The sequence below is a fragment of the Kitasatospora sp. NPDC033851 genome, assembly GCF_055576085.1.
On sequence record NZ_JBVIRL010000001.1, the window covers coordinates 574,329 to 630,392 of the forward strand.

A 56,064-nucleotide genomic window follows, 5' to 3' on the forward strand; every position below is an offset into this window, starting at 1 on the left:
CGACCCGCAGGTGGCCGCGTACGTCTCCCCGCCGTACAGCCAGTACGCCAAGCTGATCCTCAAGGTCAGCCACAACCTCGGCGCCAACCTGGCCCTGTGCAACATGGCCGTCACGCGCGGGAGCAAGGACTGCTTCGACGGCTTCGGCGTCGAACACGACTTCCTCGTCGACGTGGCGCACGTCGACCCGACCCAGTTCCAGCTCGCCGACGGACGCGGCGGTGTCTTCCAGGACCGCGCCACCCCCACCGGCCTCGACCAGCTCCTCGCCTACTGGCTGCACACCCCCGACGCGGACGCCTTCCGCCACTCCCTGCCGATCCTCGGCGTCGACGGCTCGCTCGCGATCTCCTGCGCGACCGACTGCCCGGCCAAGGGCAAGGTCTTCGCCAAGCCCGGCACCATCGTGGGTGCCGACGACCTCAACCAGCGGATCGCCTACAACGCCGAGAACCTGGCCGGCTACCTGGAGACGGACGACGGCTGTCTGCACCTGTTCTTCGTCGGCGTGAACGGCGCTTCGGCCACCGACATCAACGACGTCATCCGCATCTTCGACGACGTGAACCAGATCGCCGCACTGCTCCAGGAGCAGGCCTCGGCCGGGCACCGCGCCCCGGAGGGCCGGAACGCCCCCTGATCCTGCCGCACACTCCGGTCCTTCCGCACTCCGATCCTGCCGGACTCCGGCGCCCGGGGAGGCGCGTGGTCGACGCCGACCACGCGCCTCCCCGGCGTCTGCGACCTCCGGCCGATCGCCGCCGCGGGCCTGACGTCAGGCCGGTCCTTCCGCCCGCTGCGCCTGCTCGTACGCCGCCAGCACCGCGCGGTAGCGCCGCCGCACGTCCTCCCGGTCGGCCGGCTCGGTCACGGACTCCCGGCTGAGGCGCTCGATCATCCTGGCCTGGGCCAGGAGCACCTGCCGCTGCTGTTCGGTCCTCGTCTCGGCCATGATCTCCGCCAGCGCGTCGAGCTGGCGGATCAGCACGGCCGGCATCCCGGGAGCGGCCTGTCGGATCTTCTCGAACGCGCGCTGGACGAGCCGCTCGTAGCTGACGGGCACGGTCATCACCCGGATGTACCCGGCGTCGTCCCGGTGGACCGGGTTCGGGCTCCAGCGGGCGGCGATCCGGCACAGGCCCTCGCCGAGCCAGTCGATGCAGGTCAGGGCGGTGAAGGTGTCGTTCACCGCGGTGGACAGCGCGCGGATGGCGATCTCCACGAGCTGGTCGACCGCGAAGGCGATGTCCTGGGCGATCGTGCGCGTCGAGCCCGCGACGTGGGCGCGGGCGAAGCTGCGGGCCACCTCGGGCGCCGCCCTGGGGGGCCAGACGGTGGCCAGTTGGTGGCCCTGGACCAGGAAGTGCCCGGGCCGGTGGTCCAGCCGGATGACGGCGTCCAGCTCGGTCGCCATCCGCACCAGCGTGCGGTGCCGGACGAACTGGAGGTACCCGCTGGCCGGCGCCGGAACGGCCGCCCCCTCGGTGTCCAGCCGGCCGCTCAGCTCCGCGGCCGTCGGCCCCCGCGCGGCGCCCGTCGGCTCCGCCCCGCCCGCGCTCGCCTCGATCGCCTCGGACAGCTCGGCCGCGATGCTCGCGATCACCCGGGGCAGCTGGATCGAGGTGGCGATGTGGTGGATGAAGAAGATCAGCACGGCGAGGTCGGCGAGCACCAGGACCATGCACACGGTGATCGACAGGTGCGGCACGAAGTCGCCGTACGGGCCCGGCCCGATGACGACCAGCGCGAGGATCGCGTAGACGAACGTCCCGACGAAGGTGCCCAGCGTGAGCTGCGTGGTGCGGTCGCGGATGAAGGTGCGCAGCATGCGCGGCCCGAACTGGGTGGAGGCCAGTGTCAGCGTCACGATCATGATCGAGAACACCACGCCCACCACCGTGATGAGCGACGCGGCGATCGCCGCCAGGACCTGCCGCGCCGCGTCCGCCGCCCCGCTGACCACCCACGACGGCAGCTCCAGGTCTCCGTGGTACGCCGCCTGGTCCAGCGACACGGTGATCGCGAACAGCGCCCCGGCGAGCACCACCTCCAGGATCGGCACGAGCCACAGATTCGTCCGCAGCGCCTCCTGCCGCCACTGCGCCTCCAGGTGGACCCCACGGATCACAGCGCCCACCTCCCGTACACCGGCCCGGATTCACCCCGTACTCCCGCATACCAACCCTAAACAACCGAACCCGGATATCACGGTTGAAAGGCGGCACCGGCCTGCTCGCTCCGGCGCTCCGGGCGGCGGCCCGAGACCGTCACCGGCTCCGGTGCCGGTGCCGCCCCCTCGCCGGCCGGTGCGCGCTCCTCTGACGTCGATCAGCCGGTTCCGGCGTCGACCGGTGGCACCAGGTGCCGACGGGTGTCGGCCGGCGTCAACCGGTGTCCTGCGGCGCGGCGGTGGCCCGGGCGTAGGCGGCGGCGCGGATCTGCGAGGGGCCACAGGCCCAGACCATGATCCGACCGCCGGTCCGCGCCAGCGGGCGGTCCCAGCAGGCGCGGACCAACCAGGGCCGCCGTACGCCGAGTTCGGCCCTGGCCCAGGACGGCAGCAGGTCGATCGAGGCGTTCGTCAGCACCCGGACGGCGGCACGCTCGCGGCGGCTGCGGCCGAAGCCGCGCAGCAGCCGGAGCACGTCCAGGGCCGGCGGCGTGACCCGCAACTGGGGCCGGATCCCGGCCAGGTAGGCCGCCACCTCGGCGCGGGACCGGGGGACGTCGCGCGCGCCCAGCCGTTCGGCGACGCGCCTCGCCTCGGCGTAGTAGCGGTCGCACTCGGCGGCGGACAGCGGGGTGGCGGCGTAGGCCTGGTAGCCGGTCAGGAAGCTGTACACCTCGGCCGTGTGCACCCAGGTGAGCAGCTCCGGATCGTCGGCGCGGTAGGGGCGGCCGTCTGGTGCCGTGCCGCTGATCCGGGGGTGGATCCTGCGTACGCCCGCGATCGCCTGCTCGGCCGCCGCCGTCGACCCGAGCGTGGTGGTGGTGACGAACCGGGCCGTCCGGTTCAGCCGCCCGGTCGGGTCGACCCGGAAGTCCGAGTGCGCGTCGACGGCGGCCATCGCGAGGGGGTGCAGGGACTGCAGCAGCAGCGCCGCGAAGCCGCCCACCAGCATCCCGGCCGGGTGCCCGTGCACCCGCCACACCACGCTGTCCGGGCCGAAGAGACCCGGGTCGCCGGCCGGGCGGTCGTAGCGTTCCAGGTGCAGGTCCTGGCCGTGCACGGTCGCGTTGATCTCGGCCAGCAGCCTGGCGCGCAGCGCGGCGAGCGGCGTCCGCCGACCGGTCGGCCCGGTTCCCGTCCCCACCATGCCCACCCCTCCTCGCCCCGGCCATCACCGTACCGACGGGGCACACCGCCTTCGACGCCGGACCCCCGGTTCGACGCCGAACCCCGCCTCGGCGGCGGGCCGCCCTCGCCCGTCCGGGACCGGCCGCCCTCGCCGGTGCAGGCCCTCTGCCCGAACTTGTCTGACCAAGTTCCACCAACATTCTTCCGCCGGACAGCCCGACCCGATACCTATGTCCCACCCCATGGCGCACCGCCATGGCTCCCACCCTCACCACGACACGAGGTATCCCATGGCACTGCGCTGGAGCACCCTCGGCGGGCTGCTCGCCACCCTCCCCCTCGTCGGCGCACTGACCGTCGCCACCCCCGGCACCGCCCAGGCGGCGGGCGGCAGCGGCAACCTGATCGTCAACGGCGACGCGGAGACCGGCGGTTACTGCACCAACGACTGGAGCGCGGCCAGTACCGTCCCCGGCTGGACGGTCCAGGCCGGCGGCATCGACTCCGTGTGCCACTCGGTGGGCTCCTTCGGCCTGCCGACCGACGGCCGGACGCCCGGCAAGGCCTTCTTCGGGCCGGGCAACTTCGGGGACGGCTCGATGGCGCAGACCGTCGACGTCTCCTCGGCGGCCACCGCGATCGACGGCGGCGCGGTGCACTACAACCTCTCCGGCTGGCTGGGCGGTTGGGCCGCCTACAGCGGCTACGTCGCCGTCAGCCTGCACTTCCGGGACGGCGGCGGCCGCCCGCTCGGCGCGACCGCCAAGCTGCCGACCGTCTCCGCGACCGACCGCGGCCTGAGCACCCAGTTCCTCTCCCGCAGCGCCACCGGGGCCGTCCCGGCCGGCACCCGGTCCGTCCAGGTCGAGGTCCAGTTCCTCTCCACCTCGAACGAGACCGGCTACCTGGACAACCTCTCGCTCACCCTCGACACCCCGGTCACCGCGCCCGCGCCGGTCACGCCGCCCGCCTCGGCCGTACCGGGCTACGACCACGTGTTCGTCGTCATGATGGAGAACACCGACTACTCCCAGATCATGAACGACCCGGCGGACACGCCGTTCATCCACAGCCTGATGTCCCAGGGCGCCACCCTCACCGACTCCCACGGCGTCTACCACCCGAGCGACGAGAACTACCTCGCCGTCGCCGGCGGCGACACCTACACCAAGGGCGCCACCTACTGGCCCAACATCAACTCACCCCAGCGCAACCTCGGTGACACCATCGAGGAGGCCGGCAAGAGCTGGAAGGCCTACGAGCAGGGCATGGGCACGCCCTGCAACACCAACAAGAACAACGACAGCTACTACGAGCCCGACGACGCGCCGTTCATCAACTACACGGACATCAGCGGCAATCCGGCCCGCTGCGCGGCGCACCTCTTCGACACCTCGCAACTCACCACCGACCTGCAGTCGGCCGCCACCACCCCGAACTTCTCCTGGATCGCGGCCGACGACTACTACGACGGCGAGGCCTCCGGAAACGGCAACGCCACCAGCCTGAAGGCCCAGGACGGCTGGCTGAAGCAGACCCTCGCCCCCGTGCTCGCCTCCCCGGCCTGGACCCAGCAGCGCTCGCTGCTCCTGCTGACCTGGGACGAGAGCGAGAGCGAGGGCTACAACCACCTCGCCACCGTCGTCGTCGGCTCGCAGGGCACCGTCCCGGCCGCCACCAGCAGCCCGCTGCACTACGACCACTACGGCATCGGCCGCACCGTCGAGGCCGCCCTCGGGCTGCCGGGGCTGACCGGCAACGACACCTACGCGACGCCCCTCAACGCCGCCTTCGCGCCGTCCACCGCGACCCGGCCGACCCTGACCGGCGACCTCGCCGCCGTGACCAACGGAGGCAACGCCACCCTCCGCTACGCCCTGCCGAACACCTCGCAGGTCAGCGCGAAGAACTGGGTCGGCGTCTACCCGGCGGGCGTCACCCCCGGCTCGCGGTCCGCGCTGACCTGGGCCTACACGCCGAACCAGAGCGGCGCCGTCACCCTGTCCACCGGCAAGCTCAACGGCGCGGGCACGTACGACGCGTACTACCTCGCCAACGACGGCTACTCGGTGCTGGCCGGCCCGTTCCCCCTGACCGTCGGCTGACGCCCCCGGCGGCCGACGCCCCCGGGCCGCCCCCGGCCCTCACTGGGCCTGCACGACGGACGGCGACGGCTCGGCGCGGTGATCGCGCCGAGCCGTCGCCGTCGGTGCGGGCGACGCGGTTTCAGCCGAGGGGCTTGTCGACGACGGCCTTGGCGTGGCTGAACGTCTCGATCGAGTACTCGCCGTGGTAGCGGCCCATGCCGCTCTCGCCGACGCCGCCGAACGGCAGGTCGGGCATCGCCAGGTGCGAGACCGGCAGGCCGAAGCTGAGCGCGCCCGAGGAGGTCTCCTCGGTCAGCCGCCGCTTGGTGTCCGCGGACTCGGTGAAGGCGTACAGGGCGAGCGGCTTGTCGCGCTCGTTGATGAACGCGATCGCCGCGTCGAGGTCGGCGACGGCCAGGACGGGCAGGATCGGGCCGAAGATCTCGGCGGTCATCACCGGGGCGGTCGCGGGGACGTCGGTGAGGACGGTCGGGGCGAGGTAGCGGGTGTCGCGGTCGTGCTCGCCACCGATGACGGTCCGCCCGTCGCCGAGCAGCGCGCTGAGGCGGTCGAAGTGGCGCTCGTTGACGATCCGCCCGTAGTCCGCGCTCTCGGCCGGGTTCTCGCCGAACAACTCCCGTACCGCGTCCGCCAGTTCCCGCTCCAGGGTGGCGGCCGTGTCGCCGACGGCGAGGACGTAGTCGGGGGCGACGCAGGTCTGGCCGGCGTTGAGGAACTTGCCGCGGGCGATCCGCCGGGCAGTGACGGCGAGGTCGGCGCCGGGATCGACCACGACCGGGCTCTTGCCGCCGAGCTCCAGGGTGACCGGGGTGAGGTGCTTGGCGGCGGCAGCCATGACGATCCGCCCGACCGCGCCGTTGCCGGTGTAGAAGATGTGGTCGAAGCGCTGCTCCAGCAGGGCGGTGGTCTCCGGGACGGCGCCCTCGACGACCGCGACGGTCTCCTCGCCGAGGTAGCGCGGCAGCAGCTCGGCGATGGCCGCGGAGGTCGCGGGGGCGAGCTCGCTGGGCTTGACGAGGACGGTGTTCCCGGCGGCCAGGGCGCCGACCACCGGGGCCAGGGCCAGCTGGAGCGGGTAGTTCCAGGGCGCGATGATCAGCACCACGCCCAGCGGGTCGCGGACGACCCGGGCGTCGGCCGGGCGGAAGACCTCCGGTACGGCGGCCGGCCTCGGGCGCAGCCACTCCGCCAGGTGCGTCACGGTGTGGTCGAGTTCGTTGAGCGTGAAGCCGATCTCGGTGCGGTACGCCTCGGTGGCGTTCTTGCCGAGGTCGGCGTGGAGGGCCTGCTGGAAGACCTCGGCCTGCTCGGTGAGCAGGGCGCGCAGGGCGGCCAGCTTGTCCAGGCGCCAGGCGAGCGGCCTGGTCCGGCCGGAGTCGAACTCGGCCCGCAGTCGGGCGACCACTGAAGGAATGCTGTCGTGCATGGGGGGCTCGCGGTCCTTGAGGGGTGGTGCGCAACGTGCACACATGGAAGTTTCATCACGTGAAGCAATGGACAAGAGCGACACTAAGGATGAAAGGTTGAGTTTGTCAAGCATTTGCCCCGGCGCCGCACGGTGAATCCGGCGGATCCGGCGACTCCGGACTCACCCGCTCCGGCCTCACCGCTCCGGCTCACCGCTCGGGGAAGCTGAAGGTGTAGCCGTTGGCCTTGAGCCAGGGCAGGAGCTGCTCCAGGGCCTCCACGGTCTGCGCACGGTTGCCGCCGCCGTCGTGGAGGAGGACGGTGGGGCCGCGGCGCAGCTGCTCCTTGGCGGGTCTCGACGATCCTGTCGGCGCCGGGACGTTCGAAGTCACGGGTGTCGACGTTCCAACCGAGCGGGCGCAGGCCGTTGGCCGCCGCTATCTGCCGGCTCTCGGGGGTGAACGCGCCACCGGGCGCCCGGTAGTAGTCCACCGCGGCACCGCCGGTGGCCTCCCGGATCATCCGCAGGCCGTCGACTATCTCCTTCTCCTGATAGCCGACGTCCTTGTGGTCGCCGCCCGGCAGGTCCTGCGACCGGTCCGGGCGCTCGGCGACGCCGCCCACGACCTCGCCCAGGGCAAGCTCGACACCCGCCTCACCGTCACCGGACACGACGAACTCGCCCAGCTCTCCAAGACCTTCAACCACACCGCGCGCACCCTCCAGGGCACCATCGAGGAACTGCGCGCCGTCGAGTCCCAGGGCCGGCAGTTCGCCGCCGACGTCTCCCACGAACTGCGCACCCCGCTCGCCGCCATGCTCGCCGTCACCGACATCCTCGACGAGGACGCCGAACACCTCCCCGCCGACACCGCCACCGCACTCCGGATGATCAGCAACGAGACCAACCGCCTCACCCGGCTCGTCAACGACCTCATCGAGATCTCCCGCCTCGACGCCGGCGCCGCCCCGCTGCGCGCCGAGGACGTCGACGCGGCGACCGCCGTCCGCGACACCCTCGACCTGCGCGGCTGGAGCAACCGGGTCGAACTCGCCCTGCCCGCCGCCCTGCCCGTACGCCTCGACCCGCGCCGCTTCGACGTCATCGTCGCCAACCTCGTCGGCAACGCGCTGCGCCACGGCCGCCCGCCCGTCCGGCTGACCCTGCGGGCGGCCGACGACGACCTCGTGCTGACCGTCACCGACCGGGGGCCGGGCATCCCGCCCGGCGAACTGCCGCACCTGTTCGACCGGTTCTACAAGGCGGACAGGGCCCGTCGGCGCTCCGAAGGCAGCGGGCTCGGCCTCGCCATCGCCCAGGAGAACGCCCGGCTGCACGGTGGGCTCATCGAGGCCGCCAACTCCCCGGGCGGCGGAGCGGTGTTCACCCTCGTCCTGCCGCGCGGCATCACCACGATCGTCGCGGAGGACCGGACATGACCGCTCGCCCTCGCCTCCTGCCCCTGGCCGCTGCCGCCGCGCTGCTGCCGGTGCTGTCGCTGCTCGGCGGCTGCTCGATCGCCACCACCGACCCCGTGAAGAGCGGCCGGCCGGCCACCGGGATCCAGCCGGGGACCAGGCTCTACTTCCTCGACCAGCACGGCATCCGCCTGACCATCCGGCCCGGCGCCCAGCGCGAGAGCCTCCAGCAGACCCTCGACACCCTGGTCACCGGCCCCGACCGGGCCGAGCAGCACGCCGGCCTCTACAGCGACCTGCCCCCCAACGCCCGTGTCCAGGCGACGGCCGCCCCGGGCACCGTCACCCTGCGGCTGTCCTGGCCCGCCGCACAGCTGTCCGCGCCCGCCATCCAGCAACTCGTCTGCACCGCCGAGGACGCCCCCGCGGAGGCCGGACCGCCGCCGAAGATCGCCATCGTCAGCAGCGACGCACCCTCCGCCTTCCAGCAGCAGTGCGACCTGCACCGCACCGGCTGACCGGCACCCGCGCCCGCACCGACGGGCCCGGCGCGCCGCCCGTTGCCCGGCGCCCGAGGTGAGGCCGGGCCCCTCCCCCGCGGCAGGGGCCCGGCCGGCTCGGGCGGTCCGGGCCGGTCAGGCCAGCGCCCGGCGGGCCTCGGCGATCCGGCCCGGATCCCAGCCGCGGCGCGGGACGGAGTCCAACAGCAGCCGGGTGTAGGCGTGTTGCGGATCGGTGAGCACCCGGACGGTCGGCCCGGTCTCGACGACCCGTCCGGCCCGCAGGACGGCGACCTCGTCGGTCAGGTGCCGCACCACCGCGAGGTCGTGGCTGACGAACAGGAAGGCGATCCCGGACTCGCGGCGGATCCCGGCGAACAGGTCCAGGATCTGCGCCTGGATCGACACGTCGAGCGCGGCCACCGCCTCGTCCAGGATCAGCACCCGCGGTTCGGCGGCCAACGCCCGTGCGATGGCGACGCGTTGGCGCTGTCCGCCGGAGAGCCGACGGGGCAGGGCGGCGGCCTCGCGCTCGCCGAGGCCGACCTGGTCGAGGAGTTCGGCGACCCGGCGGCGGCGGGCGGCCGGATCGAGCGCGCAGTGCAGCCGCAGCACCTCCTCGACGCAGGCGCCGACCGGGATCCGCGGGTCGAGGGACACGTACGGGTCCTGGAAGACCAGTTGGACGCCGCGGGCCCGGGCCAGTCGCTCGGCGCGGCCCCGGGGCCGCGCCGAGCGGTCCGCGCCGTCCAGGTGAACGGTGCCCCCGTCGGGTCGCTCCAGCCCGACGAGCATGCGGGCGGTGGTGGTCTTGCCGCAGCCGGACTCCCCGACGATGCCGAGCGAGCCGCCGGGCGGCAGGGTGAAGGAGACTCCGTCCACCACCGGGCGGGCGCCGAAGTTCTTGCGAAGTCCCCTGACCACCAGGCCGGTTGAGTCGGTCACGGCAGGATCCCCTCGTCGGCGCGCAGGCAGGCGGCGAGGCCGTCGCCGCACGGGCGGAGCGCAGGCCGTTCGGCCGAGCAGCGCGGTTCGGCGAAGGCGCAGCGCGCGGCGAACGCGCAGCCGGGTGGTGCCTCGGCGAGCGAGAGCGGGCGGCCGGGGACCGGTTCGGGGGGTGGGGCGTCGGGGTCGATCCGGGGGGTGCAGGCGAGCAGCCCGGCGGTGTAGGGGTGGCGGGGGTGCGCGAACAGGTCGTCGGTCGCCCGGGTCTCGACGATCCGGCCGGCGTACATGACGTGGATCCGGTCGCAGACGGCGGCGGCGAGTTCCAGGTCGTGGGTGACGAACAGCAGTCCGGTGCCGCGCTCGGCCTGTAGGCGGGTGAGGATGGCGATCACCTCGGCCTGGGTGGTGACGTCCAGGGCGGTGGTGGGTTCGTCGGCGATCAGCAGCTCGGGTTCGCCGGCGAGGGCGGCGGCGATGACGACCCGTTGGAGCATGCCGCCGGAGAACTCGTGCGGGTGGCGGCGCAGGGCGCCGCGCGGGTCCTCGATGCCGACGGCGTCGAGGAGTTGCTCGGCCCGGGCGGTGGCCTGGTCGGCGGGGGTGCCCGCGGCGCGCAGGCCCTCGGTGAGGAAGTCGCCGATCCGGCGCAGCGGGTTGACGGCGGCGCGCGGGTCCTGGAACACCATGGCGACCTGGCGGGCCCGGAGTTCGCGCAGGCCGGGGCGGTCCAGGGTGAGCACGTCGCGGCCGCGGACCCGAACCTGTCCCTCGGCGCGGGCGCCTTCGGGCAGCAGGCCGAGGATGCTGCGGCAGGCGACGGACTTGCCGGAGCCGGACTCGCCGACCAGGCCGACGGTTTCCCCCGCGGCGACGTGCAGCGAGACGCCGTCCAGGATCGGCCGGGCGGCCCGGCCGGCGGGCAGCAGGACGCTCAGGCCGTCGATCTCCAGCAGCGGGCGGTCCTGCCGAGACGTCACGTCAGCGTTCCTCATGTCGGCGCTCCTCATGTCGGCGCTCCTCATGTCAGCGCTCCCGTCGGGCGAGCCGGTCGGCGATGCCCTCGCCGACGATGCCGAAGGCGACCACGGCCAGCACGATGCACACCGACGGTGCGAGTGCGGGCAGCATGGCGCCCTGCTGGAGCGCGGCCTCGCCGTCGTTGATCATCGCGCCCCAGTCGGCGGCGGGCGGCTGTACGCCGAAGCCGAGGAAGGAGAGTGCGGCGAGGTCCATCAGGGCGTAGCCGAAGTTGATCGCCGACTGCGCGAGCACGGTCGGCGCGATGTTGGGCAGCAGGTGCCGGGTACAGATCGTCCACCCGGACCAGCCCTGCACCCGGTAGGACTCCAGGTACGGCCGGGCCTTCTCCTGCCGGGCGAGCCCGCGCACCAGGCGGCCCACGTACGGGGTGTAGGCGACGGACATGGCGATCACGGGCGCGGTCAGGCCCGTTCCGCCGACGGCCACGAACATGATCGCGAGCAGCAGCCCGGGGACCGAGAAGACCAGGTCCAGCGCCCGGGACAGCAGGGCGTCGACCCAGCCGCCGCGCCAGCCGGCCACCGTGCCGAGCAGCAGGCCGAGCGCCGTGGAGAGGCCGACGACCAGCAGCGGGCCGAGCAGTCCGGTGCGCGCGCCGTACAGCAGGCGGGAGAGTACGTCCCGCCCCGACTGGTCGGTGCCGAGCAGGTGGTCGGCGCTGCTGCCGAGCAGCGAGGACTGCAGGTCCAGCGCCTCCGGGTCGTACGGGGCGATCAGCGGCGCCAGGGCGGTGACCAGGACGAGCGCGCCGAGCAGGAGTACGGCGGCGGTGAACAGTGGTCCGTTGCCGAGGAGTTGCAGGCGGCGCGGCAACGGGCGGCGCAGCGGTCGGACGGGCGCGGTGGCGGTCATTCGGCACCTCCTCGGGCCAGGGACACGCGCGGGTCGATCAGCGGGGCGAGCAGGTCGACCACCAGGTTGACGAGGACGAAGCCGAGGACGGTCAGCAGGGTGACGGCCTGGACGACCGGGAAGTCCTTGGCCGTCACGGACTGCACCAGCAGCTGGCCGACGCCGGTCACGTTGAAGGCGGTCTCCACGATCGACGTGCTGACCAGCAGCCCTGCCAGCGTCGTCCCGCCGACGGTGACGATCGGCCCGAGGGCGCCTCGCAGCACGTGCCGACGGATCACCGTGGGCTCGGGGACGCCGCGCGAGCGGGCCACCTCCACGTGCTCGCGGCCGAGTTCGTCCAGCATCGCCGAGCGGGTCACCCGGGCGAGCAGTCCGGCGAGGGTGACGGCGAGGGCGACGGCGGGCAGGGTCAGGTGGTAGAGCCGGTCACCGAACCCGGTGCCGGTGGAGCCCGGGCCGGGGAACCAGCCGAGCTGCACGGCGAACAGCGAGACCAGGCCGATCGCGGTGACGAACGGCGGGGTGGCGGTGGCCACACCGGTGCCGATCAGCACCACCCGGTCGGCGACGCCGGGCCGCAGCGCCGCCAGCACGCCGGTCAGCACGCCGCCGACGCAGACCAGCACCGCCGCGTACCCGACCAGCAGCGCGGTGCCGGGCAGCCGGGAGCCGATCAGCGAGCCGACGTCCTGGCGGAACTGGACCGAGCGGCCGAAGTCGCCGTGCAGCACGTTGCCGAGCCACTTCAGGTACTGCACGAGGAAGGGCTCGTCCAGGTGGTACTGGGCGGCGATGGCGGCCCTGGCCTCCGGTGTCGCCGGATGGCCCTTGAGCAGGAAGGACACCGGGTCCCCGGGGGCGAGGTGCACGGCACTGAAGACCAGGAAGGAGGTCACCAGCAGCACCGCCGCCAGCCCGAGGAGCCGGCCGAGCAGGTATCCGGTCATCAGCGCGCGGAGCCGATCGTCGCGGCCCACGGGTAGTAGAGCTGGGCGATGCCGGCCGGGGCACCGGTGATCCGGCTGCCGAGGAAGACGGAGAACGGCGCCTCGTACAGCGGGATGGAGGGCAGTTCGCGGACGGCGATCTGCTGCAGCTTGGCGGTGAGGTCGGCGCGGGCGCCGGGGTCGGTCGCGGCGACGGCCTGGTCGTAGAGGGCGTCGAACTCGGGGTCCGACCAGTTGGCGTAGTTGCCGAAGTCCCCGGTGTGCAGGGACTGGTAGAACTCCAGCGGATCCGGGGTGTTGTCGTAGCCGTTGGTGACGACCAGGTCGAGGCCGGCCCGGGCGGCGGGGTCGGTGAACAGCGCCGAGTAGGCGTCCGGCGAGACCGGCCGCAGTTCGACGTCCAGGCCGATCTGCCGGCCGGCGGCCTGTACGGCGTTGCCGACGACGCTGATCTCGGGGGCGAGCGAACTGGTCGCCATCACCACCTTCTTGCCGCTCGCGCCGGCGTCCCGGACGAGCTTGCGGGCGCCGTCCACGTCGTGGACCGGGGCGGGCAGGGCGGCGAAGTAGCCGGCCGTACGCTCCGGCGCGATCCCCCAAGCCCCCTGTGCGGCCGGGGCCTTGGCGGGAACGCCGATGCCTCCGGCGGCGGACTTGATGATGCCGTCGCGGTCCAGCGCCATGGAGAGTGCCTGACGGACCCTCAGATCGCCGAGTGCGCCATGGAGGTCGAGCACGGCGAGGTCGGCGGCAGCGGTGTTGGGGCCGAAGTAGACCTTGCCTCGGGAGGAGCCCTGGATCTGCACCAGCGAGCTGGACGGCACCATGTAGCCGCCGTCCACGGCGCCGGAGAGCCAGCCGCTCGCGCGGGCGGAGGCGTCCGCGATGAACACGAACTTCACGCTGTCGGCCTTCGGGGCAAGGGAGTTGTCCCAGTAGGCCGGGTTCCTCTTCAGGGTGATGCTCTCGCCCTGGGCCCAGGTGTCGATCGCGTACGGGCCGGTGCAGTCCACCCCGCCCTTCGGGCTGCCGTAGTCCTTGCCGGCCCTGGCGAGGTAGGCGGCGCTCTCGATGGTGCCGGGCGAGGCGGCGAGCAGTTCGTTGAGCAGCACGTCGGGCTTGGTGAGCGTGATGGTGACTTCCAGCGGCCCGGACTTGGTGATCGAGGCGACGTTCTTGAAGGCGCTGGCCCAGGAGGAGCCGGTGGCCGGGTCCATCTGCCGGGTCAGCGAGGCGACCACGTCGTCGGCGGTCATCGTCGCGCCGTCGTGGAACTTCACGCCCTCGCGCAGGGTGTACACCCAGGTCAGCGGGTCCGGGTTGGCGGACTTCAGGGCGAGGCCGGGCTCGATCTTCATGTCCGGTGTGACGCGGAAGAGTTGTTCGCAGACGTTGGCCAGCACGGTGTTCGGCGGGTAGTCGTAGGCGAGTGCGTAGTCGAGCGACTGCGGCTCGGCGTAGAGCGACCAACTGAACGACGGGAGCGAGCCCTTGGGCGGCGGGGTGAGGGCGGCGACCTGGTAGCCGGAGGTGCCGTCGGCGTTCGCGGCGTGCTTGGCGGTGGCACCGGAACAGGCGGTCGCGGTCATCGCGACCAGGAGCGAACCGGCGGCGAGCAAGGTGGTGGATCTGGAGCGGCGCGGGAGAAGGCGCACGGCAAGCCCACCCCTTTCTGAGTCGTGGGGGGCTGGGAGTTGCAGTGGAGTATTGATGCGGGAACGTTCCCGCACAAGCCTTTGCGGGAACGATTTTCCAAAGGTCGTGACTCTGCCGCGACTCCTGCGTCGACTACTGACGAACGCCCGTCCGGACTGGCAGCATCGGCACATGACGCACACCCCGCGCGGCGGCGACCCGACCTCCGCACCCCGGATCCGCCTGGTCGATGTCGCCCGCGAGGCCGGCCTCTCCAAGACCACCGTCTCCGCCGCGCTCAATGGCACCGGCCGGATGTCCGACACCGTCCGCGAACGCGCCCGCGAGGCCGCCCGCCGCCTCGGCTACCGGCCCAACGCCGCCGCCCGGCTGCTGCGCGCCGGCCACGCCCGGCTGATCGGCTACGCCGTCGGCGAGTACGCGCGCGACCCCGGGTCGTACATGAGCTCCCCCTACTTCGCCCAACTCACCAGCGCCACCGCCCACGCGGCGCTCCGGCACGGCTACGCCCTGGTCCTGCTGCCCGCCCGCTCCGCACCGGAGGAGTGGGCCGACCTGCCGCTCGACGCCGCCATCGTCGCCGACCCTCTCGACGACGACCCGCTCGTCGAGGACTTCATCGCCGCCCGCATCCCGCTGTGCACCGACCGCTCCGTCGAGGGCCGCCCCGGCACCCACTGGGTCGACGTGGACGCCGACGGCGCGATCCGCGAAGTCCTCGACCACCTGCGGGAACAGGGCGCGCGCCGGATCGCCGTCGTCCTGCCCGGCACCGTCACCCGCTTCCACACGGCCGTCGCGGACACCTACCGGCGCTGGTGCGGCGAGCACGGCGCCGAGCCCCGGCTCGTGCGGACCGACGGGCCCGGGGACGGGCCGGTGGTCGCCGCCCTCGAACGGCTGCTGAACGGCCCCGGGCGATCGACCGGCGCCGGGCCCGACGCCCTCTTCGTCCTCGCCGAGGCCACGCCGCCGCTCGTCCTCGACGCCGTCCGGCGGACCGGACTGACCGTCCCCGGCGACCTGCTGCTGGTCTGCGCGAGCGAGGAGGCCTCTGCCGCCCACACCCACCCGCCGGTCACCACGCTCAGCCTCAAACCCGCGCTCATCGCAGAGAAGGGCATCGAGCTGCTGATGGCCGCCCTGGAGAGCGGCAGCCGGGAACCCACCGGCGCGCTCGTCCCCACCCGGCTGGACATCCGCGCCTCCTCGCTGCTGCGCGACGGCGGTTGAGCCGGCGCCCCGCGCCCGCCCCGACACGGTCCGGCCCCGGGGAGACACAGGCTCCGCCGGGGCCGGACACGGACAGCCGGCCGGTCGCCGGCCCGACTGTCAGGGGTACTGCCGTCAGGGGCAGTGCTTCCAGGCGAGGTGGTAGACGGTGTTGATGTCGCCGTCCGTCGAGTCCATGGTCATGAAGCTGGTGGTGTGGTTCGGGTCCGAGCTCCCGGCCGCGACCCGCAGCTCGGTGTTGATGTTGAAGTTGCGCTCCTCGCCGCAGGGCGCGAAGACCAGGGCCGCGATGTCGACGGTGTCGGTCGCCTGCCAGCTGTCGTCCCTCGGGCCGGCGAAGCGGTGGTTCTGGTAGGCGGTCTCGGACTGGCCCTGGAAGTAGTAACTCGCCCGCTGGGTACCGGTCGAGCCCTTCTCCAGGTGGGCGAAGCCGCGGTAGTCGGCGGAGGCGATCGCGTAGGTGAAGCCCTGGGGTACGTGCACGCGGAGGTTGAGCTGGCAGTTCTTCCGGAAGTCGGTCGGCTTGGAGCCCACCCCCACCTGGGCGAGGTAGTCGCTGTAGGTGACGGTGAAGGCGGTGTTGTCCGGGGAGACGGCCACGGCGGCCGTTCCCGCCGGACAGCCGGAGCCGTTGACGGTGGCGACGTCGATGACGATCCGGTCCGGCGGGGTCGGGAGCGAGTCGACGCCGAAGGCCGACGGGCCGGACAGCGATGCGGCGACGGCGGTCGCGACGGCCAGCGCGCGGAGCAGCATGGGCTTCCCCTTCGATCGTGCACGGAGTCGGGGCCGGCGCGGTGTGGTGCGGGCCGAGCGGAGCCCCTGATTTGACATGGATATGTCAGCACATTCGAGGGCCGACGCCTAGGGTCGCGACACGGGCGTGCCCGACCATCCGGCACCGGCCGCCCCGCAGGGCGAACTCCGCCTCAGGAGCCCGAGTTGACGGACCAACGGCGCACGGTGGCGAGGTCCTCGGCGATCGCCGCGGCGGCCTCCCGCAGGGGCGGCAGGAAGGTGGCGAGCGTCTCGGCCGGGGTGCCCCGGCCCGCGTGCAGCGCGAGGTTGACGGCGGCGACGACCCGGCCGCGCCCGTCGTGGACGGGGGCGGCGAGGGAGCACAGCCCTTCCTCCAGCTCCTGGTCGACCAGGGCGTAGCCGTCGCGGGCGGCGGACCGGATGGCCGCGGTGAGTGCGCCGGGATCCGTCACGGTGCTCTCGGTGAACCGACTGAGCGTCATATGAGCGAGGTGGCACGCCAGTTCCTCCTCACTCAGGGCGCCGAGCAGGACCCGCCCCATCGAGGTCGGGTACGCCGGGAGCCGGGTGCCGACGGCGAGGTCGAGGCGCATGATGCGGGTGGTGGGGACGCGGGCGACGTAGCGGATGTCCGGGCCGTCCAGGACGGCCATCGAGGCCGATTCGTGGACACTGCGCACCAGGTCGATCAGGTGCGGCTCGGCGATCTCGGCCGGAGCGAGGCCCGACAGTCTCGCGTAGCCGAGGTCGAGTACGCGCGGCAGGAGGCGGAACCCCTCGCCGTCGGCCGCCACGTAGCCGAGGTGCTGGAGGGTGATCAGGGACCGGCGGGCGGTGGCGCGCGGCAGGCCGGTCGCGCGGGCCACGGCCGCGAGCGGCTGGCCGCCGGGCGCGGTGCCGAGGGCGAGCAGCACGTCGAGCCCGCGGGCGAGTGACTGGAGGAAGCCGGAGCCGAGCTCCTCCTTGAGCCGACGGCCCGGCGGGAGCGGCGCGAGCCCGGCCGCCACCGGCACCGGTCGGGCCAGTCGCTGCTCCATCTCCCGTGCCGAATCCAGGAGTTGGGGCAGGACGTACGCGGCGAGCGAGTCGGCGTCGTGCCGGCTGGTGTGGCTGACGACGCTGACCGCGCAGACGGCCGCACCGGCCGGGTCGAGGACCGGCACGGCGACGGCGACCAGCCCGGGTTCGATCAGCTGGTCGTCGACCGACCGGCCCCGCGCACCGGCGGACCGCGCCCGCTCCCGGAACTCGGCCTCGTCGACGTCCCGCGCGGGCACCACCGCGAAGCCCTCGCCGGCCGGAGCGGCCCCGTCGGCCGGACCGCCGCCGCGGGCCGGGTCGCCCTGACGGCGCCGCAGCCACGCGTCCCACTGCGCGTCGTCCCACCCGGCGGCGAACAGCGCACCCGGGGCGCAGCGTTCGGCCGGCAGCAGGTCGCCGATGCGGAAGGAGACGGCCATGGTGCGGCGCCGGGTGGCCTGGACGACGAAGCGGGCGCCGTCCTGGTCGGGGACGGCGATCGAGACGGACTCGTCGAGGCGGTCGGCGAGTTCGACGGCGAGCGGGCCGAGGAGTTCCGGAAGGCGGCTGCCGGCCAGGTAGGCGTTGCCGAACTCGGCCGCCCGGGGCGCCAGGACGAGGTCGCGCCCGTCGGACCGCAGGTACCCGAGCCGGACCAGCGTGGTGGCGATCCGGTCGACGGTGGAACGGGCGAGGCCGGTGGCGCGGGCCAGATCGCTGGGGCGCTGACGCGGGGCCGGGTCGGCGGCCATGGCGCGCAGCAGGGCGAGGCCGCGCTCCAGCGGGCCGACGGCCTCCTCGGGCACGGCAGCGGGCACCGCAGCGGGCGCGGCGGTGGGCGCGGCAGCGGAGGCGGTGGGCACAAAAGCAGGCTCGGAGGCGACTTCGGGCTGCAACGGATTCTCCTCACACGCCCATTGACAGGCATCGGACCCGGGCGCACACTCTGCGCACTCACGATTCCGAACGATAGTTCACCAGGCGAACAGGGGCAAGGAATGGACAAACTGGTGGCCTCACCCGAGGAGGCCGTCGCCGACATCGGGGACGGCGCCTCGCTCGCCGTCGGGGGCTTCGGCCTCAGCGGCGTCCCGGACGTCCTGATCCGGGCGCTGTACGCACGCGGCTGCGGCGGGCTGAGCGTGGTGTCCAACAACTGCGGCGTGGACGGCGGCGGCCTCGGCGTGCTGCTCGCGGCCGGGCGGATCGGCCGGGTCACCGGCTCGTACGTCGGCGACAACAAGGAGTTCGCCCGCCGCTACCTCAGCGGCGAGCTGGAGCTGGAGCTCACCCCGCAGGGCACCCTCGCCGAGCGGCTGCGCGCGGGCGGCAGCGGCATCCCCGCGTTCTTCACCCCGGCGGGCGTCGGCACCCTGGTCGCCGAGGGCGGCCTGCCGTGGCGCTACGCCCCGGACGGCGGCGTCGCCGTCGCCTCCCCGCCCAAGGAGGTGCGCGAGTACGACGGCCGCGCGTACGTGCTGGAGCGCGGCATCACCACCGACTTCGCCCTGGTCCGCGCGGCCCGGGGCGACCGGCACGGCAACCTCGTCTTCGCCAGGGCGGCCCGCAACTTCAACCCGCTCGCCGCGATGGCCGGCCGGGTGACCGTCGCCGAGGTCGAGGAGCTGGTCGAGCCCGGCGAGCTGGGGCCCGACGAGATCCACCTGCCCGGCGTCTTCGTGCAGCGCGTCGTCGCGCTGACCCCGGAGCAGGCCGCCGCCAAGGGCATCGAGCGAAGGACGGTGCGCAGCGCATGAGTTGGAACAGGAACGAGATGGCGGCCCGTGCCGCGCGCGAGCTGGCCGACGGCTGGTACGTCAACCTCGGCATCGGCCTGCCCACCCTGGTGCCGGGCTTCCTGCCGCCGCACGTGGACGTCGTCCTGCACTCGGAGAACGGGCTGCTCGGCGTGGGCCCGTACCCGACCGAGGACGAGGTGCACCCGGACCTGATCAACGCGGGCAAGGAGACGGTGACGGTGCTCCCGGGCGCGTCCTTCTTCGACTCCTCGCTCTCCTTCGGCATGATCCGCGGCGGTCACATCGACGCGGCGGTCCTCGGCGCCATGCAGGTGTCGGCGGCGGGGGACCTGGCCAACTGGATGATCCCCGGGAAGATGGTCAAGGGCATGGGCGGGGCGATGGACCTGGTCCACGGCGCCCGGCGGGTGATCGTGCTGATGGAGCACACCGCCAAGGACGGCTCGCCGAAGATCGTCCCCGAGTGCACCCTGCCGTTGACCGGCCGCGGGTGCGTGGACCGGATCATCACCGACCTCGGTGTCCTGGACGTGACACCCGAGGGGCTCGTCCTGGTGGAGACCGCGCCCGGCGTGAGCGCCGAGGACCTACGGGGACGGACCGCTGCGCCGGTGCGGATCGAGGTGCCGCGATGACCCGCCCGGCTCACGAAGGGAATCCGGTATGACCCCCACCCCCACCCAGCACGAGATCTCCGCGCAGATCGCCGCCCGCGCCGAGGCCGCCCGCAGCGCCGCCCACCACCCCGACCGCGACTACCCGCCCTACCGCAGCAGCGCCCTGCGCCACCCCCGGCAGCCGCTCGTCCCGGTCCACGACCCGGAGGCGGTCGAGCTGTCCGGCCCGGCCTTCGGCCGCACCGACGTCACCGACCTCGACCACGACCTGACCCGGCAGCACACCGGCGAACCGCTCGGCGAGCGGATCACCGTCACCGGCCGGGTCCTCGAGCGCACCGGACGGCCCGTCACCGGCCAGCTGGTGGAGATCTGGCAGGCCAACGCGGCCGGCCGCTACGCCCACCAGCGCGACCAGCACCCGGCGCCGCTGGACCCCAACTTCACCGGCGTCGGGCGCTGCCTGACCGACGACCGGGGCCGCTACCGGTTCACCACCGTGAAGCCGGGCGCCTACCCGTGGGGCAACCACACCAACGCCTGGCGCCCCGCGCACATCCACTTCTCCCTGTTCGGCACCGCGTTCACCCAGCGCCTGGTCACCCAGCTCTACTTCCCGGGCGATCCGCTGCTGCCGTACGACCCGATCCTGCAGTCCGTCACCGACCCCGACGGCCGCGCCCGCCTGGTCGCCGCGTACGACCACGAGCTGTCCGTCCCCGAGTGGTCGCTCGGCTACCGCTGGGACATCGTCCTGGACGGGCCGGGCGCCACCCGGTTCGAGGAAGGCCGCTGATGCCCTCGCCCCAGCACCCGACACCGCAGCACCCGACGCCACAGCACCCGACGCCACAGATCCCCCCGCAGCAGAGCCACGCGCCGCAGATCCCCCTGCAGCCGGGCCACGCGCTCCACCCGACCCCCGCCCAGACCGTCGGCCCGTTCTACGGCTACGCGCTGCCCTTCCCCGGCGGCCCCGAGTCCGCGCCCGCCGGACACCCCGAGGCGCTGACCCTCCACGGCACGGTGTACGACGGCGCGGGCGAGCCGATCCCCGACGCACTGCTGGAGCTCTGGCAGCCCGCCCCGGACGGCAGCCGCACCGGCGCCCCCGGCTCGCTGCGCCGCGACCCGACCAGCGGCGGCTTCGCCGGGCGCGACGGGGTGACCTTCACCGGTTTCGCCCGGGTCGCCACCGACGCCGACGGGCGGTGGGCCGTCCGCACCCTGCCGCCCGGCGGGGTGCCGTACCTGTCGCTGTGCGTCTTCGCGCGCGGCCTGCTGCACCACCTGTACACCCGGATCTACCTGCCCGGGCCCGCATCCGCTGCCGACCCACTGCTGGCCGCGCTCGCCCCCGAGCGCCGCCCCACCCTGCTCGCCCGCGAGACGGCCCCGCGCGCCTACCGCTTCGACGTCCGGCTGCAGGGGCCCGAGGAGACGGTCTTCCTTGACTTCCACTGAGACTTCCACTGGGACTTCCACTGCCCCCTCCGCCGACACCCCCTCGGCCGACACCCCCTCGGCTCCCGACGGCGCCGACCTCGGCCTGCTCTCCCCCGTCCGGGCCGGTACGGCGGTCGAGGCGGCCACCGGCGACCGGGCCTTCCTGCGCGCGCTGCTGGACGCCGAGGCCGCCCTGACCCGTGCCCAGGCCGGCCTCGGCCAGGCCCCGGCGGCGGCCGCCGAGGCCGTGACGGCCGCCGCCGCCCACGTTGAGCGCTTCGACCCGCACAGCCTCGCACTCCGCGCCCGGGCCGGCGGCAACCCGGTGATCCCGCTGGTCGCCGACCTCACCGCGGCCGTACCCGCCGAGGCGGCCCCGTACGTCCACCGGGGTGCGACCAGCCAGGACGTCCTGGACACCGCCACCATGCTGGTCGCCGCCCGCTGCCTTCCGGTGATCACCGCCGACCTGCACCGGACCGCCGATGCTCTCGGCCGGCTCGCCGCCGAACACCGGCTGACCCCGATGGCCGGCCGCACGCTCACCCAGCACGCCGTCCCGACCACCTTCGGGCTCAAGGCGGCGGGCTGGCGCAGCCTCGTGCTGGACGCCGCCGACCGGCTCGCCGCCGTCCGGCTGCCCGCCCAACTCGGCGGCGCGGCCGGCACCCTGGCGGCCTTCGACGCCCCGGACGGGATCGCCCTGATCGCCACCTACGCCCGCGAACTCGGCCTGACCGAACCGCAGTTGCCCTGGCACACGCTGCGCACCCCGATCGCCGACCTGGCCGCCGCGCTGGCCTTCACCACCGGCGCGCTCGGCAAACTCGCCGCCGACGTCCTGGTGCTGAGCCGCACCGAGATCGGCGAACTCGCCGAGGGCCGGGGCGGCGGATCCTCCGCGATGCCGCACAAGGCCAACCCGGTGGCGGCCACCCTGATCGCCTCGGCCGCCCGGCAGGCCCCGGCCCTGGCCGCCGTCCTGCTCGGTGCACTCGTCGCGGAGGACGAACGCCCGGCCGGCGCCTGGCACGCCGAGTGGCAGCCGCTGCGCGAACTGCTCCGGCTGACCGGGGGCGCGGCCGACCGGGCCGCCGAACTCTGCGGCGGCCTCCGGGTGTTCGCCGACCGGATGGGCGACAACCTCCGCCTCACCCGGGGCCTGGTGGTCAGCGAACGCCTGACCGGCGAACTCGGCGCGGTCATCGGCCGCGGCCCGGCCCGGCACCTGGTGGAGCGCGCCGCCCGCCGGGCCGCCGAGGAGGAGTCGAACCTCGCCGAGGTCCTGGCGAAGGAAGCCGCCCTGGACGGCCTGATCACCGCCGACCGGCTGCGCGAGCTGACCGACCCCGCCCACTACCTCGGGGCCGCCGGCCCGCTCGTCGACCGCGCACTGCTGCGCCGTCCCGCTCCCCCCGCCCAGGAGAACCCCTCGTGACCGCACCCCTGCACCACCGGATCGACGGCCCCCCGGACGCCCCGGTGCTGTTCCTCGGCCCCTCGCTCGGCACCTCGCTGGCCGTCTGGGACGCCCAACTGCCCGTGCTGTCCCGCCACCACCGGGTGATCCGCTTCGACCTGCCCGGCCACGGCGGCACCCCCGCCGGGATCCTGCCCGACCTGCGCGCCACCACCGTCGCGGACCTGGCCGACCTCGTCCTCGCCCTCGCCGACCACCTCGGCGTACGGCGCTTCGGCTACGCGGGTCTCTCGCTCGGCGGCGCGATCGGTGCCCACCTGGCCGTCCACCGCCCCGAGCGGGTCACCGCGCTCGCCCTGGTCTGCTCCTCGGCCCGCTTCGGCCCGGCCGACGGCTGGCGCGAACGCGCCGAACTCGTCCGCGCCAAGGGCACCGAGGCACTCGCCGCGACCGCACCCGGCCGGTGGTTCACCCCCGCCTTCGCCGGCTCACCGGCCGCCGCCGCACAGGTCGCGGACCTCTGCCGCGCGGCCCGCAGCGGCTACGCCGCCTGCTGCGAGGCACTCGCCGCGTACGACCTGCGCGCCGAACTCGCCCGGATCACCGCGCCGACCCTGGTGATCGGCGGCCGCCGCGACCCGGCCACGCCACCGGCCCACGCCCGCGAACTCGCCGACGGCATCCCCGACGCCGGCCTGCTGGAACTCGCCGACGCCTCCCACCTCGCGCCCGTCGAACAGCCGCAGGCCGTCCTCACCGCCCTGCTCGGCCACTTCAGCACCCCCGGCGACGACCAGTCCCGGCACCGCGCGGGCACCGCCGTACGCCGCCAGGTCCTGGGGGACGCCCATGTGGACCGCGCCACCGCCCGGACCACCGACTTCACCGCCGGGTTCCAGGACTTCATCACCCGCTACGCCTGGGGCGAGATCTGGACCCGCCCCGGCCTCGACCGGCGCACCCGCAGCTGCGTCACGCTCACCGCCCTCACCGCCCGCGGCCATCTGGAGGAGCTGGCACTGCACGTCCGCGCCGCCGTCCGCAACGGCCTCACCCCCGAGGAGATCGGCGAGGTGCTGCTGCAGACCGCCGTCTACTGCGGGGTGCCGGCCGCCAACGCGGCCTTCGCCACCGCCCAGCGCGTCCTCGCGGACCTCACGGACCTCACGGACCTCGGGCATCTCGCCGACTCCGCCGACCACTGACGCCCCTGACCGACACCACCGGAAGGCACACCCGCATGCGCACCAGCGTCGGCATCATCGGCGCCGGCCCGGCCGGCCTCCTGCTCTCCCACCTGCTGCACACCCAGGGCATCGACAACGTCGTCCTGGAACTGCGCGACCGCGCCTACGTCGAGCGCCGTCAGCGCGCCGGCATCCTCGAACAGGCCACCGTCGACGTCCTGCGCTCCTCCGGCGCCGGCGAGCGGATGGACCGCCAGGGCCTGCCGCACCACGGCATCGAGCTGCGCTTCGACCGTCGCTCCCACCGGATCGACTTCCCCTCGCTCGCGGACGGCCGGTCCGTGATGGTCTACGCCCAGACGGAGGTGGTCAAGGACCTTATCGCGCTGCGCGAGGCGGCCGGCGGCACCGTGCTGTTCGAGGCCGAGGCCCTCTCCGTCGACGGCGTCGACACCGCCGCGCCCGGCATCCGCTACCGGCACGACGGCGCCGAACACACCCTGGACTGCGAGCTCGTGGTCGCCTGCGACGGCTTCCACGGCATCGGCCGCCGCGCGATGCCCGAGGGCCTGCTGACGGTCAGCGAGCGGACGTACCCGTTCTCCTGGCTCGGCATCCTGGCCGACGTCCCGCCCTCCTGCGAGGAGTTGATCTACGCGCACCACGAGCGCGGCTTCGCCCTGCACAGCATGCGCTCCCCGCAGGTCAGCCGGCTCTACCTGCAGGTCGACCCGGACGACACGGTGGAGAACTGGCCGGACGCGCGGATCTGGGACGAGCTGGACACCCGCTTCGCGGTCGACGGCGACTGGCGGCTCGCCCGCGGCCCGATCACCGAGAAGTCCGTCACCCCGATGCGCAGCTTCGTCGCCGAACCCCTGCGCCACGGCCGGCTGTTCCTGACCGGCGACGCCGCCCACATCGTCCCGCCCACCGGCGCCAAGGGCCTCAACCTGGCCGTCGCGGACGTCACCCTGCTCGCCCGGGCGATCGGCCGCTGGTCCCTGGACCGGGACGAGTCGCTGCTCGACGCCTACTCGGAGACGGCGCTGCGCCGGGTCTGGCGCGCCGAGCACTTCTCGTACACCATGACCACCCTGCTCCACCCGGCCCCCGGCGAGAGCGAGTTCGACCGCCGGCTCCGGCTCTCCCACCTGCGCTACCTGGCCTCCTCCCCGGCCGGCTCCGCCTCGCTGGCGGAGAACTACGTCGGGCTGCCGCTGGTCTGACGCGAGTACCCCGAAGGGGGCGGCTGCTGTCGACAGCAGCCGCCCCCTTCGGGGTTCTCCGGAACGAGGCTCAGGCGTAGAAGCGGTAGACCGCCTGGGCGACGCACGCGGGCTTGGCGGAACCGTCGATCTCCACGGTGAGGTCGACCACGACCTCCACGCCGCCGCCCTTGACGTCCTCCACCGAGACGACGGCGCCGTGCGCGCGGATCTTCGCGCCGACCGGCACCGGCGCGGGGAAACGGACCTTGTTGAGGCCGTAGTTGACGGCCATCGAGACGCCCTCGACCACCAGCAGCTCGCTCCAGAGCGGGATGAGCAGCGAGAGGGTGAGGTAGCCGTGCGCGATGGTGCCGCCGAACGGGCCGGTCCTGGCCCGTTCGACGTCGGTGTGGATCCACTGGTGGTCGTCGGTGGCGTCGGCGAACAGGTCGACGCGCGGCTGCGCGATCTCGCGCCAGGCGGTGTGGCCGAGGTCGGCGCCGGCCTGGGCCCTGATCTCCTCGATGCCGTGGACGGTGGTGGACATACGGGTGCTCCTCGTCGGTCGTGCGGACGGTGCAAGGGGTCGGTCAGTCGGAGAACTGCGCCCGGATCGGGCCCTTGAGCAGCTTTCCGGTGGCGTTGCGCGGCAGTTCGGGCGCGAGGACGACGGACTTCGGGATCTTGTAGCGGGCCAGCCGCCCGTCCAGGTGGGCGAGCAGGTCGGCGGGTTCGACGGCGGCGTCCTCGCGCAGGACCACCACGGCCCGTCCGACCTCGCCCCAGACCGGGTGGGCGACCCCGATGACGGCGCACTCGGCGACAGCCGGGTGTTCCAGCAGGGCGTCCTCCACCTCGGCCGGGTAGATGTTCTCCCCGCCCGAGATGATCATGTCCTTGACCCGGTCGACCAGGCGGACGTAGCCCTCGGCGTCGGCCACCGCGACATCACCGGAGCGGAACCAGCCGCCCTCGTGGAAGGCCTCCGCCGTGGCGTCGGGCAGGTTCCAGTACCCGGGGGTCACGTTGGGCCCGGCGACCAGCACCTCGCCCTCCGTGCCCGGCTCGGTCTCCTCGCCGAGCGGGTCCACCACGCGGACCTCGGTGAAGAAGTGCGGCACCCCGGCCGTACCGGCGTGGGCCTGCGCGTCGGCGCGGTGCAGGATCAGCGCGCCGGGCGAGGCCTCCGTCATGCCGTAGCCCTGGACGAAGGCGAGCCCGCGGTCGAGGTAGGCGCGCGCGGTGCGGGCCGGCACGGGTGCGCCGCCGCACAGCAGGTTCCGCAGGCTGGACAGGTCGGCCCGCGCCCAGCCGGGGGCGGCGGCCACCGCGTCGTACATGGTCGGTACGCCGAACATGCAGGTGACGCGGTGGCGTTCGACCAGTTCCAGGGTGCGGGCGGCGTCGAAGGTCGACTCCAGGACGACCGTGCCGCCCTTGAGCAGCACCGGCAGGCAGCTCATGTTGAGCGCACCGGTGTGGAACAGCGGCGCGCTGACCAGGGCCACCTCGTCGCTCGCGAGGTCGGTGTCGACCAGCACGTTGAGGCTGTTCCAGAGGATGTTGCCGTGGGTGAGGACGGCTCCCTTGGCCCGGCCGGTGGTGCCCGAGGTGTACATGATCAGGCAGGGGTCGTCCGGGCCGACCTCCTCGTCGATCGGCTCCCGGGGCGCGGCTGCGAGCAACTGCTCGTACGCCTCACCCTCCGCCTGCCAGATCTCGGCCCCGTCGGCCAACAGGCGTACGACCCCGCTGTCCTGACGTATCGTCAGGAGAATTACGCTGCCCGAGTCGGCCAGCTGGTACCGGAGTTCGGGCGCCGCGAGACGGGTGTTGAGCGGCACGAAGACGGCGCCCAGCAGGCCGGCGGCGAACAGGGTCTCCAGGTACGCCGGGTGGTTCGGGCCGAGGAAGGCCACCCGGTCGCCGCGCCGGACGCCCGCCTGGCGCAGCGCGTGCGCCAGGCTGGTGCACCGCTCGTGCAGCCGGGCGTAGTCGACGGCCGCCCCCTCGTGGACCAGCGCGGTGCGCCGGGGCGAGCGGCGGGCGCGGCGACCGGGCCAGGAGCCGATGCCCTGGTTCCACGCGGGTGCGCGCATGGGCTCCCTCACTTCCCGTCGGGGCCGGCCGACAGGCCGAGCAGCCGCGCCGCGTTCTCCTTGAGGATCTTCGGGCGGACCTCGTCCTTGATCGGCAGCTCGGCGAAGTCGGCGAGCCAGCGGTCCGGGGAGATCAGCGGGTAGTCGGAGCCGAACAGCACCTTGTCCTTGAGCAGGCTGTTGGCGTACCGGACGAGCTGCGGCGGGAAGTACTTCGGCGACCAGCCGGACAGGTCGATGTACACCTGCGGCTTGTGGGTGGCCACCGCCAACGCCTCGTCCTGCCAGGGGAAGGACGGGTGGGCGAGGATGATCGGCATCCCGGGGAAGTCGGCGGCGACGTCGTCCACGTCCATCGGGTTGGAGTACTTCAGCCGGATGCCGCCGCCCCCGGGCGCGCCCGCGCCGATCCCGGTCTGACCGGTGTGGAAGACGGCGATCGCGCCGGCCTCCTCGATCGCCTCGTACAGCGGGTAGGCGAGCCGGTCGTTGGGGTGGAAGGCCTGGATGTTCGGGTGGAACTTGAAGCCCCTCACCCCGAACTCCCGGACCAGGCGGCGGATCTGGCGCACCGCGGCCTTCCCCTTGTACGGGTCGACCCCGGCGAAGGGGATGATCACGTCGGGGTGCTCCAGCGCGGCCTCGGCGATCTCCTCGTTCGGAACCGGCGGGGTGCCGGTGGCGGACTCGGCGTCGACGGTGAAGACGACGCAGGCCATCCTCCGCTCGCGGTAGTGGGCGGCGATCTCCGGCAGGGTGGGGTGGCGGTGCTCGGCCTTGAAGTAGGCCCCCGCGGCGCCGTCCAGTTCGGCCGACAGGGAGGCCGCGCCCTTCGCGGAGACCTCGGCGTGGGTGTGGACGTCGATCGCCACGAGGTCGTCGAGGTTCATCGCGGCGCCGTTCGGCTCGGCTCCCGTCACGGCTGCGGTGCCCGTCACAGCTGCGGGGCCGGGATGCCGTAGGTCTGCTGCACCCGGCCGACCGAGACCGGCCAGGCGGCGGCGATCGCCTCCGCGCTCCAGCCGCCGTCGGCGTAGGCCACCGCGACCTCCTCCGGGTGCGACCACAGGGCCAGCTTGTCGCCGCCGACGCCGACGCACTGGCCGGTGATCCCGGCGGAGGCCTCGGAGGCGAGGAAGGCGACCAGACCGGCGACGTCCTCGGGGGTGCCGAAGCCCTCGCCCTTGCGCAGGCTTTCCGGGAAGGGCGTGCCGTGCTGCTCCAGCGCCTCGATGTGCGGGGCGAAGACGGGGATGGTCTTGGTCATGGCGGTCGCGGCGACCGGGATGACGGCGTTGGCGGTGATGCCGGCCCGGGCCAGTTCCATCGCCCAGGTGCGCACCATGGCGGCGATCCCGGCCTTGGCGGCGGCGTAGTTGGTCTGGCCGAAGTTGCCGCGCTGCCCGGCCGGGGAGCCGGCGACGACGATCCGGCCGCCCTCGCCCTGCTCGCGCATCCGCTCGACGGCGGCGCGCACGCAGGTGAAGGTGCCGCGCAGGTGCACCCGGACGACGGTGTCGAAGTCCTCGTCGGTCATCTTCCAGAGCACCTTGTCCCGCAGCACGCCGGCGTTGGTGACCATCGCGTCCAGTCGCCCGAAGTGCTCGACCGCGCACGCGACCAGTGCCTCGGCGGCTTCGGCGGTGCCGACCGGCACGGCCAGCGAGGCGGCCCGGCCGCCGGCGTCGGCGATCAGCTCGACAGCGTCAGCGGCGGCCTGCGGGTCGACGTCGTTGACGACCACGGCCGCTCCGGCGGCGGCCAGCGCCCTGGCGTAGGCGAGGCCGAGCCCGCGTCCGCTGCCGGTGACGACGGCCACCTTGCCGGAGAGGTCGATGCGGTCCCTGCGATCCATGGGGAAGTCCTTTCGCCCGGCCGGGGCGGAGGCGCGTGTTCGCGACCAGGCATCGCCACCGGCGGCTGCTGAAGAAAGTAGGCATAATTCTGTCGACGGTCAACAGACTGCCGAACATTGCCGCTGACTACGCTGTTGCCCCGACCCACCCGACCCTGCCCTGACCCTGCCCGACACCCACCCGATGCCCGCCCCATCCCCGTCCGGACTCCAGGAGGAAGACCGTGCCCGCCGACCAGGACACCGCTGCGCCGCGACCGCAGTCCCTGATGCTGAGCTTCTTCGGCATCCACGTGCTCGGCCGGGACATCGCCCTGTCCTCCGGGAGCGTGATCGACGCCTTCGCCCGGGTCCACATCAGCGAGGAGGCCGTCCGCTCGACCCTCACCCGCATGGTGGGCCGGGGCCTGCTGGACCGTCATCGCCGGGGGCGAAAAATGTACTTCGCCCTGACCGGGCGCGCCAAGGCCGTGCTCACCGACGGCCAGGACCGGATCCGGCGCACCGGCGCCGTCAACCGGGCCTGGGACGGCAGCTGGACGGTCGTCGGCTTCTCGCTCCCCGACGCCTGGCGCCGCGAGCGCCACGACCTGCGCTCCCGGCTGGTCTGGGGCGGGTTCGCACCGCTGCAGAGCGGGCTCTGGACGGCGCCCGGCGAGGTCGACGTGGCCGCCCTGGTCGACGGGCTCGGACTGGAGGGCCACCTGCGGGTCTTCCACGGCCGGGCCGCCGCCCCCACCGACGCCGCCGACCTGCTCGCCGCCTTCGACGTCCCGGCCATCGCGGCCCGCTACCGCGCTTTCCTCGACCGCTGGCACGACCCCGAGGCCGGCGACCCCGCCGAGACCCACCTGCCCGAGGTCCAGCTGCCCGAGGACCGCCTGGCCCGCCAGCTGCTGCTGCACACCGACTGGCTGGACGTGGTCCGGGGCGATCCGCACCTGCCGGCCGAGCACCTGCCCGCCGACTGGCCCGCCGAGGCGGCCGAGCAGCTGTTCCACACCCTCGCGCACCGCTACCAGCCGGACGCCGAGGCGATCGCCGCCGAGATCCTGGACCGGATCGAGATCACGGCCGCCTGAGGCTCACGCCCGCTCCAGCCTTATGTCAACAGCCTTATGTCAACGCCATTGACGTTATGCGCGACGCGGCGGTCTGATGGCGGCATCCGGAGGCCCGACCCTCCATGCACCGAAGGAGCCGCCCGCCATGGCCGACCCCGTCCGCGCCCTCCAGGACGCCCAGCCCGTACCGTTCTGGCTCGACGACCCCGACCGGCCGTCGGCTGCGTCCGCCCTGGTCGGGGACGTACGGTGCGACCTGCTCGTGGTCGGCGGCGGCTACAGCGGCCTGTGGACCGCGCTCATCGCCAAGGAGCGCGACCCCTCGCTCGACGTCGTCCTCATCGAGGCGCAGGAGACCGGCTGGGCCGCCTCCGGCCGCAACGGCGGCTTCTGCGAGGCCAGCCTCACCCACGGCCTCGCCAACGGGCACCAGCGCTGGCCCGACGAACTCCACACGCTCGAACGGCTCGGCGCCGCGAACCTCCAGGCCATGGAGGACACCGTCAAGCGCTACGGCATCGACTGCCACTGGGAGCGCACCGGCTCCCTCACCGTCGCCACCGAGCCCTACCAGGTCGACGGCCTGCGGGAGTTCGCCGACCTCGCCGCCCGCTACGGCAGCCGGCTCGACGTCCTCGACCGCGAGGCCGTCCGCGCCGAGATCGACTCCTCCACCTTCCTCGGCGGCCTCCGCGACCGCGACGGCGTCGCCATGCTCAACCCCGCCCGCCTCGCCTGGGGGCTCCGACGGGCCTGCCTCGACCAGGGCGTGCGCATCCACGAGCACACCCGGGCGACCGGCCTCACCGGCTCCCCGCGCGGAATCACCGTCCGCACCCCGTACGGCCGCGTCGGCGCCCGCCGTGTCGCGCTCGCCACCAACGCCTTTCCCTCCCTGCTGCGCCGCCACCGCCCGTACACCGTGCCGGTCTACGACTACGCGCTGATGACCGAGCCGCTGACCGAACAGCAGCTCGGCTCGGTCGGCTGGCAGGGCCGCCAGGGCTTCTCCGACAGCGCCAACCACTTCCACTACGTCCGGCTCTCCGCCGACAACCGCATCCTGTTCGGCGGCTACGACGTCGTCCACCAGTACCGCAGCCGGGTGCGCGCCGAACGCGACCAGCGCCCGGAGACCTTCGCCACCCTCGCCCGGCACTTCTTCCGGACCTTCCCGCAGCTGGAAGGCGTCCGGTTCAGCCACGCCTGGGGCGGCGCGATCGACACCTGCACCCGGTTCAGCGCCTTCTTCGACCTCTCCCACGACGGCCGGGTCGCCTACGCCGCCGGCTACACCGGCCTGGGCGTCGGCGCCACCCGCTTCGGCGCCGAGGTGATGCTCGACCTCCTGGACGGCGCCCGCACCGAACGCACCGCGCTGCAGCTGGTCCGCCGCAAGCCGCTGCCCTTCCCACCCGAGCCCGCCCGCTCGATCGGCATCGGCATCACCCAGCGGGCCCTCACCCGCGCCGACGCCAACGCCGGCCACCGCAACCTCTGGCTGCGCACCCTCGACCGCGTCGGCCTCGGCTTCGACTCCTGAACGCCCCTCCCGACATCGTCCACCAGCCGCGCCGGCCCGTCCCTCAGGTCCGCGGCAGGAACTGCTCGGCCCAGATGATCTTTCCCTCCGGGGTGTACCGGACGCCCCAGCGTTCGGTGAGCCGGGCGACGAGGAACAGGCCGCGGCCGCCCTCGTCCTCCTCGACCGCGTAGCGCAGGTGCGGGGCGGTGCTGCTGGTGTCGGAGACCTCGCAGATCAGCGTGCGGTCGCACAGCAGCCGCACCCTGATCGGTCCGGTCCCGTAGCGGATGGCATTGGTCACCAGTTCGCTGAGCACCAGTTCGGTGACGAACACGGCCTCGTCCAGGCCCCACGCGACGAGCCGTCGGGTGGCCTCGGCCCGGGCCTCGGCCACCGCCTCCGGAGCCGAGGCCACCTCCCACTCGGTGGTCCGGTCGGGGTCCAGCACGCGGGTGCGGGCGACGAGGAGGGCGATGTCGTCGGTCTGGCGGACGGGCAGCAGGGCCTCGAGCACGGCCTCGCAGACCTCCTCGGGCGACCGGCCCGGGCGGGCCAGGGCGGCCGTGAGGACCTCCAGGCCGACACCGATGTCGCGGGTGCGGTCCTCGACCAGGCCGTCCGTGTAGAGGATCAGGCTGCTGCCCTGCGGCAGACTCACCTCCGCGGCTTCGAAGGGCATCCCTCCCACCCCGAGCGGCGGACCGGCGGGAAGGTCGAGGAGCTCCACCGTGCCGTCCGGTCGGACGACGGCGGGCGGGGGATGTCCCGCCCGGGCCAGCGCGCAGCCGGCGGTGCTGGGGTCGTAGATCGCGTAGAGGCAGGTGGCGCCGGTGATCGCGAGCTCACCCCCGGCTGCCGCCGCCTCCTGGTCGATGTGGGCGACCAGTTCGTCCAGGTGTCCGAGCAGCTCGTCCGGCGGCAGGTCGAGGGTGGAGAAGGTCTGGACGGCGGTGCGCAGGCGGCCCATGGTCGCGGCGGCGTGCATGCCGTGGCCGACCACGTCGCCGACGACGAGCGCGACCCGGGCACCCGGCAGCGGGATGACGTCGAACCAGTCGCCGCCGACCCCCGCCTGGGCGGGCAGGTAGCGGTGGGCGACGTCGAGGGCGCTCTGCTCGGGCAACGCGCGCGGCAGCAGGCTGTGCTGCAGGGTGACGGCCATCGTGTGCTCGCGCGTGAAGCGGCGGGCGTTGTCGACGGACACGGCGGCCCGGGCGGCCAGCTCCTCGGCCAGGGACAGGTCCTCCTCCTCGAACGGGCCCCTGCCCCGGCCACGCCAGAAGCAGGCGATGCCGGTGAGCACACCCCGCGCCGTCAGCGGAACGGCGATCAGCGACGCCAGACCGAACTCCAGCACCGCCTGCGTGCGCTCGGCATCCTGCCGGCGCCACCCGGCATCGGTCGCCAGCTCGGGGACCAGCGCGGATCGCCCGCTGACGAAGCCCGCCGCCTGCGGGGTACTGCCCGCCCACCGGACCAGCGTCCCCTGGGGGTACAGCGGCGAATCGTCCCGGAGGCCCGTGACCGCCACCCGCCGCAGCTCCACCGTCGAGCCGACCGCCAGGGTCCGCGGTTCCTCGCCGCGCAGGACCTCCTCGGCGAGGTCGACGGTGACGTAGTCGCAGAATTCCCGAGCCGCCAGCCCGGCGAGCTCCTCCGCGGTGCGCCGGACGTCCAGGGTGGTACCGATGGCCATGCTCGCGTCGTACAGCAACCTGAGCCGGGCGCGGGCGACCTCGGCCTTCCCGGCGAGGGCGCGCAGTTCGGTGGAGTCACGCAGGGTGGTCACGCTGCCGGGCGGGCCGGGCGGGCCACCGCCGGCGGCGATGGGGCGGTTGTTGACGGCCAGCAGCCGGTCGCCCACGAGGAGCACCTCGTCGGTGACCGCACTGTCGGAGAGCAGCAGTCCGGTCGTCCGCGGGTCGAGACCGAGGTCCGTGACGGCACGTCCCTCGGCATCGGGGGGCAGGTCCAGCAGTCGGCCGGCCTCGTCGTTGGCGAGCAGGACCCGGCCGTCGCCGCTGACGATGGCCACGCCCTCGCGCACCGCGTGCAGGACCGCGTCGTGGTGCTCGTACATCCGGGTCATCTCCTCCGGCCCCAGACCGTGGGTCTGGCGCAGGAGCCGCCGGCCCACCAGCGCCGTTCCGGCCGTGGCCAGGCCGAGCGCGACGGCGCCGGCACCCAGGACGACCGGGAGCTGGCGGTCGAACGCACTGCTCACGTTGGCGACCTTCATCCCGGAGGAGACGATGCCGACGACCGCACCGTGATCGTCCTCCACCGGGACCACCACCTGGTACTCCAGGCCGAGCGGGCCGTGCACCTGCTCGACGGTGACCCGGCCCTGCAGCGACGGCCCGATCGTGCCGACGAACTTCTTGCCGATCTGCTCCGGCTCGGGGTGGGTGTAGCGGATGCCGTTCCGGTCGGTCACCACGATGAAGTCGACGTGGGCCTCCTTGCGGGCCGCTTCGGTCAGCGGCTGGAGCACCGCGCTGGGATCGGGGCCCTGCATCGTCGCCACCAGGCCGGGGCCGTGGGCGAAGGCCTGGGCAGCGGCGAGCGAGCGGTCACGCGCCGCGTCGAACCGGTCGCTGCGGGACTGGATCAGCAGCGCGACGACGGCCGCCACCACGAGCAACAGCACGATCAGCACCTGCAGGACGAACATCTGCCCGGCGACACTCCGGATGCTCATCATCGACCGCAGGCGCTGCGGCGACGACCCCCACGGCAGCGGGCGTGAGTCTCGCCGCCCACGACGGCTTTCGGATCGGCGCGGGGGCGGCCGGAGAGGGCGGCCCGTGGTTCTGGCCATACGCCCATAGTCCCGCGCGGAACGCTGGACCAGGACACCACGGCACCCCCGATCGCGGCCCGGCCGGCACCGTACGTCCCGTCGCGTCCGCCGACACGACCGAGCCGGGGCGCCCGATGACACCGCTGCTACGTCGGCATCACCGGCCCCGTAGCCACCCCGCCGTTGGACGGACGCGCCCGAAACCGGTCGCCCGCTGGACGGTTGTCAGGTCTGGAGCGGAAGCTCGGCGGGCATATCACCGACATCTGGCGACGGGCCCGGCTGAAACTCCCCCACGAGTTCAACCGGGCCCCAGCCGGCCACCGGGCCTGGGCGCGACTCCCCCCACGGAGCAGCGGCTGGGCCCGCATGCTGTTCAACCAGCGACACGCAGCGTACATGCCATCTCTACCCAGCGCTACCTCGGACGGCCGATCACCTCAGCACGGCCGGAACCATGCGCCTTCGATGCCCCCGATGCCACCCACGGCCCGACGGCTGACGATCGGCGAGGGGGTGCCGGCGCCTCCCGCTCGCCGGTGCGTCGGAAGGCGCAGTCCGGCGGGCCCGCTCGTAGCGCCTGCGTGACGATCGGCAGGACGGCACCCCCGTGCGCCGGCCACCCCGGAGAAGGGCGCGCCATGACCATCGACCGACGACGCTTCCTCACCACCCTCGGCGCCGCCGCCATGGTGACGGCCGGCGCCACTCCCGCCCGCGCGCCGGCCGCCTTCCCGGCCCGGTCCCGGGTCTGGGCGGACGCACCCCCGGACTGGCGGGCGCTGCGGGACCGCCTGGGCAGTCGGCTGGTGCTCCCGGCCGACCCCGGGTACGGGACCGCCCGGCTCGGCTACAACAAACTGAACGACGGTCAGCTCCCGGCCGCCGTGGCGCAGTGCGTGTCGGCCGACGACGTGCGGGCCTGCCTGGACGTGGCGCGCGGGCACGGGATCCCGATCGCGGCCCGCAGCGGCGGCCACGGCTACCTCGGCTACAGCATCCCCGCCCAGGGCCTGGTGATCGACCTCCGCGGGATGGCCGACGTCCGGGTGCACCCCGACGGCACCGCCGAGGTCGGCGCCGGCGCCCGCCTCATCGAGGTGTACGCGGCGCTCGCCCAGGCGGGCCGGCTGCTCCCGGGCGGCAGCTGCCCGACCGTCGGGGTCAGCGGCCTGACCCTCGGCGGCGGCATCGGCGTGCTGACCCGCAGGTACGGGCTCACCTGCGACCGGCTGGCCGCCGCCGACATGGTGACCGCCGACTCGCGCCTGCTCACCGCCTCGCCCGCCCAGGAGCCCGACCTGCACTGGGCGCTGCGCGGGGGCGGTGGCGGCAACTTCGGAGTGGTCACCCGGTTCAGCTTCGCCACCGCCCCCGCGCCCGGCCTGACCGTCTTCGTGCTCGGCTTCCCGGCCGGCTCGGTGACCCAGGTGCTCGGGGCCTGGCAGCAGTGGGTGGCCGGGGCCCCGTTCGAACTCTGGGCCAGCTGCCAGATCTCCGGCGGCTCCCCGCCCACCTGCCGGATCGTCGGCTGCTACGTGGGCGATCCCGACGGCGCCGACGTCCTGCTCGACCGCCTGGTGAAGGCGGCCGGCACCACCCCGAGCTCGCGCACCGTCTCCCCCAAGGACTACCTGGGCGCGATGAAGTTCATGGCGGGCTGCTCGAACGACACCATCGCCCAGTGCCACCCCACCTGGGAGGGCGGCGTCCTGCCCCGGGCCGGCTTCGTCGCGGTCTCCCGGATGCTGGGCCCGGCACCGCTGGATCCGGCGAAGGTCACGGCGCTGATGGCCGGCCGCCCCGGCGTCGACCTGCTGCTCGACTCCCTCGGCGGCGCCGTCGGCGAACTCGCCCCCGGAGCCACCGCCTTCCCCCACCGCGACTCGCTCGCCAGCGCCCAGGTCTACGCCAGTGCCACGCCGCTCAGCGAGGACCGGGTCCGCGCCACCGTGGACACGATCCGCGACGGACTGGCCGGGCTCGGCGCGCACGGTGCGTACGTCAACTACATCGACAACACGCTGCCGGACTGGGGCAACGCCTACTACGGCAGGAACCTGACCCGCCTGAAGGACGTGGCCCACCACTACGACCCGGACGGCGTCTTCGCCTTTCCCCAGTCCGTGACAGCCAGTCCGTGACAGCCGGTCCGCACCCGCCGGCCGATCTTGTTCCTTTCGCGTCGTGCGTCAGCGCGTAGCGGGCGGCGGGCGGCAGGCTGCCTGAGCTGCCGTCGGTCATCTCGCCCGATTGCAAAATGGGGACCTCTCCACTTAACGTGAGGTCAAGTGGAGGGCTCCCCATTTTGTGCCATGGGTCGCCCTTCCGGCTGCTCACCTGCGGAAAGGAACAAGTGCCCATGTCGGGAATCGAAGGCAAGGTCGTGGCGATCACCGGAGCCAGCAGCGGCATCGGAGCGGCGACGGCGATCCATCTCGCCGGGAGAGGGGCCCGGCTCGTGCTCGGGGCGCGACGCCAGGACCGGCTGGACGCGGTCGTGGCGCAGATCGCGGCGCAGGGCGGCAGCGCCGTCGGGACCGTCGTCGACGTGACGCGCCGCGAGGACCTGCGGCGCCTGACGGACACGGCGCTCGACCGGTACGGCCGGCTCGACGTGCTGGTCTCCAACGCCGGCACCATGGCGGTGTCCCCGTTCGACGAGCTGCGTCAGGACGACTGGGACGCCATGGTCGCCACCCACATCACCGGCCTGCTCAACGGGATCGCGGCGGCGCTGCCCGTCTTCCGGGAACAGCGCTCCGGCCAGTTCGTCAACATCGCCTCCACCGCGGCCTACGTCGTCAAGTCCCCCCAGGCCGTCTACGCGGCGACCAAGACGGCGGTGAAGGTCCTGACCGAGGGCCTGCGGCAGGAATCGGGGCCCGACCTGCGCGTCACCCTCGTCTCACCGGGCTTCACCGACACCGAGGGCGTGGGCAAGGGAGCCAGTCCCGAAGCGGCGGCCGCGCTGGCCCGGCAGCGCGACGAGATCGCCATGCCGCCCTCCGCCGTCGCCTCCGCGATCGGCTACGCCATCGAACAGCCCGAGGGCGTCGACGTCAGTGAGATCGTCGTCCGGCCCACGGTGCAGGCCTGACACCCGGGCAGGACACCCGGGCAGGACGCCCGGACAGAACGCCCGGGCGTACGCCGGATCGCCGCCACCGTCGGGCCCGAGGGCGTCCGTTAGCGCTCACAAGGCCACCGTGGCGGACGGCGGGTGGATTGGTGCCGGCTTCAGTCGTCCAGGGAGGTCAGCAGTTCGCGCAGCAGGTCGTTGAGTTGGGCGGCCCGTTCGGGGCCGAGGGCGTCCACGGCGCGGCGCTGGACGGCGAGGCCGGCGGTCACCGCGCCGTCGATGGTGGAGCGGCCCTCGGGAGTGAGGCTGATCCGCAGGCCGCGGCGGTCGTTCGGGTCGGGGGAACGGGTGACCAGGCCGGCCCGCTCCAGCTTGTCCAGGCGGCCGGTCATGCCGCCCGTGGTCAGCATCAGGGTGGCGGTCAGCTCGCGCGGCGAGAGCGAGAACGGCTCACCGGCCCGGCGCAGGGTGGCCAGCACGTCGAACTCGCCGCGCCCGATGCCGAACGGGGCGTACGCGCGCTCCATGCGATCGCCCATGCCGCGCGCGAGCCGGTAGATCCGCCCGAAGGCCTCCATGGCCTGCAGGCTCTCCCCCAGGTCGGGCCGCTCCTGGCGCCACTGGGCGGCGATCGCGTCCACCGGGTCGGCGGTGGTGGGGCGCGGGTTCGGGGCGGAATCTGCGGTGCTCGTCATGGGTTCAGTGTGGCACAAGATTGCTTGTCACAAAGAAGCTTGACTTTAACTAGCTTACTGCTAAGTTACTTACATGCTTTCAAAAAGGAGCCCGGGCTTCCCCGGCGAACGCAGCCTGATGGCGGCCCTGGCCATCGACGCCCTCGGCAACGGCATGTACGTGCCCTTCAGCCTGGTCTTCTTCCGCCACGTCACCGGCCTGCCGTTGGCCGTCATCGGCCTGGTGCTCACCGCCACCGGCCTGCTGGCGATGGTCGCGCTCCCGCTCGTCGGCACCGCCGTCGACCGGTTCGGCGCCCGCCGCATGCAGATCGCCCTCCACCTGATCCGGGCCGCCGGATTCGCCGTCTACCCCTTCGCCTCGGCCCTGCCCGCCTTCGTCGCCGTCACCCTGGTCACCGCCGTGGCGACCCGCGGCTACCCCGCCGTCCAGCAGGCCAGGATCGGCGAACTCGCCTCCGGCACCAGCCTGGAGCGCATCAACGCCCTCGGCCGCAGCCTCGCCAACGCCGGCCTCGGCGCCGGCAGCATGCTCGCCGCCCTGCTGGTCGGCCTGGCCGGCGACGGCGGCTACACCGTCGCCGCACTGCTCAACGCCGCCAGCTTCCTGGCCGCCGCCGCCCTGGTCCGCCGCGTCCCGGACCGCAGCGCCGAGGCCGTCGACAGCCCCGCCCCGCGCGACACCGGACAGGTCGGCTACCGCGCGGTCCTGGCCGACCGGCCGTTCCTCGGCCTGGCCACCGCCAACCTGCTGATCTCCCTCGGCTACGCCTCGCTCGCGGTACTGCTCCCGGTGTACGTGACCGGTGCCCTGCACGCCTCCGCCGCGCTGCCCGGCCTCGCCTTCGCCGTCAACACCGTGCTCTGCGCCGCCCTCGGCGTCCCCGCCGGGCTCGCCGTCCGCCGGTTCACCACCCGCAACCGGGCCGCCGCCACCGGCGCCGCGCTGTTCGCCGCCGGATTCCTCGCCCAGGCGCTGCTGGTGCCCGCCGCCGGACGCTTCACCACCGCCGGCCTGCTGGCCGTGGTGGTCGTGATCACCCTCGGCGAGATCGTCCACAACCCCGCCGCCTCGGCCCTGGTCACCGCCACCGCCCCGGCCGCCGTCCGCGGCCGGTACATGGCCACCTACCAGCTCTCCTGGTCGCTCTCCGCGGCGCTCGCCCCCTCCCTGCTCACCGGCCTGCTGGCCCTCGACAACCGGCTGCCCTGGCTGGTGCTCGCCGCCACCGCACTGGCCGGAGCCGGCCTCCTGCTCCGCCTGGAGCGCCGACTGCCGGCCCAGGCCGTCCGTCCCGAGCCGCAGAAGGCCGCTCTGACCACCGCAGCCTGAAGCACCGCGAGCCCCAGCACCGCAAGCCCCGCACGCCGAACCCACAGAGGAGACGGCGATCGGGGCTGCGGCGCGTTCCCGCTTGACGGCCACTCACCATGGCGCCCGGCCTGCCGATGGACCCGAATCCTGGGCGCAGCGGCCGGGAGGAGTTCCCCCACGGCTTCCCCGGGGCTTCACCCAGGGCAGAACGCCGCTCCCTTCCCCCGGCGCCCCGAATCCCTAGGCTGAAGGGGTGAGCACTCATGCGCCGAACGAAGCCCGCGTCATCCCCCTGCGCCCGCAGGCCTCGCCGCCCGTTTCCGGTGGGGCGACCCGCGCCCCGCAACGACCGGCCGGAACTCCCCGGGCACCCCTGACACCCGCGCCGAAGGAACCCCTGTGGCGCGACCTCGTCGGCGATGCGCTGCGGCGCGAGCGGCTCGCGCAGGAGCGCACGCTGAAGGACGTCGCGGAGGCGGCCCGGATCTCGGTGCCGTACCTGTCGGAGCTGGAGCGCGGACGCAAGGAGGCCTCCTCCGAGGTGCTCGCGGCCGCCGCCCGGGCCCTCGGGCTCGGTCTCGCCGACCTGCTCTCGCTCGCCCAGGACGAACTGGCCCGGTACGCCCCGAGCCCGGTGGGCCGGAGCCGGGTGAGCCAGAGTCAGGTGAGCCGGAGCCAGGTGGGTCGCGGCCGTACGTCGCCGACGGCGCGGTACGACGGCCTCTGCCTCGCCGCCTGACCGAACCGGAGGCCGGCACGACAGCGGGCACGACGGCCGGTACGACGGCCGGTACGGCGGGGCGCCCCACCGCCGCACCGGCCACGGCCGCGCGCAGTCAGCCGAACGCGTGCCGTCGGCTCAGTACCTCGTCGGCGATCCCGTAGGAGACGGCCTCCTCGGCGGTGAGCACCTTGTCCCGGTCCATGTCCGCGCGCAGCGTCGCCACGTCGTGCTGCGTGTGCCGGGACAGGACCTCCTCCACCTGCGAGCGGATGCGGACCATCTCCTTGGCCGCGAGGCTGAGGTCGGAGACCGTCCCCTGCCGACCGCCGCTGGCCGGCTGGCCGAGCAGCACCCGCGCGTGCTGGAGCACGAACCGTCGCCCGGGATCTCCCCCGGCCAGCAGCACCGCCGCCGTCGACGCCGCCTGGCCGACGCAGAAGGTGGAGATCGGCGCCTGCACGAAGGTCATCGTGTCGTAGATCGCCATCAGCGAAGTGAACGATCCCCCGGGCGAGTTGAGGTAGATCGAGATCTCGCGCTCCGGGTTCTCCGACTCCAGGTGCAGGAGTTGCGCGATGACCACATTGGCGACCCCGTCGTCGATCTCGGTGCCGAGGAAGATGATCCGCTCGTTCAGCAGCCGGCTGAAGACGTCGTAGGACCGCTCGCCCTGGGCGGTCCGCTCGATCACGTAGGGAACCGTGTACGACCCCATGTCACAGCCCCATCCGTCGGCGCGACGCGGCCGGGCGGATGTCGGCGAACGACTCCACCACCCGGTCGACGATCCCGTACTCCCTGGCCTGCCCGGCCGTGAACCAGCGGTCCCGGTCGCCGTCCCGCGCGATCGTCTCCTCGCTCTGCCCGGTGTGCTCGGCGGTGATCCGCTCGATGGCCTTCTTGGTGAACTGCAGGTTCTCCGCCTGGATCTCGATGTCCGCGGCGGTGCCGCCGATGCCCGCCGAGGGCTGGTGCATCATGATCCGCGCGTTCGGCAGCGCGAACCGCTTGCCGGACGCCCCCACGGTCAGCAGGAACTGGCCCATGCTGGCGGCGAACCCCATCGCCAGGGTCGAGACGTCGTTCGGGATGAGCCGCATGGTGTCGTAGATGGCGAGGCCCGCGGTGACCGACCCGCCGGGGCTGTTGATGTACAGGCAGATGTCGGTGCGTGGGTCCTCCGCCGACAGCAGCAGCAGCTGCGCGCACACCCGGTTGGCCGACACGTCGTCGACCTGGGTGCCGAGGAGGACGATCCGCTGGGCGAGCAGCTGACCCGCGAGATGGTCGTCGAAGGGGCTGGGCGGGGTGCCGCCCTCGTCCGCGCGGGGCGGGAGCGAGGTGAGTGGAGTCATCAGGTCTCCTTGTCGAGGCGGGGATGCCGTCGGCTCCACTCTTGCCCCGGGGAGGTCCCCGAACGTGGTTTCTCTGCCCACCGCAGATTCGCCACCGGCAGAGCCGACGGCTCAGCCGTTCTCGTGCGGCGGCCGGAAGAACGCCCGAGCCCGTTCGACCGGCGTGACCTCACTCCTGGCCGTCTCGTCCACCACGTCGCCGCTCCGCGGTGCGCCAGGCCGCGGTGACGGCGCGGTGGGCGGTGGCCGTCGCCTCGGTGATGTCGCCCTCCAGGTGGACCGGGGCGCCGAGGTGGACGTACAGGACGGGGCGCCGCAGCGGGGCGGTGGCGAACCCGGCGAGCTGCTTGGCGGTGCTGCCCGAGCTCAGGCGGCGGGCGCCGCACTGGCCGAGCGGCACCACCGGGGCGCCGCTCGCCGCCGCGAGCCGGGCCAGGCCGGTGCGGAAGGCGCCGGGCTCCGCGTCACGGGAGTCCCGGTGCTTCGGCAGGCCGCCCTCGCCGTAGATCAGCACGACCCGGCCGGCCGCGAGCGCCGCCGCGGCCGAGTCGAGGGCTTCGGCCGCCCGGGCCGTCCCACGATGGACCGGGATGTGGCCGCCGGCCCGCAGCACTCCGCCGAGCACGGGCACCCGCCACAGCCCGGCGGTCGCCATCACGACCGGCTCGGTGCCCAGCCGGCGCAGTGCGGCCAGCACCACGCCCGGGTCGGCGAGCGAACTGTGGTTGGCCGCGACGATGCTGCCCGGGGCGACCGGGCCCGCCACCTCGCAGGTGACGGTCAGACGACCGAGGACGGGCACCAGTGCGCTGGCGATCCGGCTGAGCATGGGCGGGTTCCTTCGTGGCCTTCGGCGAAGTGGTTCCGCCATCCTCTCGGAGCCCGCCGCCCGGCCGCCTGAGTAGCGGTACTCAGACCGGGCCGGGTACGGGTCGGCGCTGCAGGCCCGCCGGCCGTGCTCAGGGAGCGGCGAACAGCCCGGGGAAGGCCGGGGCCAGCCACGGCCGGCGGCCCCAGGCGAGCACCTTGCCCCGGGTGAGGGCGGCGGTCGCGGTGCAGCGGCCCAGCGCGATGAGGAGGAACGCCACGGGCTCGATGAGGATCGTGCAGTCCGGGCGCCGCGGTGGCTCCTGGCTCACCACGGCGGCGCCGTCCGTGAAGGTCACCGTGAACCCGCCCAGGCCGCGCACCCGCAGCCGGTAGCAGGCGTGGTGGCCGGCCGCGGCGCGGGCGTCCACCACCCACGGCATGGCCGCCCGCAGGAACGGCATCGTCAGGTGGACGCGGTGCCGGTCGATCGGGTGCGGCCGCCGCAGGGCGACGGCGATGTCGTAGAGGTGGCCCAGCATGTGGGTCAGCAGGTAGGCGCCGAGGGTGTCCAGGTCCATCGGGCCGAGCGGGGTCAGCACCGGCTCGGTGCCGGCCCGCGGGCCGGCTGCCGCCGTGAACTCCCTTGCCCACCGGGCGATCTCCCCCGCGAGCACGCCCGGGTCCCGCTCCGGCCGCGCGGCCAGCGAGGCCGCGTTCGCCGCGGCCAGCGAGCCCGGGGTGCCGTCCCCGTAGCGCCGTTCCCTGCCGGCGGCCAGTGCCGCCATCAGCTCGTTGGCCATCGCCAGGTGGGCGGCGGCCTCGGCGACCGTCCACTCGGCGCCGGGTATCGGGGTGTCGCCACGGCAGCCGGCGAGCAGGGCGACGGCATCGTCTCCGACGGCGGTGACCGCCTCGAAGAGCGCGCTGCGCGCGGCGCCGAGGCGGTGCTCAGGGAGCGGGATGGTCATGGTGGTGAACACTGGCCGACTCCCGCACGGCTGTCCAGACATCGCGAGCACGTCGCCACCGCCGAGCCGGAGCGCCATGCTCACCAGCCACCGGACTGGCTGGGCGTCAACTACCACGCGCCCGCCGTCGTCTCCGCGACCGCCGAGCGCACCGCCCCCGCTCCCGAGAGGGGCGCGAGGGGCCGCGAGGCGGCCGGAATTGCGCGCGGCCGGGAATCGGCGCCCCCTTACCGAGGTAATGCCGCAGACAGCTGCCCGGCCATTACCGTTCGATCGATCGCCGTACGGAGCGGTAGGTTCACCGAATTCACCGGGGGCCGACGATTTCATTCCGATTCATTCCGGGGGCTGTCCGAAAATCCTCTTGGGGCCTAGGCTGCGGCCCGTGTCATTCCTCCGAAGAATTCGCGCCGCCTCCCCCGGCCTGCGCCCCGAGCTCGACGACGTCGAACTCGGCCGTGTCCGGCGACAGCTCAAGTCCTCGGGCCTGCCTGGTCAGAGCTCCATCCAGGCCGACCAGGTCGAACGGCTGCTGCGGGACACCGGCACGGACTGGGACCGTCGCGGGCACCGTTTGGGCGTGCTCGCCGAGACGGCGGCGCCCTCCGCCCTCGCGCGCAACTGGCGATTGCGTCGCCCGCGGAATGCGGACGCGCTGATTTTCGAGGCGTGGGTCGAACTCTTCCGCGGCCGGTACGCGGGACGGATGGAAGATCCCCGCGCGGCAGCCGAGAACTGCTATGACGCGGCCGACCTCCTGCCCGAAGATCCGACGCCGTGGGTGGTACTGCTCGGAATTCTGCGCCTGATGCGTGCCGAATCACGTGAGTTGATCGCCGTCTGGCACGAGGCCGCCGCACGCGACCCGTGGAACCGCGAGGCCCACCTGCAGATGCTGCGCTACCTGTCACCGGAGGAGTGCGGGTCACGCAGCGCCCAGCTCAACTTCGTGGACACGGTCCGGGCCTCGGCGCCGCCGACCGCGCCGACCGCCGGGGTGGAACTGACGGCGCTCGTGGACGAACACACCCGCACGGCGGCCGGGGGCGGCGTCGAGGCCCTGCTGGTCCGCCGCCAGTGGACGCACAACCGGGCGGTCAAGGCGCTCGACACCGCTCTGCACGAGTGGCCGCGGCACGGCGGACTGGTCCACGCTGCGGCGCTGGCCGATCTCAATCTGCTGGCCTTCGCCCTGGTCCAGGCGGGCCGCCCGAGCGAGAGCGGTGACGCGTTCCGCCGGATCGACAACACGGTCACCGCCTGGCCGTGGACACTCATCGGCGATCCGCTCCAGCAGTTCACCTACTGGCAGTCACGCGCGGCGGCCTGACACCCACCACACCGCGCGGGCTCCGCACCGCGCGGCCGCGGCCGACAGGCCACCGGACGGGGCGGCAGCCCGCCGGCCGGGACATCAGGCCGCCGGACGGGACCTCAGGCCGACGCCCGGGGCGCTCGCCGTTCGGCGGCGCTCAGCCACGCCACGGCCGCCACGATGACCACGGCGAGGACGAGACTGACCGGCCCGGTGCCGAGGTCCAGACCCCCGCGTTCCCGGCTGACACCGGCCCAGTCCGCGAAGCAGGCACCGAGCGGCCGGGTGAGGACGTAGGCCCACCAGAAGGTCAGGACCGGCGACAGCCCGGAGAAGCGGCGGGCGAGCGCGGGCACGACGATCAGGGCGGCGAACAGCAGCCCGGAGGGCAGGTAGCCCCACCCGAGGGTGGCCGCGGTCAGATCGCCGACGGCCGTGCCGAGGGCGAAGGTGGCCATGACCGCGCACCAGTAGAAGACCTCGCGCCGCCCGCCCCCGACCGTCTCCACCGCGAGCGTCCCCTCCGTCCGCCGCCACACGGCGAACACCAGGGCGAGGAGCACCGCGAACGCCACCGCGGAGGCGACGTACGGCACCCCGACGGCGACGTGCGCGACATCGGCCGCCATGGTGCCGAACACGCTCACCATGATCACCGCCGTCCAGTACACCGCCGGGACGTAGCGGCGGGCCCGGGCCTGCACGAACAGCGCGGCGACGAGCAGCAGCCCCGCCGAGCCGACCGCAGGGACCGGCCCCAGGACCCGGGCGAGGTAGTCGGAGGTGGTCTCGCCCATACCGGTGGTGAGGATCTTGACGACCCAGAACACCGCCGTGACCTGCGGGACCTTGCTCAACACGGACCGTGCGGGGACGGGCCGCCCGGGGACGGCCGGGCCGCGGTGGGCCGCTCGGGGGGTTGTCGTGGCGCCCATGACGGCGGCGCTCCCTTCTCTACGGCACGGCGTGGCCGCGCCTCGCTACGGCGCGGCCTGGCCGCGCCCGGTCGATGCGTCAGCCGCCCAGCACGGTGTTGCCGGTGACCGAGCCGGTGGCCCCGTCCACGGTCACGGCATGCCGCACGCCGTCGGCGCCGATCACCACGGCCCGCCAGGCCCGGCCACCGCCCTGTTCGGCGACCGTGGTCAAGGACTCGACCCTGCCGCCCGTGACGACGGACGCGGCCTTCGCCAGCGCGTCGGCGGCGTTGGTCGACGGCAGCGGCGCCGGTGCGGCGTGCCCGGCCCGGCCGTCCTCGTTCCCGTGGCCGGGGGCCGTGCGGCCCTCGTGACCCCGGTGACCCTCGCGATCCCGGCCGGCGCCCTGCCCGCCGCCTTGACCACCCTCGCGGCCGCCGTCACGGCCTTCGTCCTGACCGCCGTCCCGGCCGTCGTACCGCTCCTGGTCACCCGCCGCCGCCCACCGGCCGCCGCCGTGGCCCTCGTGCTCGTGGTGGACCGCCACCGCGGCCGCGCCACCGCCGATCACCACGACGGCCGCACCGGCCACGACCCAGCGCGCCGACCGACCGCGCACCCACCGGCCGCGCACCCACCGGCCGGCCCGCCCCAGGCCCGCACGCGCCTTGCCCGCGCCGCTCGTCACGTCGTTCTGCTGGGACTCCACGCCTTCTCTGGGCTCGCTCACGTACCCGCACCGCTCCTCGACCCGGCCCGGACCGTCCCCGGGCGACTGCGTCATGATGGCGGGGCGTTGCTGAAGATCGGCTGAAGACCAGGAGGCACCCCCGGCCACCCGCTCCGGCGACCTGCGACCCTGGTGGGCATGCGTGTACTGGTGGTGGAGGACGAACGCCGGCTGGCCCTGGCCCTGCAGCACGGGCTGACCGCCGAAGGGTTCACGGTCGACACGGCCCACGACGGCCCGTCCGGCCTCGCCAAGGCCATGGACCACGCCTACGACGTCGTCGTGCTCGACATCATGCTGCCCGGCCTCAACGGCTACCGGGTGTGCTCACGCCTCCGGGCCTCCGGCAGCGACGTCGGCATCCTCATGCTCACCGCGAAGGACGGCGAGTGGGACGAGGCCGAGGCACTGGACACCGGCGCCGACGACTACCTGTCCAAGCCGTTCTCGTTCGTCGTGCTGGTCGCCCGGCTCAGGGCGCTGGCCCGCCGGATCGGCAGCCGCGCGCCCCGGCGCACCGTCCTGGGCGACCTCGTCGTGGACTCCGCCGCCCGTACCTGCACGCGGGCCGGCACGGGCGTCGCCCTCACCCCCCGGGAGTTCGCCATCCTCGACCACCTCGCCCGACGGGCCGGCGAAGCCGTGTCCAAACGGGAGATCCTCGACGCCGTCTGGGACGGCGGCCCCGACAGCGACCCGAACACCGTCGAGGTCCACGTCAGCGCGCTCCGACGCAAGATCGACACCCCGTTCGGGCGGGCCGCGGTGCAGACCGTGCGCGGCACCGGCTACCGGCTGGCGGCCGACGGTGGCTGACCCGACCATGCCTGACCCGACCATGCCTGACCCGCTGGTGGCTGACCCGACCACGGCGCGCCGCCGGATCCGCGCGGCACTGCACCGGCGCCTCGCCCGCCACCCCGGGGCCGCCGCCCTCGCCGACCGGCTGACACCGCGCTCGGTCCGCGCCCGCACCACCCTCGCCGCCTGCCTCAGCGTCGCCGTCGTCCTCGCCGTCGCCTCCGCCGCCGTCGTCCTCCTGCTGCGCGCCAACCTGGAACGAACCGTCGAGGACGGCGCCCGTGAACAGGCCCAGGCCGTCGCCCGCCTCGCCGAGGACGGGCGGCTCCCCGGCCAGCTCCCCCTCGACCACGGCACCGACTTCATCCAGGTCGTCGACGCGCACGGCACGGTGGTCGCCGCCAGTCAGAACCTGACCGGTCACCCCTCGGTCGCCCCCACCGGCCACCGCGACGGCCACACCACCTTCAACCTCCGCACCCTCGGCGACCAGCACCACCAGCGCGTCACCACGATCACCACCGCCACTCCGAGCGGCAGCGTCACCGTCCACGTCGGCGCGTCCCTGCGCACCGTCGACGCCGCCGAGGACCTGACCACCGCCGCGCTCGCCGCGCTGAGCGCGGTCCTGCTGATCACGGTCGGCGTCCTCACCTGGCGGGCGACCGGCCGTGCCCTGCGGCCGGTCGAGGCCATCCGCGCCGAGGTCGCCGCCATCGGCGACCGCGACCTGAACCGCCGCGTCCCCGAACCCCGCAGCGAGGACGAGATCGCCCGCCTCGCCGGCACCATGAACGCCATGCTCGAACGCCTCGAAGCCGCGGGCGTCCGGCAGCGCCGCTTCATCGCCGACGCCTCCCATGAACTGCGCAGCCCCCTGACCGTGCTGCGCACCCAGCTCGAGGTCGCCCTCGCCCACCCCGACCCCGACGTGCGCACCGACCTGACGGCCGGCGCGCTGGAGGACACCGAACGCCTCCAGGCCCTCGCCGCCGACCTCCTGCTGCTCGCCCGCCTCGACTCCTCCGGCCGCGACCGGCCCGGGGAACCCGTCGACCTCGCCGCGCTGGTGCACACCACGATCGCGGCCCGCGGCGCCGAACCCCACCCCGTGACCGTGCACACGCCCGTCCCCGTCACGGTGTCCGGCCATCCCCTGTGGCTGGGCCGGCTCCTGACCAATCTGCTCGACAACGCCCAACGCCATGCCCGGCACGCGGTCACCGTCCGCCTCGGCACGGACCGGGCCACCGGCCTTGCGGTCCTGGACGTGGCCAACGACGGGCCCCCGATCGAACCCGCCGACCGCGAGAAGATCTTCGAACGCTTCACCCGCCTCGACGACGCCCGCAGCCGCGACGACGGCGGCGCCGGCCTCGGCCTGCCGATCGCCCGCGACATCGCCGCCCTCCACGGCGGCACCCTCACCGTCCTCGGCGTGACGGGCGTGACCGGCGTGACCGGCGTGACCACCTTCCGCACCCGCCTACCGGCCGCCCCGACCGCCCCGACCGCCCCGACCGCCCCGAACACCCGGCCGACGTCCGACGGCTGACCCAGGGTCGTCCGCCCGCCGCCCGGGGCGGGGGCGGCCGGGTGCGGGATCAGGCAGCGGCCTGGCGGGCGGCCAGGTCGTCCAGGATGGTGGCGGTGGCGGTCGCACCGAAGCGTTCGGCGCCGGCGGCCACGAACTCCAGCATGTGGTCGAGGGTGCGGACCCCTCCGGCTGCCTTGACCCTCATGTGGGCGGGGACGTTCGCCCGCATCAACCGGACGTCCTCCAGGGTCGCGCCACCGGGCGCGAAGCCGGTCGAGGTCTTGACGAAGTCCGCGCCCGCCAGCGTGCTGAGCCGGCAGGCGCGCAGCTTGTCCTCGTCATCGAGGTAGGCGTTCTCGAAGATCACTTTGGTGAGGCCGGCACCCGCAGTGGCATCGACGACCGCCGCGATGTCCTCCCGCACCGCGTCGTCCTCCCCGCCGCGCAGCAGGCCGATGTTGAGCACCATGTCGAGTTCGGTCGCACCCGCCGCCAGGGCGTCGACGGCTTCGCCCGCCTTGGCCGCCGTGGTGGAACCGCCGTGGGGGAAGCCGATGACGGTGCCGACCTCGACGGCGGTGCCGGCGAGCGCCTTGACCGCCAGGGGGACGTCGGCGGGGCGCACGCAGACGGAGGCGACGTCGTAGGCCGCGGCGAGCTCACAGCCGCGCAGCACCTCGGCGGTGGTCAGTTCGGGCCGCAGGAGCGAGTGGTCGATCATCTTGGCGAGCTGCCGGACGTCGATGCCGGTGGAGTCCATGAGCCTGTCCTAGGGGTGAGGCGTTTCGCGTCGCACCGGTCAGGGCGCGACAGCGCGGACAGTCCGACGGTAACCTCAGGCTGTCTAGCTGTCTATACAGCCGACCCGGAGATCGGGGCAGGAACACATGTGGCGGACATCACAGTGCACGCCTCTTGCCCTTGGCGTATTTCACCGTGGAATGTCCCGCTCTGTACTGGTCTACGCTGGTTGACTAGACAGCTAGACGGCGTATTCTCAATTTCGGAGGGCCCCTTTTGGAAACGGATTTCGCGCCCAGGTACCACCGGATCGAACAGGCCCTCCGAAACCGGATCGCCGAGCATCGACCGCACGACCCGCTCCCGTCGGAGACGGATTTGTGCGAGGAATTCGGGGTGAGCCGCATGACTGCCCGAGCGGCCGTTCAAGGGCTCGTCACGGAAGGCCTGGTGTACCGGATCCCCGGGCGCGGGACATTTGTCGCGGAACCGCCGACCCACCGTCGCGCGGAAAACCTGGTCCGATTCAGCGAGGAAATGCGCAGACAGGGCCGCAAGCCCTCGTCACAACTGATTTCGGCGAGTCTCCGGACTGCCCTGCCGGAGGAGATCCACCGGCTCCGGCTGCGGAAATCCGCACAGGTCGTGGAGGTCAGCCGGGTGCGGTTGGCCGACGGGGTCCCGACCGCACTGGAGCGGGCGGTGTTCCCCGAGGCCCTCGCCGCCCTGCTGGAGGTCGACTTCCGCACGGCGTCGATGCACGAGGCGCTCGCCGGGCTCGGCCGGACGCCGACCCGCGGACACGCGTCCATCAGGGCCGCCGCGGCCGGCGAGCGGGAGGCGGAGCTGCTGGCGGTGGCTCCGGGCACCGCCCTGCTCGTCGAACAGCGCCTCATCGTGGACCAGGACGAACAGCCCCTGGAACTCACCGAATCCCGGTACGTGGGCGACAGATACGCCCTGGACGTCGCCTTCGAGGTCGATTCCTGAGGCGATTCCTGAGGCGATCTGCCGAGATCACCTGGTCATCCCGTCATCCGTGCGGCTCTCGGGCCGCACGGATGACGCGGATGTCGACCACGTGGGAGAAATTTCCGACGGGGAACTGCACGATCGGCGGGCAGTACGGCCCGAGCGGGCGATACGACCCGATCCGATTCCAGTAGTGGAAGACACTTTCATGCGTGGAGGGAAAAGCCGTGTACGCGTACCTGATGACCTCTCCCGGGGAAATCAACCGCACCCTGGTGCCTGATCCGGAATGCCGTGAGGACGAAATCCTGCTGCAGACCGAGGCGGTTTCCATCTGTTCGACCGACGTCTCCTACTTCCGCGGCCACCTCTTTCCGGAAGCCTGGCCGATCATTCCCGGACACGAATACGTGGGAAGGGTCGTCGAGGTCGGCAAGCGACTCCGGGACGACGTACTACCGGGCGACCGGGTGACCTACTGGGGACAGACCGACTTCGGCGGGATGGCCGAGTACCGGGCGCTGCGGCCGCTCTTCCCGGGACGGCTCGGCGTGGAGACGGCCTGGTACACCGGGCGCAACTTCTACGACGCCGACCAGGCCGCGGCCGTCGTCCTGCCGGCGCACGTGCCCTCGGACCTGGCCTCCGTGATCGAGCCGCTGACCTCGGTCCTGCGGTCGTTACTACTCAACCCGCCGAAGCCGGGCGACACCTGCGTCGTCCTCGGCTGCGGCCCCAGCGCCCAGCTTGCCGTCCAGGTGCTGCACCGCCACCTCGGCGCCGGCTCGATCACCGTGCTGGACCGCAACAGCGACCGGATGGCTGTCGCGCTGCGGCACGGGGCCTCCCACGCCTTCAACACGGACACCCAGGCGCCGGAGCTCGAAGCGTACGTGCGCGAGCACCACGACCAGTACGCGGACTACGTGTTCGACGCGCTGCCCCACATCTCTGCGCCGGCCCGCTCGGCCGGGCAGGCCGACGCCCCGGACAAGGACATCCGGGAGATCGCGATGGGCCTGTTGCGCCCCGGCGGCTCGTACGTCATCTACGGCGCGACGGCCGTCCCGCAGCGGCTCAACACCTGGATGATCCTGGCCAAGGGCCTCAAGCTGCTCTCCACCCCCTTCGACGTCCGCTCGTTCCCGATGGCCCGCTCCGCGCACGTCACCGCCGTGGCCCTGCGGCTCGTCGAGTCGGGCCTGGTCGACCCCGCCCCACTGATCACCACCCGTGCCTGTATCGACGACGAGGACGCCGTCCGCGAGGCGTTCACCGGCTACGGGCGGGGCGCCTCGATGAAGACCTCGCTGCTCGCCCCGTCCGTCCTCCTCGACCACGTGCGCCGCACGGCCGCCGCGGCCGACTCCGTCCCCGTCGGCTTGGTCCCCGCCGACGCCGTCCGGGCCGACACCGTCCGGGCCGACGGTCCCTTCGCCGAGCAGACCGGGATACCGGGGTGACCGGCACCGACCCCGGCACCGACTTACCGGTCGCCCCGGTTCACCGGCCCCCCGCCTTCGTCCGGGACCGGCTGACCACCACGGCCTACGGCGGACTGGCCGTGTACGCCTACCTCCTGTACGCGCTCGGCCCACTGCTGCCGCTCCTGCGCCACGACCTGCGGCTGAGCTACGCGCTGATGAGCCTGCACTCCACGGCCTTCGCCGCCGGTGCAATCCTCACCAACCTGCTGTTCCGCCGGCTCCGGACGCGGGTGGGCCACCGGATGCTGTTCTGGTCCGCGCTCGCGGCCCTCGCCCTGGGGTCGCTCCTCCTGGCGACCGCGCTGTCGGCCGCCGTCACGCTCGGTGCGGCCGTCCTGGGCGGCATCGGCGGGGCGCTGCTGCAGACCACGGCCCTGGCGGTGCTGGCCGAGCACCACGGCGCGGACGAGTCACTCCGGGCGCGGGCCCTGGTCGAGGCCAACGCCGCCGCGAGCGTCAGCGCACTCGCCGCGCCCCTGGTCATCAGCGGCCTGGAGAGTGCCGGGGCGGCCTGGAACTGGTGCCTGGTGCTGCCCGTCCTCGCACTGGCGGCCATGTACCCGGCGCTCCGCAACGAGCCGCTGCGCCCACGCACCCCCGCCGTCCCCGCCGTCCCCGACGCACCCGACGCACCCGACGCACCCGACGCAACGACTGCCCCGACCACCACCGCCGTCCACCCGGCGGAGGCCGACCGGCCGACGGGCGCGTTCCCGCTCCGCGCCGCCCTGTGCGGTCTCGTCGTGGGCTTCGAGTTCTGCCTCGCCTACTACGCCGCGCCCCTTCTCACCAACGCCGTCCATCTGACGGACAGTCAGGCGTCGGCGGCGCTCGCCCTGTTCTACGGCGGCGAGCTGGCCGGCCGCCTGGCGGGGAGCAGGCTGACGGCCGGGGCCCGCTCCGCCCGCTCGGCCGCGCTGGTCGCCGGCTCCCTGACCGTCGCCGCCACCGGGTTCCTCCTGCTGTGGCTCGCCTCCACCACCTGGCTCGCCCTGCTGGGCCTGATCATCGGCGGACTGGGGGTCGCCAACCTCTTCCCGCTGACCCTCGCGCTCGCGGTGAGCGCTGCGCCCGGCCGCACCGACCAGGCCACGGCCCGCGTCCAACTCGCGGTCAGCACCTGCATCATGCTTGCGCCCCTGCTGCTCGGCACGCTGTCCGACCGCCTCGGCGTCCGCTCGGCCTTCGGCCTCGCCGGCTGCCTGCTGCCGCTCGCCGCACTGCTGCTCGCCGCCCGGCGACGGCGCCCCGCCCCCACGACCGCCCCTGCCCATGTGTCCTCCACGGGAGTCACCCCGCATGTCCGTCACTGAGCGCACCGAGAGCGCGGACAGCCGCGCCGAGAGCTCCGCGAGCATCGCCCAGAGCTCCGCAGTGGCCCGCGACACCCTGGCCCGCAACCACCGCACCGGCTTCTCCCGGGCGGCCCAGCGCCCCTACGACTTCACCTGCCCCTCCCCCGACAGCTACCCCTTCCAGTGGGCCTGGGACAGCAGCTTCCACGCCATCGCCCTCACCCACGTCGACGCGGTCCGGGCCCGGGACGAACTGCGCTCCCTGCTCGGCGCGGTCACCCCGACCGGCTTCCTCCCGCACATGGTCCTGTGGCAGGACGACCTCCGGCCGCGCGCCACCGCGGACTTCAGGATCGACCTCTGGGAGGGGTGGCGGTCCGTCACCATCGCACCGCCCGTGGTGGCCCGGGCCGTCGAGCGGGTGTACCGGGCCACCGGCGACGACCTCTGGCTGCGTCGCGTCCTGCCACCGACGCTCGCCTTCTTCGGCTGGCTCAGGGACCATCGCACGAGCCCCGGCACCGGACTCCTCGAGATCTACCAGCCCGACGAGTCCGGACTGGACAGCAGTCCCAAGTACGACGCCGCCCTCGGTATCCAGTCGGCCGCCGAGGACGCCGTGCACACCGCCTGGCACCGCGCGATGCGGTCGCTCATCACGGCCTACGCCTCCCCCTCCCGCACGCCCGAGACCCCGCTCCGTGACCGGAGGCTGTTCGTCTGGAACGACGTGCTCGTCAACACCGTCTACGCCGACGGGCTGGCCTGCCTGGCCCGGCTCGCCCGAACGGTCGAATCGAACGGGCGTACGGCGGAGCGGCTGGCCGGGGAGTCCCGCGCGATCGGCACCGCGCTGATGCGGCACTGCTGGGACGAGGCCACCGGCGCCTTCCAGGACCTCGACCTCGTCGCCGGCGAACGCAGTGACGTCCTCACCGCCAGTTCGCTCCTGCCCATCCTCCTCGACTCGGTACCGGAAACCGCCGCCCGCCGGGTCATCGAACAACACCTGCTGAACGAGCGGGAGTTCTGGCGTCCCCATCCGATACCCAGCGTCGCCGCCACCGAGCCGTCGTACGACGCCTCGTTCCGCACCGGCGCCATCTTCCGCGGCTCCAGCTGGGTCAACCTCAACTGGTACCTGTACTGGGGGCTGCGCAAGCGCGGCTACCGCACGGAAGCCGACACCCTCGCGGCCCGCACCTGCGCGCTCGTCGCGGCCTCGGGCACCCGGGAGTGCTACGGGCCGGAGGACGCCGCCGGGCACGGCGCGCGCTCCTTCGGCTGGAGCTCCCTCGTCCTGGACCTGGCCTCCGCCATGACGACAGCGACCACGAGGACGACGACGGCAACGGCAACGGCAACGACGGAGGAGGACTGACCATGGCCAACTGGGGTTTCCTGGGCGCCGGTTCGATCGCCGCCTCCAGCCTCGCACCCGCCGTCCACGCGGCCGACGGGCCGCGCCTGCACGCCGTCGCCGCGACCGACTCCCGGCGGGCCCGGGCGCTCGACCCCGCGCGGGTGTACACCCGCTACGAGGAGCTGCTGGACGACCCCGCCGTCGACATCGTCTACGTCGCGCTCCACAACAGCGCCCACCGCCCGTGGGTGGACCGCGCCCTGCGCGCGGGCAAGCACGTCCTGTGCGAGAAGCCGCTCGGGCTGACCGCCGCGGAGGTCACCGCCATGACGGCCACCGCCCGCGCCGCCGGCCGACTGCTCGTCGAGGCCGCCTGGAACCGCTGGCACCCGCGCACCCGCGACCTCGAGTCCATGATCACCCGCGGCGCGATCGGCACCGTCCACACCGTCACCGCCCGGTTCGACGGCCTCGCCCCCGCTCCCGGCAACTACCGCCTCGACGCCGCCCTCGGCGGCGGCGCCCTCTACGACGTCGGCTACTACGCCGTCTCGGCCGCCCTCGCCGCCTTCGGCTGGCGGACCCCGAGGGTCGTCCGGGCCGAGCAGGACCACTGGCGGCCCGGCTCCGCCGACTCGGCCACCCGCTTCCTGCTCGAGTTCCCCGACCGGGGGACGGCCGAGGTCGGCTGCTCGCTCGTGGGCGGCATGGCCGAGACCTTCACCACCACCGGCACGAGCGGCTCGATCACCCTCACCCCACCGGCCTTCTGCGCCGGCGCCGCCCCCAGCACGCTCACGTCCACCGTCGGGGGCCGGCGCCACTATTTGGCCCAGGACCCGTACCGCCTCATGGTCGAGGCGATGGACGCCGCGGCGGACGGCGACACCTCCGCCCACCTCGTCCCGCTCGAGGAGTCGCTTCTCATCGCCACCACGCTGGACTCCGTGCGGAGCCGTCTCTCCCGCCGGGACAGCCGCCGGGACAGCTGACGCACCCGTCCACCCGCCCCGCCCGAGGCATCGCACCGGTTCAGCGACGCGCCGGTTCATCGACGCACCGGTTCAGCGACGCGCGGGTCCGGCCGCGTGCGACAGCGGCCGGACCCGGGCGACCAGGAGGGCGATGTCGTCGTTCCCACCCTGGTGGTGCAGGGCGCCGAGGAGGAGGTCGCAGGTCTCCTCCGGGGAACTGCGGGGCCGGCCGAGGAGGTCGGTGAGGGCCGTGAGCCGCACGTCGATGTCGTGGTCGCGGGTCTCCACCAGCCCGTCGGTGTAGAAGACGAGTTCGTCGCCGGTCCTGAGGTCGATCGGGGTGTCGTGGAAGGCGATCCCGCCGACGCCCAGGGGTGCGCCGGTGGGCAGGTCGAGCAGGACCGGCCGGCGGCCCGGGTGGGTGTGGACCGGGGGCAGGTGGCCGGCGATGGCGATGCGACAGCGGTGGTGGCGCGGGTCGTAGAGGGCGTAGACGCAGGTGGCGATGGACTCTCCGAGACCGGCGGCGATGCTGTCGAGGTGGGTGAGGACGGCGGCCGGCTCCAGGTCGAGGCCGGCCAGTGTCCTTGCGGCGGTGCGGAGTTGGCCCATCGTGGCGGCGGCGGTGATGCCGCTTCCCATCACGTCGCCGACGACCAGCGCGGTCCGGTCGGCGGTCAGCGGGATGACGTCGAACCAGTCGCCGCCGACCTCGCCGACGCCGGAGGCCGGCTGGTAGCGGTAGGCGACCTCCAGCCCGGGCGGCTGCGGGGGCGGGCCGGGCAGCAGGTGCCGCTGGAGGGCG

General features: G+C 73.6%; 50 protein-coding genes and 1 pseudogene (2 of these 51 running past the window's edge). 26 read left to right on the top strand and 25 right to left on the bottom strand.

Going from position 1 to position 56,064, the window contains the following annotated elements; translation table 11 throughout:
* On the top strand, positions 1–640 hold the 3' end of the coding sequence (dacB, locus tag ACZ51D_RS02180) for a D-alanyl-D-alanine carboxypeptidase/D-alanyl-D-alanine endopeptidase (protein ID WP_465660848.1). The gene continues 974 nt to the left of window position 1, outside the view; 640 of the gene's 1,614 nt are visible here — the last part of the coding sequence; its start codon lies off the left edge, out of view; the stop codon is at positions 638–640.
* Positions 641–775: 135 nt separating this feature from the next.
* Here the strand turns inward: dacB and ACZ51D_RS02185 are convergent, their stop codons facing one another.
* Positions 776–2,128: a DUF2254 domain-containing protein gene (locus tag ACZ51D_RS02185; RefSeq protein WP_465660850.1), complete on the bottom strand. Its 1,353-nt coding sequence runs from the start codon at positions 2,126–2,128 to the stop codon at positions 776–778.
* A 256-nt stretch (positions 2,129–2,384) separates the two neighbouring features.
* Positions 2,385–3,317 carry an oxygenase MpaB family protein gene (locus ACZ51D_RS02190; protein WP_465619333.1) on the bottom strand — a complete coding sequence of 311 codons (933 nt, stop codon included), beginning with the start codon at positions 3,315–3,317 and terminating at the stop codon, positions 2,385–2,387.
* 271 nt (positions 3,318–3,588) lie between these two features.
* Here ACZ51D_RS02190 and ACZ51D_RS02195 point away from each other — a divergent pair, with 271 nt between their 5' ends.
* Positions 3,589–5,403, top strand: a complete 1,815-nt coding sequence (locus ACZ51D_RS02195; protein ID WP_465619335.1) for an alkaline phosphatase family protein — start codon at positions 3,589–3,591, stop codon at positions 5,401–5,403.
* A 121-nt stretch (positions 5,404–5,524) separates the two neighbouring features.
* Here the strand turns inward: ACZ51D_RS02195 and ACZ51D_RS02200 are convergent, their stop codons facing one another.
* Both ACZ51D_RS02200 and ACZ51D_RS02205 read right to left on the bottom strand, forming a co-directional pair.
* On the bottom strand, positions 5,525–6,832 hold the full coding sequence (locus tag ACZ51D_RS02200; protein WP_465619337.1) for an aldehyde dehydrogenase family protein: 1,308 nt from the start codon (positions 6,830–6,832) through the stop codon (positions 5,525–5,527).
* A gap of 190 nt (positions 6,833–7,022) precedes the next feature.
* Positions 7,023–7,386 (bottom strand): annotated as a pseudogene (locus ACZ51D_RS02205) (polysaccharide deacetylase family protein); the annotation flags it as partial.
* On the opposite strand from ACZ51D_RS02205, the gene ACZ51D_RS02210 reads away from it, so the two are divergent.
* Complete coding sequence (locus ACZ51D_RS02210) at positions 7,381–8,253, top strand: HAMP domain-containing sensor histidine kinase (RefSeq protein WP_465619339.1); 873 nt, start codon at positions 7,381–7,383, stop codon at positions 8,251–8,253. The pseudogene ACZ51D_RS02205 and the gene ACZ51D_RS02210 overlap by 6 nt on opposite strands.
* On the top strand, positions 8,250–8,750 hold the full coding sequence (locus ACZ51D_RS02215) for a GerMN domain-containing protein (RefSeq protein WP_465660851.1): 501 nt from the start codon (positions 8,250–8,252) through the stop codon (positions 8,748–8,750). Before ACZ51D_RS02210 ends, ACZ51D_RS02215 begins: the two co-directional genes overlap by 4 nt.
* Positions 8,751–8,867: 117 nt before the next feature.
* Here the strand turns inward: ACZ51D_RS02215 and ACZ51D_RS02220 are convergent, their stop codons facing one another.
* The 5 genes from ACZ51D_RS02220 to ACZ51D_RS02240 are packed head-to-tail and all read right to left on the bottom strand — an operon-like array spanning position 8,868 to position 14,178.
* The gene (locus ACZ51D_RS02220; protein ID WP_465660853.1) at positions 8,868–9,677 is read right to left on the bottom strand and encodes an ABC transporter ATP-binding protein; all 810 of its coding nucleotides are present in this window, start codon (positions 9,675–9,677) and stop codon (positions 8,868–8,870) included.
* The gene (locus ACZ51D_RS02225) at positions 9,674–10,672 is read right to left on the bottom strand and encodes an ABC transporter ATP-binding protein (protein ID WP_465660855.1); all 999 of its coding nucleotides are present in this window, start codon (positions 10,670–10,672) and stop codon (positions 9,674–9,676) included. Before ACZ51D_RS02225 ends, ACZ51D_RS02220 begins: the two co-directional genes overlap by 4 nt.
* 31 nt (positions 10,673–10,703) lie before the next feature.
* Positions 10,704–11,573 (bottom strand): ABC transporter permease, encoded by an 870-nt coding sequence (locus tag ACZ51D_RS02230; RefSeq protein WP_465619347.1) that lies wholly within the window; start codon positions 11,571–11,573, stop codon positions 10,704–10,706.
* Complete coding sequence (locus ACZ51D_RS02235; protein ID WP_465661047.1) at positions 11,570–12,523, bottom strand: ABC transporter permease; 954 nt, start codon at positions 12,521–12,523, stop codon at positions 11,570–11,572. Before ACZ51D_RS02235 ends, ACZ51D_RS02230 begins: the two co-directional genes overlap by 4 nt.
* Positions 12,523–14,178 (bottom strand): ABC transporter substrate-binding protein, encoded by a 1,656-nt coding sequence (locus ACZ51D_RS02240; protein WP_465660857.1) that lies wholly within the window; start codon positions 14,176–14,178, stop codon positions 12,523–12,525. Before ACZ51D_RS02240 ends, ACZ51D_RS02235 begins: the two co-directional genes overlap by 1 nt.
* 172 nt (positions 14,179–14,350) lie before the next feature.
* Here ACZ51D_RS02240 and ACZ51D_RS02245 point away from each other — a divergent pair, with 172 nt between their 5' ends.
* Positions 14,351–15,412 carry a LacI family DNA-binding transcriptional regulator gene (locus ACZ51D_RS02245; protein ID WP_465619351.1) on the top strand — a complete coding sequence of 354 codons (1,062 nt, stop codon included), beginning with the start codon at positions 14,351–14,353 and terminating at the stop codon, positions 15,410–15,412.
* A 114-nt stretch (positions 15,413–15,526) separates the two neighbouring features.
* On the opposite strand, the gene ACZ51D_RS02250 is transcribed toward ACZ51D_RS02245, so the two are convergent.
* A complete protein-coding gene (locus tag ACZ51D_RS02250) occupies positions 15,527–16,168 on the bottom strand; it encodes a DUF4360 domain-containing protein (RefSeq protein WP_465619353.1) in 642 nt (213 codons plus the stop codon).
* Positions 16,169–16,341: 173 nt separating this feature from the next.
* Positions 16,342–18,054 (bottom strand): IclR family transcriptional regulator domain-containing protein, encoded by a 1,713-nt coding sequence (locus ACZ51D_RS02255; RefSeq protein ID WP_465660859.1) that lies wholly within the window; start codon positions 18,052–18,054, stop codon positions 16,342–16,344.
* Between the two features lie 135 nt (positions 18,055–18,189).
* Between ACZ51D_RS02255 and ACZ51D_RS02260 the strand changes: the two genes are divergently transcribed.
* The 7 genes from ACZ51D_RS02260 to ACZ51D_RS02290 are packed head-to-tail and all read left to right on the top strand — an operon-like array spanning position 18,190 to position 24,850.
* On the top strand, positions 18,190–18,948 hold the full coding sequence (locus tag ACZ51D_RS02260) for a CoA transferase subunit A (RefSeq protein WP_465619357.1): 759 nt from the start codon (positions 18,190–18,192) through the stop codon (positions 18,946–18,948).
* Positions 18,945–19,586 carry a CoA transferase subunit B gene (locus tag ACZ51D_RS02265; RefSeq protein WP_465660861.1) on the top strand — a complete coding sequence of 214 codons (642 nt, stop codon included), beginning with the start codon at positions 18,945–18,947 and terminating at the stop codon, positions 19,584–19,586. The genes ACZ51D_RS02260 and ACZ51D_RS02265 overlap by 4 nt, the downstream gene beginning before the upstream one ends.
* Before the next feature lie 28 nt (positions 19,587–19,614).
* Complete coding sequence (gene pcaH, locus ACZ51D_RS02270; RefSeq protein ID WP_465660863.1) at positions 19,615–20,364, top strand: protocatechuate 3,4-dioxygenase subunit beta; 750 nt, start codon at positions 19,615–19,617, stop codon at positions 20,362–20,364.
* Positions 20,364–21,032 (top strand): protocatechuate 3,4-dioxygenase subunit alpha, encoded by a 669-nt coding sequence (pcaG, locus tag ACZ51D_RS02275; RefSeq protein WP_465660865.1) that lies wholly within the window; start codon positions 20,364–20,366, stop codon positions 21,030–21,032. The genes pcaH and pcaG overlap by 1 nt, the downstream gene beginning before the upstream one ends.
* The gene (gene pcaB, locus ACZ51D_RS02280) at positions 21,019–22,452 is read left to right on the top strand and encodes a 3-carboxy-cis,cis-muconate cycloisomerase (RefSeq protein WP_465619363.1); all 1,434 of its coding nucleotides are present in this window, start codon (positions 21,019–21,021) and stop codon (positions 22,450–22,452) included. The genes pcaG and pcaB overlap by 14 nt, the downstream gene beginning before the upstream one ends.
* A complete protein-coding gene (gene pcaDC, locus ACZ51D_RS02285) occupies positions 22,449–23,639 on the top strand; it encodes a bifunctional 3-oxoadipate enol-lactonase/4-carboxymuconolactone decarboxylase PcaDC (RefSeq protein ID WP_465660867.1) in 1,191 nt (396 codons plus the stop codon). Before pcaB ends, pcaDC begins: the two co-directional genes overlap by 4 nt.
* A gap of 35 nt (positions 23,640–23,674) precedes the next feature.
* A complete protein-coding gene (locus ACZ51D_RS02290; protein WP_360490809.1) occupies positions 23,675–24,850 on the top strand; it encodes a 4-hydroxybenzoate 3-monooxygenase in 1,176 nt (391 codons plus the stop codon).
* A 70-nt stretch (positions 24,851–24,920) separates the two neighbouring features.
* Here the strand turns inward: ACZ51D_RS02290 and ACZ51D_RS02295 are convergent, their stop codons facing one another.
* The 4 genes from ACZ51D_RS02295 to ACZ51D_RS02310 are packed head-to-tail and all read right to left on the bottom strand — an operon-like array spanning position 24,921 to position 28,786.
* Positions 24,921–25,379 carry a MaoC family dehydratase gene (locus ACZ51D_RS02295; protein ID WP_465619369.1) on the bottom strand — a complete coding sequence of 153 codons (459 nt, stop codon included), beginning with the start codon at positions 25,377–25,379 and terminating at the stop codon, positions 24,921–24,923.
* 43 nt (positions 25,380–25,422) lie between these two features.
* A complete protein-coding gene (locus ACZ51D_RS02300; RefSeq protein WP_465660869.1) occupies positions 25,423–26,931 on the bottom strand; it encodes an acyl-CoA synthetase in 1,509 nt (502 codons plus the stop codon).
* Positions 26,932–26,939: 8 nt separating this feature from the next.
* On the bottom strand, positions 26,940–27,821 hold the full coding sequence (locus tag ACZ51D_RS02305) for an amidohydrolase family protein (protein ID WP_360491549.1): 882 nt from the start codon (positions 27,819–27,821) through the stop codon (positions 26,940–26,942).
* Positions 27,822–27,865: 44 nt separating this feature from the next.
* Complete coding sequence (locus ACZ51D_RS02310; protein ID WP_465660871.1) at positions 27,866–28,786, bottom strand: SDR family oxidoreductase; 921 nt, start codon at positions 28,784–28,786, stop codon at positions 27,866–27,868.
* 224 nt (positions 28,787–29,010) lie between these two features.
* Between ACZ51D_RS02310 and ACZ51D_RS02315 the strand changes: the two genes are divergently transcribed.
* Together ACZ51D_RS02315 and ACZ51D_RS02320 are read left to right on the top strand one after the other, a co-directional pair.
* A complete protein-coding gene (locus tag ACZ51D_RS02315; RefSeq protein ID WP_465660873.1) occupies positions 29,011–29,868 on the top strand; it encodes a PaaX family transcriptional regulator in 858 nt (285 codons plus the stop codon).
* A 127-nt stretch (positions 29,869–29,995) separates the two neighbouring features.
* Entirely contained in the window at positions 29,996–31,393 is a 1,398-nt protein-coding gene (locus ACZ51D_RS02320; protein ID WP_465660874.1) for an NAD(P)/FAD-dependent oxidoreductase, read from the top strand.
* Between the two features lie 43 nt (positions 31,394–31,436).
* On the opposite strand, the gene ACZ51D_RS02325 is transcribed toward ACZ51D_RS02320, so the two are convergent.
* The gene (locus tag ACZ51D_RS02325) at positions 31,437–34,076 is read right to left on the bottom strand and encodes a SpoIIE family protein phosphatase (protein WP_465660876.1); all 2,640 of its coding nucleotides are present in this window, start codon (positions 34,074–34,076) and stop codon (positions 31,437–31,439) included.
* A gap of 743 nt (positions 34,077–34,819) precedes the next feature.
* Between ACZ51D_RS02325 and ACZ51D_RS02330 the strand changes: the two genes are divergently transcribed.
* Both ACZ51D_RS02330 and ACZ51D_RS02335 read left to right on the top strand, forming a co-directional pair.
* Positions 34,820–36,322: an FAD-binding oxidoreductase gene (locus ACZ51D_RS02330; RefSeq protein WP_465660878.1), complete on the top strand. Its 1,503-nt coding sequence runs from the start codon at positions 34,820–34,822 to the stop codon at positions 36,320–36,322.
* Between the two features lie 218 nt (positions 36,323–36,540).
* The gene (locus tag ACZ51D_RS02335) at positions 36,541–37,278 is read left to right on the top strand and encodes an SDR family oxidoreductase (protein WP_465619381.1); all 738 of its coding nucleotides are present in this window, start codon (positions 36,541–36,543) and stop codon (positions 37,276–37,278) included.
* A 140-nt stretch (positions 37,279–37,418) separates the two neighbouring features.
* Here the strand turns inward: ACZ51D_RS02335 and ACZ51D_RS02340 are convergent, their stop codons facing one another.
* Entirely contained in the window at positions 37,419–37,955 is a 537-nt protein-coding gene (locus ACZ51D_RS02340; protein ID WP_465619383.1) for a MarR family winged helix-turn-helix transcriptional regulator, read from the bottom strand.
* A gap of 73 nt (positions 37,956–38,028) precedes the next feature.
* Between ACZ51D_RS02340 and ACZ51D_RS02345 the strand changes: the two genes are divergently transcribed.
* Together ACZ51D_RS02345 and ACZ51D_RS02350 are read left to right on the top strand one after the other, a co-directional pair.
* The gene (locus ACZ51D_RS02345; RefSeq protein ID WP_465660880.1) at positions 38,029–39,288 is read left to right on the top strand and encodes an MFS transporter; all 1,260 of its coding nucleotides are present in this window, start codon (positions 38,029–38,031) and stop codon (positions 39,286–39,288) included.
* 235 nt (positions 39,289–39,523) lie between these two features.
* The gene (locus ACZ51D_RS02350) at positions 39,524–40,009 is read left to right on the top strand and encodes a helix-turn-helix domain-containing protein (protein ID WP_465660882.1); all 486 of its coding nucleotides are present in this window, start codon (positions 39,524–39,526) and stop codon (positions 40,007–40,009) included.
* A 97-nt stretch (positions 40,010–40,106) separates the two neighbouring features.
* On the opposite strand, the gene ACZ51D_RS02355 is transcribed toward ACZ51D_RS02350, so the two are convergent.
* The 4 genes from ACZ51D_RS02355 to ACZ51D_RS02370 all read right to left on the bottom strand — a co-directional run bounded on the left by ACZ51D_RS02355 (position 40,107) and on the right by ACZ51D_RS02370 (position 43,127).
* Positions 40,107–40,709, bottom strand: coding sequence for a ClpP family protease (locus ACZ51D_RS02355; protein WP_360490844.1), 603 nt, complete (start codon positions 40,707–40,709; stop codon positions 40,107–40,109).
* Position 40,710: 1 nt separating this feature from the next.
* Positions 40,711–41,349 (bottom strand): ATP-dependent Clp protease proteolytic subunit, encoded by a 639-nt coding sequence (locus tag ACZ51D_RS02360; RefSeq protein ID WP_465619391.1) that lies wholly within the window; start codon positions 41,347–41,349, stop codon positions 40,711–40,713.
* 169 nt (positions 41,350–41,518) lie between these two features.
* Positions 41,519–42,178 (bottom strand): lysophospholipid acyltransferase family protein, encoded by a 660-nt coding sequence (locus tag ACZ51D_RS02365; protein WP_465619393.1) that lies wholly within the window; start codon positions 42,176–42,178, stop codon positions 41,519–41,521.
* Between the two features lie 130 nt (positions 42,179–42,308).
* Positions 42,309–43,127, bottom strand: coding sequence for a maleylpyruvate isomerase family mycothiol-dependent enzyme (locus ACZ51D_RS02370; protein WP_465660884.1), 819 nt, complete (start codon positions 43,125–43,127; stop codon positions 42,309–42,311).
* A 385-nt stretch (positions 43,128–43,512) separates the two neighbouring features.
* On the opposite strand from ACZ51D_RS02370, the gene ACZ51D_RS02375 reads away from it, so the two are divergent.
* Positions 43,513–44,457, top strand: a complete 945-nt coding sequence (locus ACZ51D_RS02375) for a tetratricopeptide repeat protein (protein WP_465619397.1) — start codon at positions 43,513–43,515, stop codon at positions 44,455–44,457.
* Positions 44,458–44,561: 104 nt separating this feature from the next.
* Here ACZ51D_RS02375 and ACZ51D_RS02380 read toward each other — a convergent pair whose 3' ends face one another.
* Both ACZ51D_RS02380 and ACZ51D_RS02385 read right to left on the bottom strand, forming a co-directional pair.
* Entirely contained in the window at positions 44,562–45,377 is an 816-nt protein-coding gene (locus ACZ51D_RS02380; RefSeq protein WP_465619399.1) for a COG4705 family protein, read from the bottom strand.
* Between the two features lie 79 nt (positions 45,378–45,456).
* A complete protein-coding gene (locus tag ACZ51D_RS02385) occupies positions 45,457–46,089 on the bottom strand; it encodes a hypothetical protein (protein ID WP_465619400.1) in 633 nt (210 codons plus the stop codon).
* Between the two features lie 138 nt (positions 46,090–46,227).
* On the opposite strand from ACZ51D_RS02385, the gene ACZ51D_RS02390 reads away from it, so the two are divergent.
* Positions 46,228–46,905 carry a response regulator transcription factor gene (locus ACZ51D_RS02390; RefSeq protein WP_360490865.1) on the top strand — a complete coding sequence of 226 codons (678 nt, stop codon included), beginning with the start codon at positions 46,228–46,230 and terminating at the stop codon, positions 46,903–46,905.
* A gap of 22 nt (positions 46,906–46,927) precedes the next feature.
* Positions 46,928–48,445, top strand: coding sequence for a sensor histidine kinase (locus ACZ51D_RS02395; protein WP_465660886.1), 1,518 nt, complete (start codon positions 46,928–46,930; stop codon positions 48,443–48,445).
* Between the two features lie 49 nt (positions 48,446–48,494).
* On the opposite strand, the gene deoC is transcribed toward ACZ51D_RS02395, so the two are convergent.
* Entirely contained in the window at positions 48,495–49,187 is a 693-nt protein-coding gene (gene deoC, locus ACZ51D_RS02400; RefSeq protein ID WP_465660888.1) for a deoxyribose-phosphate aldolase, read from the bottom strand.
* 257 nt (positions 49,188–49,444) lie between these two features.
* Between deoC and ACZ51D_RS02405 the strand changes: the two genes are divergently transcribed.
* From ACZ51D_RS02405 to ACZ51D_RS02425, 5 genes are all read left to right on the top strand, one after another.
* The gene (locus tag ACZ51D_RS02405) at positions 49,445–50,158 is read left to right on the top strand and encodes a GntR family transcriptional regulator (protein ID WP_465660890.1); all 714 of its coding nucleotides are present in this window, start codon (positions 49,445–49,447) and stop codon (positions 50,156–50,158) included.
* Positions 50,159–50,352: 194 nt separating this feature from the next.
* Positions 50,353–51,603, top strand: a complete 1,251-nt coding sequence (locus tag ACZ51D_RS02410; protein ID WP_465660892.1) for a zinc-dependent alcohol dehydrogenase — start codon at positions 50,353–50,355, stop codon at positions 51,601–51,603.
* Positions 51,600–52,940, top strand: a complete 1,341-nt coding sequence (locus tag ACZ51D_RS02415) for an MFS transporter (protein ID WP_465660894.1) — start codon at positions 51,600–51,602, stop codon at positions 52,938–52,940. The genes ACZ51D_RS02410 and ACZ51D_RS02415 overlap by 4 nt, the downstream gene beginning before the upstream one ends.
* Positions 52,927–54,303 (top strand): amylo-alpha-1,6-glucosidase, encoded by a 1,377-nt coding sequence (locus tag ACZ51D_RS02420; RefSeq protein ID WP_465660896.1) that lies wholly within the window; start codon positions 52,927–52,929, stop codon positions 54,301–54,303. Before ACZ51D_RS02415 ends, ACZ51D_RS02420 begins: the two co-directional genes overlap by 14 nt.
* Before the next feature lie 2 nt (positions 54,304–54,305).
* Positions 54,306–55,277: a Gfo/Idh/MocA family protein gene (locus tag ACZ51D_RS02425; RefSeq protein WP_465660898.1), complete on the top strand. Its 972-nt coding sequence runs from the start codon at positions 54,306–54,308 to the stop codon at positions 55,275–55,277.
* Between the two features lie 72 nt (positions 55,278–55,349).
* Here the strand turns inward: ACZ51D_RS02425 and ACZ51D_RS02430 are convergent, their stop codons facing one another.
* Positions 55,350–56,064, bottom strand: partial view of a SpoIIE family protein phosphatase gene (locus ACZ51D_RS02430; RefSeq protein ID WP_465619414.1) — the final stretch only. It continues 1,391 nt past the right edge of the window; 715 of the gene's 2,106 nt are visible here — the last part of the coding sequence; the start codon falls outside the window, past its right edge; its stop codon occupies positions 55,350–55,352.

Excerpts from the sequence above, each read along its gene's own strand:
- ACZ51D_RS02235 (WP_465661047.1), bottom strand. The coding sequence starts at position 12,523 with ATGACCGGATACCTGCTCGGCCGGCTCCTCGGGCTGGCGGCGGTGCTG.
- ACZ51D_RS02420 (WP_465660896.1), top strand. The coding sequence starts at position 52,927 with ATGTCCGTCACTGAGCGCACCGAGAGCGCGGACAGCCGCGCCGAGAGC.
- ACZ51D_RS02305 (WP_360491549.1), bottom strand. The coding sequence starts at position 27,821 with ATGAACCTCGACGACCTCGTGGCGATCGACGTCCACACCCACGCCGAG.
- ACZ51D_RS02425 (WP_465660898.1), top strand. The coding sequence starts at position 54,306 with ATGGCCAACTGGGGTTTCCTGGGCGCCGGTTCGATCGCCGCCTCCAGC.
- ACZ51D_RS02260 (WP_465619357.1), top strand. The coding sequence starts at position 18,190 with ATGGACAAACTGGTGGCCTCACCCGAGGAGGCCGTCGCCGACATCGGG.
- ACZ51D_RS02190 (WP_465619333.1), bottom strand. The coding sequence starts at position 3,317 with ATGGTGGGGACGGGAACCGGGCCGACCGGTCGGCGGACGCCGCTCGCC.
- deoC (WP_465660888.1), bottom strand. The coding sequence starts at position 49,187 with ATGGACTCCACCGGCATCGACGTCCGGCAGCTCGCCAAGATGATCGAC.
- pcaG (WP_465660865.1), top strand. The coding sequence starts at position 20,364 with ATGCCCTCGCCCCAGCACCCGACACCGCAGCACCCGACGCCACAGCAC.
- ACZ51D_RS02225 (WP_465660855.1), bottom strand. The coding sequence starts at position 10,672 with ATGAGGAACGCTGACGTGACGTCTCGGCAGGACCGCCCGCTGCTGGAG.
- ACZ51D_RS02250 (WP_465619353.1), bottom strand. The coding sequence starts at position 16,168 with ATGCTGCTCCGCGCGCTGGCCGTCGCGACCGCCGTCGCCGCATCGCTG.
- ACZ51D_RS02320 (WP_465660874.1), top strand. The coding sequence starts at position 29,996 with ATGGCCGACCCCGTCCGCGCCCTCCAGGACGCCCAGCCCGTACCGTTC.
- ACZ51D_RS02290 (WP_360490809.1), top strand. The coding sequence starts at position 23,675 with ATGCGCACCAGCGTCGGCATCATCGGCGCCGGCCCGGCCGGCCTCCTG.
- ACZ51D_RS02330 (WP_465660878.1), top strand. The coding sequence starts at position 34,820 with ATGACCATCGACCGACGACGCTTCCTCACCACCCTCGGCGCCGCCGCC.
- ACZ51D_RS02395 (WP_465660886.1), top strand. The coding sequence starts at position 46,928 with ATGCCTGACCCGCTGGTGGCTGACCCGACCACGGCGCGCCGCCGGATC.
- ACZ51D_RS02365 (WP_465619393.1), bottom strand. The coding sequence starts at position 42,178 with ATGCTCAGCCGGATCGCCAGCGCACTGGTGCCCGTCCTCGGTCGTCTG.
- ACZ51D_RS02245 (WP_465619351.1), top strand. The coding sequence starts at position 14,351 with ATGACGCACACCCCGCGCGGCGGCGACCCGACCTCCGCACCCCGGATC.
- ACZ51D_RS02370 (WP_465660884.1), bottom strand. The coding sequence starts at position 43,127 with ATGACCATCCCGCTCCCTGAGCACCGCCTCGGCGCCGCGCGCAGCGCG.
- ACZ51D_RS02295 (WP_465619369.1), bottom strand. The coding sequence starts at position 25,379 with ATGTCCACCACCGTCCACGGCATCGAGGAGATCAGGGCCCAGGCCGGC.
- ACZ51D_RS02200 (WP_465619337.1), bottom strand. The coding sequence starts at position 6,832 with ATGCACGACAGCATTCCTTCAGTGGTCGCCCGACTGCGGGCCGAGTTC.
- ACZ51D_RS02380 (WP_465619399.1), bottom strand. The coding sequence starts at position 45,377 with ATGGGCGCCACGACAACCCCCCGAGCGGCCCACCGCGGCCCGGCCGTC.
- ACZ51D_RS02325 (WP_465660876.1), bottom strand. The coding sequence starts at position 34,076 with ATGAGCATCCGGAGTGTCGCCGGGCAGATGTTCGTCCTGCAGGTGCTG.
- ACZ51D_RS02310 (WP_465660871.1), bottom strand. The coding sequence starts at position 28,786 with ATGGATCGCAGGGACCGCATCGACCTCTCCGGCAAGGTGGCCGTCGTC.
- ACZ51D_RS02345 (WP_465660880.1), top strand. The coding sequence starts at position 38,029 with ATGCTTTCAAAAAGGAGCCCGGGCTTCCCCGGCGAACGCAGCCTGATG.
- ACZ51D_RS02360 (WP_465619391.1), bottom strand. The coding sequence starts at position 41,349 with ATGACTCCACTCACCTCGCTCCCGCCCCGCGCGGACGAGGGCGGCACC.
- ACZ51D_RS02265 (WP_465660861.1), top strand. The coding sequence starts at position 18,945 with ATGAGTTGGAACAGGAACGAGATGGCGGCCCGTGCCGCGCGCGAGCTG.
- ACZ51D_RS02355 (WP_360490844.1), bottom strand. The coding sequence starts at position 40,709 with ATGGGGTCGTACACGGTTCCCTACGTGATCGAGCGGACCGCCCAGGGC.
- ACZ51D_RS02335 (WP_465619381.1), top strand. The coding sequence starts at position 36,541 with ATGTCGGGAATCGAAGGCAAGGTCGTGGCGATCACCGGAGCCAGCAGC.
- pcaH (WP_465660863.1), top strand. The coding sequence starts at position 19,615 with ATGACCCCCACCCCCACCCAGCACGAGATCTCCGCGCAGATCGCCGCC.
- ACZ51D_RS02195 (WP_465619335.1), top strand. The coding sequence starts at position 3,589 with ATGGCACTGCGCTGGAGCACCCTCGGCGGGCTGCTCGCCACCCTCCCC.
- ACZ51D_RS02340 (WP_465619383.1), bottom strand. The coding sequence starts at position 37,955 with ATGACGAGCACCGCAGATTCCGCCCCGAACCCGCGCCCCACCACCGCC.
- ACZ51D_RS02300 (WP_465660869.1), bottom strand. The coding sequence starts at position 26,931 with ATGCGCGCACCCGCGTGGAACCAGGGCATCGGCTCCTGGCCCGGTCGC.
- ACZ51D_RS02215 (WP_465660851.1), top strand. The coding sequence starts at position 8,250 with ATGACCGCTCGCCCTCGCCTCCTGCCCCTGGCCGCTGCCGCCGCGCTG.
- ACZ51D_RS02390 (WP_360490865.1), top strand. The coding sequence starts at position 46,228 with ATGCGTGTACTGGTGGTGGAGGACGAACGCCGGCTGGCCCTGGCCCTG.
- ACZ51D_RS02230 (WP_465619347.1), bottom strand. The coding sequence starts at position 11,573 with ATGACCGCCACCGCGCCCGTCCGACCGCTGCGCCGCCCGTTGCCGCGC.